Annotated in this window: 54 protein-coding genes and 5 pseudogenes (2 of these 59 cut by a window edge); 38 read left to right on the forward strand and 21 right to left on the reverse strand. The window is 61.4% G+C overall.

What is annotated here, in order from left to right:
* On the forward strand, positions 1-2,477 hold the 3' portion of the coding sequence (locus tag H6851_20230) for a plasma-membrane proton-efflux P-type ATPase (protein MCB9945937.1). It extends 103 nt beyond the left edge of the window; only the last 2,477 of its 2,580 coding nucleotides appear in the window; its start codon lies beyond the left edge, outside the window; it ends in the stop codon at positions 2,475-2,477.
* 5 nt (positions 2,478-2,482) lie between these two features.
* Here H6851_20230 and H6851_20235 read toward each other — a convergent pair whose 3' ends face one another.
* Positions 2,483-3,847, reverse strand: a complete 1,365-nt coding sequence (locus H6851_20235; protein MCB9945938.1) for an MATE family efflux transporter — start codon at positions 3,845-3,847, stop codon at positions 2,483-2,485.
* A gap of 236 nt (positions 3,848-4,083) precedes the next feature.
* On the opposite strand from H6851_20235, the pseudogene H6851_20240 reads away from it, so the two are divergent.
* Together H6851_20240 and H6851_20245 are read left to right on the forward strand one after the other, a co-directional pair.
* Positions 4,084-4,345, forward strand: a pseudogene (locus H6851_20240) (IS6 family transposase).
* Positions 4,245-5,849 (forward strand): SUMF1/EgtB/PvdO family nonheme iron enzyme, encoded by a 1,605-nt coding sequence (locus tag H6851_20245; protein MCB9945939.1) that lies wholly within the window; start codon positions 4,245-4,247, stop codon positions 5,847-5,849. Before H6851_20240 ends, H6851_20245 begins: the two are co-directional and overlap by 101 nt.
* A gap of 154 nt (positions 5,850-6,003) precedes the next feature.
* Here the strand turns inward: H6851_20245 and H6851_20250 are convergent.
* Positions 6,004-6,882 (reverse strand): annotated as a pseudogene (locus H6851_20250) (IS701 family transposase).
* 53 nt (positions 6,883-6,935) lie between these two features.
* Here H6851_20250 and H6851_20255 point away from each other — a divergent pair.
* On the forward strand, positions 6,936-7,838 hold the full coding sequence (locus H6851_20255) for a mandelate racemase/muconate lactonizing enzyme family protein (GenBank protein MCB9945940.1): 903 nt from the start codon (positions 6,936-6,938) through the stop codon (positions 7,836-7,838).
* A gap of 9 nt (positions 7,839-7,847) precedes the next feature.
* On the opposite strand, the gene H6851_20260 is transcribed toward H6851_20255, so the two are convergent.
* The 4 genes from H6851_20260 to H6851_20275 form a co-directional block, all read right to left on the reverse strand.
* Positions 7,848-8,393 carry a MarR family transcriptional regulator gene (locus tag H6851_20260; protein ID MCB9945941.1) on the reverse strand — a complete coding sequence of 182 codons (546 nt, stop codon included), beginning with the start codon at positions 8,391-8,393 and terminating at the stop codon, positions 7,848-7,850.
* A 182-nt stretch (positions 8,394-8,575) separates the two neighbouring features.
* Positions 8,576-9,244 carry an AAA family ATPase gene (locus tag H6851_20265; protein MCB9945942.1) on the reverse strand — a complete coding sequence of 223 codons (669 nt, stop codon included), beginning with the start codon at positions 9,242-9,244 and terminating at the stop codon, positions 8,576-8,578.
* Positions 9,245-10,048 (reverse strand): nucleotidyltransferase domain-containing protein, encoded by an 804-nt coding sequence (locus H6851_20270; protein ID MCB9945943.1) that lies wholly within the window; start codon positions 10,046-10,048, stop codon positions 9,245-9,247.
* Between the two features lie 234 nt (positions 10,049-10,282).
* Positions 10,283-10,549: a hypothetical protein gene (locus H6851_20275; GenBank protein MCB9945944.1), complete on the reverse strand. Its 267-nt coding sequence runs from the start codon at positions 10,547-10,549 to the stop codon at positions 10,283-10,285.
* On the opposite strand from H6851_20275, the gene H6851_20280 reads away from it, so the two are divergent.
* Positions 10,548-11,006 carry a hypothetical protein gene (locus H6851_20280; GenBank protein MCB9945945.1) on the forward strand — a complete coding sequence of 153 codons (459 nt, stop codon included), beginning with the start codon at positions 10,548-10,550 and terminating at the stop codon, positions 11,004-11,006. The two genes, H6851_20275 and H6851_20280, sit on opposite strands and share 2 nt — an antisense overlap.
* A gap of 71 nt (positions 11,007-11,077) precedes the next feature.
* On the opposite strand, the pseudogene H6851_20285 reads toward H6851_20280, so the two are convergent.
* Positions 11,078-11,506, reverse strand: a pseudogene (locus H6851_20285) (transposase).
* 167 nt (positions 11,507-11,673) lie between these two features.
* Positions 11,674-11,850 carry a hypothetical protein gene (locus H6851_20290; protein ID MCB9945946.1) on the reverse strand — a complete coding sequence of 59 codons (177 nt, stop codon included), beginning with the start codon at positions 11,848-11,850 and terminating at the stop codon, positions 11,674-11,676.
* Here H6851_20290 and H6851_20295 point away from each other — a divergent pair.
* The gene (locus tag H6851_20295) at positions 11,833-13,725 is read left to right on the forward strand and encodes a Tn3 family transposase (GenBank protein MCB9945947.1); all 1,893 of its coding nucleotides are present in this window, start codon (positions 11,833-11,835) and stop codon (positions 13,723-13,725) included. The two genes, H6851_20290 and H6851_20295, sit on opposite strands and share 18 nt — an antisense overlap.
* Positions 13,726-13,740: 15 nt before the next feature.
* On the opposite strand, the gene H6851_20300 is transcribed toward H6851_20295, so the two are convergent.
* From H6851_20300 to H6851_20330, 7 genes are read right to left on the reverse strand one after another with little or no spacing between them, the layout of a single operon-like run.
* Positions 13,741-13,893, reverse strand: a complete 153-nt coding sequence (locus H6851_20300; GenBank protein ID MCB9945948.1) for a twin-arginine translocation signal domain-containing protein — start codon at positions 13,891-13,893, stop codon at positions 13,741-13,743.
* A gap of 38 nt (positions 13,894-13,931) precedes the next feature.
* Complete coding sequence (locus H6851_20305; GenBank protein MCB9945949.1) at positions 13,932-14,891, reverse strand: nitronate monooxygenase; 960 nt, start codon at positions 14,889-14,891, stop codon at positions 13,932-13,934.
* Positions 14,888-16,507 carry an AMP-binding protein gene (locus H6851_20310; protein MCB9945950.1) on the reverse strand — a complete coding sequence of 540 codons (1,620 nt, stop codon included), beginning with the start codon at positions 16,505-16,507 and terminating at the stop codon, positions 14,888-14,890. The genes H6851_20305 and H6851_20310 overlap by 4 nt, the downstream gene beginning before the upstream one ends.
* Entirely contained in the window at positions 16,504-17,283 is a 780-nt protein-coding gene (locus H6851_20315; GenBank protein ID MCB9945951.1) for an enoyl-CoA hydratase/isomerase family protein, read from the reverse strand. Before H6851_20315 ends, H6851_20310 begins: the two co-directional genes overlap by 4 nt.
* Positions 17,280-18,470 (reverse strand): CoA transferase, encoded by a 1,191-nt coding sequence (locus H6851_20320; protein MCB9945952.1) that lies wholly within the window; start codon positions 18,468-18,470, stop codon positions 17,280-17,282. Before H6851_20320 ends, H6851_20315 begins: the two co-directional genes overlap by 4 nt.
* Positions 18,467-19,306, reverse strand: coding sequence for an enoyl-CoA hydratase/isomerase family protein (locus tag H6851_20325; protein MCB9945953.1), 840 nt, complete (start codon positions 19,304-19,306; stop codon positions 18,467-18,469). The genes H6851_20320 and H6851_20325 overlap by 4 nt, the downstream gene beginning before the upstream one ends.
* Positions 19,206-20,156, reverse strand: a complete 951-nt coding sequence (locus H6851_20330; GenBank protein ID MCB9945954.1) for a hydroxymethylglutaryl-CoA lyase — start codon at positions 20,154-20,156, stop codon at positions 19,206-19,208. The genes H6851_20325 and H6851_20330 overlap by 101 nt, the downstream gene beginning before the upstream one ends.
* Before the next feature lie 202 nt (positions 20,157-20,358).
* On the opposite strand from H6851_20330, the gene H6851_20335 reads away from it, so the two are divergent.
* The 4 genes from H6851_20335 to H6851_20350 are packed head-to-tail and all read left to right on the forward strand — an operon-like array spanning position 20,359 to position 24,392.
* Positions 20,359-21,327: a tripartite tricarboxylate transporter substrate binding protein gene (locus H6851_20335; GenBank protein MCB9945955.1), complete on the forward strand. Its 969-nt coding sequence runs from the start codon at positions 20,359-20,361 to the stop codon at positions 21,325-21,327.
* A gap of 3 nt (positions 21,328-21,330) precedes the next feature.
* On the forward strand, positions 21,331-22,428 hold the full coding sequence (locus H6851_20340) for a hypothetical protein (GenBank protein MCB9945956.1): 1,098 nt from the start codon (positions 21,331-21,333) through the stop codon (positions 22,426-22,428).
* The gene (locus H6851_20345; GenBank protein MCB9945957.1) at positions 22,421-22,879 is read left to right on the forward strand and encodes a tripartite tricarboxylate transporter TctB family protein; all 459 of its coding nucleotides are present in this window, start codon (positions 22,421-22,423) and stop codon (positions 22,877-22,879) included. The genes H6851_20340 and H6851_20345 overlap by 8 nt, the downstream gene beginning before the upstream one ends.
* Positions 22,880-22,889: 10 nt before the next feature.
* The gene (locus tag H6851_20350) at positions 22,890-24,392 is read left to right on the forward strand and encodes a tripartite tricarboxylate transporter permease (protein MCB9945958.1); all 1,503 of its coding nucleotides are present in this window, start codon (positions 22,890-22,892) and stop codon (positions 24,390-24,392) included.
* 151 nt (positions 24,393-24,543) lie between these two features.
* Here the strand turns inward: H6851_20350 and H6851_20355 are convergent, their stop codons facing one another.
* Positions 24,544-25,455, reverse strand: a complete 912-nt coding sequence (locus H6851_20355) for a LysR family transcriptional regulator (protein ID MCB9945959.1) — start codon at positions 25,453-25,455, stop codon at positions 24,544-24,546.
* A 106-nt stretch (positions 25,456-25,561) separates the two neighbouring features.
* Between H6851_20355 and H6851_20360 the strand changes: the two genes are divergently transcribed.
* From H6851_20360 to H6851_20410, 11 genes are all read left to right on the forward strand, one after another.
* Positions 25,562-26,572, forward strand: coding sequence for a hydroxyacid dehydrogenase (locus H6851_20360; protein MCB9945960.1), 1,011 nt, complete (start codon positions 25,562-25,564; stop codon positions 26,570-26,572).
* 2 nt (positions 26,573-26,574) lie between these two features.
* Positions 26,575-27,255: an RraA family protein gene (locus tag H6851_20365; protein ID MCB9945961.1), complete on the forward strand. Its 681-nt coding sequence runs from the start codon at positions 26,575-26,577 to the stop codon at positions 27,253-27,255.
* Positions 27,256-27,282: 27 nt separating this feature from the next.
* Entirely contained in the window at positions 27,283-28,236 is a 954-nt protein-coding gene (locus H6851_20370) for a tripartite tricarboxylate transporter substrate binding protein (protein ID MCB9945962.1), read from the forward strand.
* A 68-nt stretch (positions 28,237-28,304) separates the two neighbouring features.
* Entirely contained in the window at positions 28,305-28,766 is a 462-nt protein-coding gene (locus H6851_20375; protein MCB9945963.1) for a tripartite tricarboxylate transporter TctB family protein, read from the forward strand.
* Positions 28,767-28,773: 7 nt separating this feature from the next.
* Entirely contained in the window at positions 28,774-30,285 is a 1,512-nt protein-coding gene (locus tag H6851_20380; GenBank protein MCB9945964.1) for a tripartite tricarboxylate transporter permease, read from the forward strand.
* A 9-nt stretch (positions 30,286-30,294) separates the two neighbouring features.
* On the forward strand, positions 30,295-31,332 hold the full coding sequence (locus H6851_20385) for an amidohydrolase family protein (GenBank protein MCB9945965.1): 1,038 nt from the start codon (positions 30,295-30,297) through the stop codon (positions 31,330-31,332).
* Positions 31,329-32,273: a tripartite tricarboxylate transporter substrate binding protein gene (locus H6851_20390; protein MCB9945966.1), complete on the forward strand. Its 945-nt coding sequence runs from the start codon at positions 31,329-31,331 to the stop codon at positions 32,271-32,273. Before H6851_20385 ends, H6851_20390 begins: the two co-directional genes overlap by 4 nt.
* 64 nt (positions 32,274-32,337) lie before the next feature.
* Positions 32,338-33,312, forward strand: a complete 975-nt coding sequence (gene dctP / locus H6851_20395; protein ID MCB9945967.1) for a TRAP transporter substrate-binding protein DctP — start codon at positions 32,338-32,340, stop codon at positions 33,310-33,312.
* 1 nt (position 33,313) lies between these two features.
* Positions 33,314-33,841, forward strand: coding sequence for a TRAP transporter small permease (locus H6851_20400; GenBank protein ID MCB9945968.1), 528 nt, complete (start codon positions 33,314-33,316; stop codon positions 33,839-33,841).
* Complete coding sequence (locus tag H6851_20405) at positions 33,841-35,133, forward strand: TRAP transporter large permease (protein ID MCB9945969.1); 1,293 nt, start codon at positions 33,841-33,843, stop codon at positions 35,131-35,133. The genes H6851_20400 and H6851_20405 overlap by 1 nt, the downstream gene beginning before the upstream one ends.
* Positions 35,130-36,125 carry an SMP-30/gluconolactonase/LRE family protein gene (locus H6851_20410; protein MCB9945970.1) on the forward strand — a complete coding sequence of 332 codons (996 nt, stop codon included), beginning with the start codon at positions 35,130-35,132 and terminating at the stop codon, positions 36,123-36,125. The genes H6851_20405 and H6851_20410 overlap by 4 nt, the downstream gene beginning before the upstream one ends.
* Here H6851_20410 and H6851_20415 read toward each other — a convergent pair.
* Positions 36,117-37,052 carry a LysR family transcriptional regulator gene (locus tag H6851_20415; GenBank protein ID MCB9945971.1) on the reverse strand — a complete coding sequence of 312 codons (936 nt, stop codon included), beginning with the start codon at positions 37,050-37,052 and terminating at the stop codon, positions 36,117-36,119. The genes H6851_20410 and H6851_20415 overlap by 9 nt on opposite strands.
* A 125-nt stretch (positions 37,053-37,177) precedes the next feature.
* Here H6851_20415 and H6851_20420 point away from each other — a divergent pair, with 125 nt between their 5' ends.
* From H6851_20420 to H6851_20470, 11 genes and pseudogenes are all read left to right on the forward strand, one after another.
* A complete protein-coding gene (locus H6851_20420; GenBank protein ID MCB9945972.1) occupies positions 37,178-38,167 on the forward strand; it encodes a TRAP transporter substrate-binding protein in 990 nt (329 codons plus the stop codon).
* Between the two features lie 62 nt (positions 38,168-38,229).
* Positions 38,230-38,700, forward strand: coding sequence for a TRAP transporter small permease (locus H6851_20425; GenBank protein MCB9945973.1), 471 nt, complete (start codon positions 38,230-38,232; stop codon positions 38,698-38,700).
* Positions 38,697-39,968, forward strand: coding sequence for a TRAP transporter large permease (locus tag H6851_20430; GenBank protein ID MCB9945974.1), 1,272 nt, complete (start codon positions 38,697-38,699; stop codon positions 39,966-39,968). Before H6851_20425 ends, H6851_20430 begins: the two co-directional genes overlap by 4 nt.
* A gap of 18 nt (positions 39,969-39,986) precedes the next feature.
* On the forward strand, positions 39,987-40,733 hold the full coding sequence (locus tag H6851_20435; GenBank protein ID MCB9945975.1) for an SDR family oxidoreductase: 747 nt from the start codon (positions 39,987-39,989) through the stop codon (positions 40,731-40,733).
* 14 nt (positions 40,734-40,747) lie between these two features.
* Positions 40,748-41,923, forward strand: a complete 1,176-nt coding sequence (rhmD, locus tag H6851_20440) for an L-rhamnonate dehydratase (GenBank protein ID MCB9945976.1) — start codon at positions 40,748-40,750, stop codon at positions 41,921-41,923.
* Between the two features lie 359 nt (positions 41,924-42,282).
* The gene (locus tag H6851_20445; protein MCB9945977.1) at positions 42,283-42,561 is read left to right on the forward strand and encodes a type II toxin-antitoxin system RelE/ParE family toxin; all 279 of its coding nucleotides are present in this window, start codon (positions 42,283-42,285) and stop codon (positions 42,559-42,561) included.
* Between the two features lie 151 nt (positions 42,562-42,712).
* A complete protein-coding gene (locus tag H6851_20450; GenBank protein MCB9945978.1) occupies positions 42,713-43,027 on the forward strand; it encodes a HigA family addiction module antidote protein in 315 nt (104 codons plus the stop codon).
* The gene (locus H6851_20455) at positions 42,954-43,658 is read left to right on the forward strand and encodes a hypothetical protein (protein MCB9945979.1); all 705 of its coding nucleotides are present in this window, start codon (positions 42,954-42,956) and stop codon (positions 43,656-43,658) included. The genes H6851_20450 and H6851_20455 overlap by 74 nt, the downstream gene beginning before the upstream one ends.
* The gene (locus H6851_20460) at positions 43,648-44,457 is read left to right on the forward strand and encodes a creatininase family protein (GenBank protein MCB9945980.1); all 810 of its coding nucleotides are present in this window, start codon (positions 43,648-43,650) and stop codon (positions 44,455-44,457) included. Before H6851_20455 ends, H6851_20460 begins: the two co-directional genes overlap by 11 nt.
* A 70-nt stretch (positions 44,458-44,527) precedes the next feature.
* Positions 44,528-44,758 (forward strand): annotated as a pseudogene (locus tag H6851_20465) (transposase domain-containing protein).
* A pseudogene (locus H6851_20470) lies at positions 44,758-45,059 on the forward strand (hypothetical protein). Before H6851_20465 ends, H6851_20470 begins: the two co-directional pseudogenes overlap by 1 nt.
* Positions 45,060-45,156: 97 nt before the next feature.
* Here the strand turns inward: H6851_20470 and H6851_20475 are convergent.
* Positions 45,157-45,222 (reverse strand): type II toxin-antitoxin system CcdA family antitoxin, encoded by a 66-nt coding sequence (locus H6851_20475; protein ID MCB9945981.1) that lies wholly within the window; start codon positions 45,220-45,222, stop codon positions 45,157-45,159.
* Between the two features lie 14 nt (positions 45,223-45,236).
* Between H6851_20475 and H6851_20480 the strand changes: the two genes are divergently transcribed.
* A complete protein-coding gene (locus H6851_20480; protein MCB9945982.1) occupies positions 45,237-45,383 on the forward strand; it encodes a transposase in 147 nt (48 codons plus the stop codon).
* A gap of 100 nt (positions 45,384-45,483) precedes the next feature.
* Here H6851_20480 and H6851_20485 read toward each other — a convergent pair whose 3' ends face one another.
* Complete coding sequence (locus H6851_20485; protein MCB9945983.1) at positions 45,484-46,515, reverse strand: LacI family DNA-binding transcriptional regulator; 1,032 nt, start codon at positions 46,513-46,515, stop codon at positions 45,484-45,486.
* A 137-nt stretch (positions 46,516-46,652) separates the two neighbouring features.
* Here H6851_20485 and H6851_20490 point away from each other — a divergent pair, with 137 nt between their 5' ends.
* From H6851_20490 to H6851_20510, 5 genes are all read left to right on the forward strand, one after another.
* Positions 46,653-47,930 (forward strand): extracellular solute-binding protein, encoded by a 1,278-nt coding sequence (locus tag H6851_20490; GenBank protein ID MCB9945984.1) that lies wholly within the window; start codon positions 46,653-46,655, stop codon positions 47,928-47,930.
* Between the two features lie 69 nt (positions 47,931-47,999).
* A complete protein-coding gene (locus tag H6851_20495) occupies positions 48,000-48,890 on the forward strand; it encodes a sugar ABC transporter permease (GenBank protein ID MCB9945985.1) in 891 nt (296 codons plus the stop codon).
* Complete coding sequence (locus H6851_20500) at positions 48,887-49,720, forward strand: carbohydrate ABC transporter permease (GenBank protein ID MCB9945986.1); 834 nt, start codon at positions 48,887-48,889, stop codon at positions 49,718-49,720. Before H6851_20495 ends, H6851_20500 begins: the two co-directional genes overlap by 4 nt.
* 2 nt (positions 49,721-49,722) lie before the next feature.
* Positions 49,723-50,868 carry a hypothetical protein gene (locus H6851_20505; protein MCB9945987.1) on the forward strand — a complete coding sequence of 382 codons (1,146 nt, stop codon included), beginning with the start codon at positions 49,723-49,725 and terminating at the stop codon, positions 50,866-50,868.
* On the forward strand, positions 50,861-52,666 hold the full coding sequence (locus tag H6851_20510; GenBank protein MCB9945988.1) for a glycoside hydrolase family 2: 1,806 nt from the start codon (positions 50,861-50,863) through the stop codon (positions 52,664-52,666). Before H6851_20505 ends, H6851_20510 begins: the two co-directional genes overlap by 8 nt.
* A gap of 105 nt (positions 52,667-52,771) precedes the next feature.
* On the opposite strand, the gene H6851_20515 is transcribed toward H6851_20510, so the two are convergent.
* Positions 52,772-54,274, reverse strand: a complete 1,503-nt coding sequence (locus H6851_20515) for a multicopper oxidase domain-containing protein (GenBank protein ID MCB9945989.1) — start codon at positions 54,272-54,274, stop codon at positions 52,772-52,774.
* Between the two features lie 41 nt (positions 54,275-54,315).
* On the reverse strand, positions 54,316-56,563 hold the 3' portion of the coding sequence (locus H6851_20520) for a heavy metal translocating P-type ATPase (protein ID MCB9945990.1). 104 nt of this gene lie beyond the right edge of the window; only the last 2,248 of its 2,352 coding nucleotides appear in the window; the start codon falls outside the window, past its right edge; it ends in the stop codon at positions 54,316-54,318.

Here is a 56,563-nt window from a genome sequence, read left to right on the forward strand (position 1 = left end):
ATGGCCTTTCCACTGCCGAAGCCGGATCCCGACTGGAAACATATGGCCGCAATGAGCTGATCCAGAAAGATGCCAGCGATCTGGAGAAATTCCTCCGGTTCTTCTGGGGACCCATCGCCTGGATGATCGAGGCCGCGGCGGTCCTGTCGCTGCTCATGGGGCATTGGGCGGACCTCGCCATCATCCTGGTCCTTCTTCTCTACAATGCCGTGTCGGGCTTCTGGCAGGAGCGCAAGGCCTCGGATGCGCTGGCAGCGCTGAAGGCCGGAATGGCTCCAAGAGCAACCGCCTTGCGCGACGGGAATTTCTCGACCATCGACGCCGGTGAGATCGTGCCCGGCGACATCATCCGCATCAAGCTCGGCGAAGTGGTGCCCGCCGACGTGCGTTTCGTCGATGGTGACTATATCAGCATCGATCAGGCTGCCCTCACGGGCGAATCCCTGCCTGTCGACAAGAAGATCGGCGATGCGGGCTATTCGGGGAGTATCGCCAAGCAGGGAGAAATGACCGCTGTCGTGATCGCGACCGGCAACGCGACCTTCTTCGGTCGCACGGCCAGCCTGGTGGCCTCCGCCGGTGGCGGGGCATCGCATTCGCAGCAGGCCACCACGCAGATCGGCGATTTTCTCATCCTGGTTTCCATCGCCCTCTGCACGATCCTCGTCGGTTTCCAGCTCTACCACGATTTCGTGCTGCAAAGCCGATGGGCATGGTCAGACCTCGCCGACATCGCCCGCGAAGTTCTCGTCCTGCTGATTGCCTCCATCCCCGTGGCGATGCCCACGGTGATCACCGTCACCAACTCGCTCGGTGCCCAGGCGCTGGCGCGAAAGAAGGCCATCGTCTCGCGGCTCGAAGCCATCGAGGAACTGGCCGGCGTGGACATCCTCTGTTCGGACAAGACCGGCACTCTGACCAAGAACAGCCTGACGCTCGGCGATCCGATCCTGTTCGATGCCGGTTCGGCCGACGAGCTGGTTCTCGGTGCCGCACTGGCCTCGGAAAAGGGCAGCGAGGATGCGATCGACAAGGCGATCAGTGCCGGACTAACGGATTCCCGTGTCCGCGATACCTATCAAGTGATGAAATTCACACCTTTCGATCCGGTCGGGAAACGGACCGAAGCGGCCGTCACCGATGCGCAGGGCAGGGCCATGCGTTTCAGCAAGGGTGCGCCGCAGGTCATCGTCGACCTGTGCAGACTCGATGCCGAAACGGCGGAAAGGGCCGCCGGGGCCGTGGCGGATCTGGCCGCCACCGGATTGCGGGCGCTCGGCGTCGCTCGCTCGGCCGACGACGGCCGGAGCTGGGACTTCCTCGGCATCCTGTCGATGCTGGACCCGCCCCGCGACGATTCGCGGGAGACCATCGAGCACGCCAAGCAGCACGGGCTCCAGGTCAAGATGGTCACCGGCGACGATGTCGCCATCGGCAGCCAGATTTCCGGGCAGCTCGGCATGGGGACACATCTCGTCGCGGCCGCGGACATGTTCACCAGGGACATGGACATGAGCCACCTGCCCGAGCCGATCACCCTGAACGTGGAACGGGCCGACGGGTTCGGCCGGGTGTTCCCCGAGCACAAGTATGGCATCGTGCATGCGCTGCAGGATCGCGGGCACGTGGTCGCCATGACCGGCGACGGTGTCAACGATGCACCGGCGCTCAAGCAGGCCGATTGCGGCATCGCCGTGGGCGGGGCCACCGATGCCGCCCGTGCCGCGGCGGCCCTCATTCTCACCGCCCCCGGCCTCTCGACAGTCATCGACGCCATCGACGAGTCGCGACGGATCTTCGAACGGATCATCAACTACGTCCTGTTCCGCGTGGCGATGACGCTCGACATCATGTTCGTGGTGGTCCTGGCGACCCTTACCTTCGGCTTTTCGCCGCTCACCGCCGTCATGATCATCCTGATCGCCCTTCTCGACGACATCCCGATCATGACCATCGCCTACGACAACACCCTGCTGTCGAAGGAACCGGTCCGCTGGCGGATGCGCCGGCTGCTGCTGGTCTCGGGATTCATGGGCCTGATGGCCGTGGCCCAGACCTTCGGCCTGCTGCTCGTCGGCATGAAGTGGTTGCACGACCCGCAGTGGCAGGCGTGGATCCCGCTGGCCCGGGAGCAGGTCCAGACGGCCATCTTTTTGCAGATCGTCGCCGGCGGGCACCTCTTGCTGTTCGTCATGCGTTCGCGGGCGTCGATGTTCGCGCGGCCGTGGCCGGCCATGCCGCTGGTCGTGGCCATCATCGGCACCCAGATCGTCGCGGTTCTCATCTGCGGGTTCGGGTGGTTCGTGCCGGCCCTGCCCTGGACCGTCATCGGTCTGGTGTGGCTCTACATGCTGGTCTGGATGGTCTTCCTCGATGGTATCAAGCTGATCCTCTACAGCCGGCTGAAGGAGGACCACGGCAGACCCAACTGGTATCGGAGGTTCCTGCGCGAGCGGCATGCGCCACATACCGGATAGGACCATCATGATACCACGCGAAGCCGGCGATGGAGCCGGCGCGCGAGCAGGATGGCGCAGACGGCCAGGCCAAGGGCAAGACCGAACCAGATGCCGCGCCCCTGCAGCGAGGTGTGCAGGCCGAGGAACCACGCGCAGGGCATGGCAACGCCCCAGTAGCCGAATGCCGCGATCCACATGGGAACGCGGGTGTCCTGCAACCCCCGCAGGACATGGGCGGCCGTGACCTGCATGCCATCGACGATCTGGAAGGCGGCGGCCACCGCGAGATAGCTGCCGGCAAGCGCCATGACCGTCGAGGACGCATCGCTGCCGTCGAGGAACGGGCGTACCAGAAGTCCGGGCACCAGCCAGAAGGCCAGTCCGGTGCAGCCCATGAAACCCGTCGACAGGAGCATGGCGGCCCAGCCGACCCGCGCGAGGCGATGCCGTTCGCCGCGGCCGTCGACGATCCCCACCCTCGCGGTGGCCGCCTGACCGACACCGAGCGGCACCATGAAGGTGATGGATGCGAGCTGGATGGCGATCTGGTGTGCCGCGAGCTCAAGAGTGCCGATGAGCCCCATCAGCTGTGCCGTGCCGGCGAATACGGCAACCTCCAGCACGATCATCATGCCGATGGGCAGTCCCAGGCGGTGAAGTTCGAGGAAAGTCGACCAGTCGGGCCGCCAGAAGCGCGAGAACAGCGCGTGTCGGCGGAAAGGCCGGCGGCGGCTGCAATGAACCGAGATGCCGATGGCCATGGCGGCGTTGGAAAGCGTGGAACCGATGGCGGCGCCGAGCACGCCGAGTGCGGGGATCGGGCCGGCGCCGAAGATGAGGATGCCGTTCAGGACGGCATTCAGCGGAATGGCCAGCAGGGTGAGGAGGAGAACGGCCCGTGTCCGCTCAAGGGCGGTGAGATAGGAGCGGAGGACGTTGAACAGGAGGATGAAGAACAGCCCCGGAAGGACGCCGCGGGTGTAGAGCTGGGCGTGCGCCGCGAGATCCGCATCCTGTCCGATCGCCGAGAAGATGGTGCCGGAAAACCAGAAGACCGGCGCGCACAGCATCGTCTGGAACAGGGCCATCCAGACACCCTGGCGGACCACGCGACGGATCTGCCGGGTCTGATGGCGCGCCCGGGCCGCTGTCACCAGCGGCGTGACCGCCAGCCCGATCCCGACGCACAGGAGCATGAGCGGCTGAAAGATGCTGAGCGCGAGCGCCACCGCCGCCAGCGCCTTCGGCCCGGCGTGACCGAGCATGAGCATGTCGGTGGTGGCGATGGCGATACCGCCGAGATTGGCGAACACCAGCGGCAGGGCCAACTGCGCGAGCTGGCCGCACTCCCGCATCATGGCGCCGAAGTCGGACCTCGCCGGGCGCATCGACGCCTGCATTGTCGTCTCTCTGAGGCACGGGTTTGACATTCAAGCGGCAGGCCGCCGCCTTGGCTCAAGCAGCCGCTCATACACCGCACCGGGAATCCTGGCCAGTGCGGAATGCCGGCCGCCGGGCCCGCCCCTACGCCACCTCGCAAGCCGGACGCTGATCCACGGGCTCTGTTGCAAAAACCGGGTAGATCGCGGAGATTCGGCTCGGACATGGAACAAGGGCTGAACAGTTGAGCGTTTTCAAAGGTCGTCATTATCCGGGCGAGGTCGTGTCGTGGACGGTTCGCTGGTACTGCCCGGTACGGGATCAGCTACCGCGATCTCGCGGAGATGATGACCGAGCGTGGCATGCCTGTTGATCATTCTACGGTCTATCGCTGGGTCCAGCGTTATGCGCCGGAGATGGAAAAGCGCTTGCGCTGGCAATGGCGAACTCCCCAGTCGACAAGCTGGCGGATCGACGAAACCTACATCAAGGTTGGCGGCAAATGGGAATGTCATCATGAGCGCAAAGATGATCAAAAGCAGGATGCTGACCATTCTTGCAGCAATGGCTCTCACGTCTTCATGTGGATTTGCAGCACTGCATCAAGCGGCTCAGGGGACAGGCGTCACCCATCCCGTCAAGGCGCGCGAAGTTCTGCATCCCGACCTTCTCGCCCTGCTCACGGATGAGGAAATCCAGACTGTCGAAGCCGTGATGAACCGGCAGACTGGGAAAAGACGCATTAATATTTCAAGCATGTTTGCACGTAATATTTTACCGGAAACGCAATCAAAGCCTTCATATCCTATCAACGTTGAAAACATACAGGACTGTGAGAAATGCCCGAAGTTGGCAGTCATTCTGGCAGGATCCTTCGATCGCAAGCCAATCCTTTTACCTGGCGTGACCTACACTTGGGCATATTTCCTTTCTTGTTCCGACTCTAGCTTCAATGACGATATTGCCAAAAAAACATTCGAATTTTGTTCGGATGAATATTTGAAATCAAGGAATATATTTCGTGACAAATCGGGCAATTATCCTGGCTTAGAGTGCATTGAATACATCAATCATTCATATGGCGTTCGAGAATGTTCAAGAAGAAGATCTGAAAAATTTCCTCCGAACCATTTCATTCCAATGAATTCAGAGATGATAAAAATCAATAAATTCGCGATTGGAATATCTGAAGTTAACATTGATCAATTTCGTCAATTTGTTAAAGAAACAAATTGGTATAGCAATTGGAAGTGCAATGTCAGCTTTTATAAAAATCATGAAAAAATTGGATCCAGAATGATTAGTTGGGATCAATATTCATCGAGTTCGATTTCAATCCGCGGATCAGAAGATTTTGAGCAACTTATTTTGGAAAATGCACCTCGTGATGATGAGCCAGTTCGATGCGTGGGGTATGATGATGCAGCTGCTTATGCTCGATGGTTGAGCGAGAAAACTGGTCAGACCTACCGTCTGCCATCACAGCTTGAATGGCAGTATGCGGCTCGTGCGGGAGCTGAAACACCCTTTTGGTGGGGATGGCGAATGGTCGAGGGTAGAGACGATTTTGCCTACGACGAACGTCTTCCAGCCATTCAGGGCTGGCCCAGCCCATATGGCTTGTATGGCATGTACGGAAGAACCACGGAGTGGACGGCCGATTGCGTTCTGAACGTTGATCCGAAAACGCTGAGAACGCTGCAGCCTTATCTCTCTGGCGACACTCCTGGTTTCAAAACCCACTCGGTCATCAATAAGCCTGATCACTTGTGGGTTTCTTTGCTTAGAAGCGACTTTCCCCCATCAATTGCCGATCAGTGGCCCGGCGGTTACTGGCGCAAAGACGGAAAAGCTCGGACCGAACCCGCTGATTGCTTATACCGATCTACCAGTGGAAAGACGTATTTTAGCACTGCAGGTTGGCAAAGCTGGCATGCAGCGCCGATTTTCAGAGATCCAGACGATCCCAAACCAACAAACGGTTTTCGCGTCGCGCGTGATCTGAACTAACATTACAGTTGCAATTTTGAATTGACATGGCACTGCCTTGCTATGGCTTGATGGGCGCGTCGCCAGACTGACCATGCGATGATCTCGGCGGGTTGGATTTGGCGTTGCGCCATTTTGTTCGCGATGCGGCGAATTTCCTGTATCGACCAGCGGATCAGCGCTGGAGTTGTATCTGTTTGATCCTTCGCAGCGTTTTTGGGGGTGGCGTGACGTTTGCATGATGGCGGATCACGGCGGCCATCGCAAAGGCCAGCATGACCAGCGAAACATGACGGTGCCAACCATGCCAGGAACGCGTTTCGTTGTGGTCGAGCCCCAGTTCATTCTTGGCGGTTTCGAAGCTGTCCTCAATCGCCCATCGGTGACCCTCGATCCGGGCGAGGGTTTCCATGGAGGTTCCCTGTGGGCACCAGGTTGTGAAGTATGAAGTATCGCCATCGGCAATGTTGCGGCGGATCAGAAGGCCGCGGGTCCATGTGCCGTGGAAGTCAGCGCCAAAATCGCCCGCATCGAGATCCGCGAGGTCGAGATAGGCCCAGTCGTGCAGCCTTGCGCCTTTTGTACCTGCCCCCGACGAGAGGCGTTGCCACGCATCCTCGGGCAGGGCAGCGGCAATTTCCTTGGCTGTGCCGGATACCGGGGAAGACTTGCCCCGGGAAGTGAAGCCATGATTGGAACTGACGCCAAGGACATAGCCCTTTCCCGCGCGCCGCAGGGCCATTTCGATGTTTCCCACCCCGTAAATGCTGTCGGCCGCCACCCATGAGAACGGGACATCCGCCGCGAGCGCGCGTTGGATCATGGCGCGTGCAAGGGAGGGTTTGGTCGCGAATTCAATAGCCTCTGGCACATGGGCTTTGCTCCGCCACCCCGGATCATCCGCCCATGCCTTCGGCAGATACAGCGCCCGATCAACGAACGCATGCCCATGACAAGAGACATAGGACGCAAAGACGCCGATCTGGCAGTTGGTGATTTTTCCGGCGGAACCGGTATATTGCCGCGCCACCCCACAGGACGCGTGACCCTGCTGCTGGAGAAGGCTACGCCCCGTTCCTGCCGCATCTCGACAACTCACCCGCGGCATTGATCGAAACCGGCTGGAACATCGCATCGGCGATGGTCAATGCGGATCTGACCGATCTGGATGACTGCGTTACCAGACTGGGCCCCTGCGCCCGATCACTGAACGCGGCGCGCTCGGCGGTGGAAATGGCATTGCTCGACCTTGCAGCACGGGCGCGGGGGAAGTCTGTCGTTCAATTGCTGGGCGGCGAAGCCCGTACCATTGAGGTTCCAAGGATCATTCCGGTGAAATCTCCGGCGCGAATGGCCGAACTGGCTGGCGATTATGCCGGCCAAGGCTATCACGCGCAGAAACTGAAGGCGACGGGAGATATCGACGCCGACGTGGAACGCGTTACTGCTGTGCGGGCTGCGGTCGGTGCTGCAATTGCGTTAACGGTCGATGCGAACCAGGGGTATGACATGGCGGGTGCCCTGGCCTTCGAACGGTGTCTGAGACCGCTGGACGTATGGTCGATCGAGCAGCCGGTTCCGGCCACCGACCGGGAAACGCTGGCAGCTCTGCGACGGGAGGCGCGGGTGCGCATCGAGGCGGATGAAGGATTGTTCACGCACGCCGATCTCGATGACGTGCTTGCTCGCGAGGCGGCAGACAGCATCAGCCTCAAACTGGCCCGGTCAGGCGGCCTGTTGCCATCTCGATCCATGGCGCTGGCAGCCACGTGCAAGGGCGTCCATGCACGGCTCGGGACAGCCTTTGGCGGTCCTCTGGTCACGCTCGCCTCGGCCACGCTCGCAGGTCTGGCCGAAGTCTCGGGCCCCGCGGAATGCGCCGAATTCACCCATTTCGACGACATGGAGCACGAAGCACCGCAGATCAACGACGGCCTGTTGCAACCAGGCGAAGGAGCAGGATTCGGTCAGCACCGCATCGTCCCCTGGCCGTCACCCTGGTTCGATTGACGTCGGGGCTCAAAGGATCTCCGTTTCAAAGATCGTTGCCGGCGGTGGCGGGCGGTGGCGCTTACCCTCGCTCTTGAGCTCGCGCAGATAGGCAAGCGAGCCGACCGTCACCTTTTCCATGAGCCGCATCAGCTCGCAACGGTCATCCTCGCTCAGCTGGGAAAGCATGTGACGGTTGCGCTCGCGCGATGCCTTGAGAACGTCGCGCACCAGACGCAGTCCCTTCGGCGACAGGCGAAGATGAACACTGCGCTTGTCGTCCGGATTGATTTCGCGGGCGATGAAACCTCGTTCCTCGAGCGCGGAAACCGTGCGGCTCATCTGACTTTTCTGGACACCTGCACGCTTGGCCAATGTGTGGAGCGGCGCAACGCCGAGGAAATCCAGAACAGCCATCGCCCGCCAGTCATGGATGTTGATGCCGAAAGAGGGCTTGATCTCAAGCAGGGCTATGCGCGTCGAGAGTCCTGCAAGGCGTTGCAGATTGTAGGAAAAAAGATAACGGATATCGTCGTCATCTTGCCCGATGCCATCAACTCTTTCCTTTATGCTCATATTTGTCCTTTTCTCTATCAAACGATATCGTTGATATTGTATATTATATTGTTGAAAAGACAAAGTGTTCAAGATACGTGCAAAAATTCGTCTAACCCAAGCTGTTACAGATAAATCCGTGGTAGGTTACGTTCCAACATGCAGAAACACCCACGGATCGACAGCACCAAAAATCGTGGGGTTCATGCTGCCATTTGCATGGGCTCCGGCTGCTGGTTGGGTGCGTTGACCACGAGGCCTGGATACCACTCCTCGAACTTGGTCCTGAGCGTGCCATCGAGGACGCGCGTGCGGGTTTGAAGCAAGAGATGTGCGCCGCGCTTTGACCAGCGCATCTGCTGACGCTTGGCGAACCGCTCGAGTGCGTCGACTTCGGCAGGTGAGTTCATGATCTGGATCTGACGGAAGCCTTCCTTTTTCAAACCACGCAACCCGAGCCGCAGCGCCTGCGCATGCTTGCGTGGCACATCTGCGCTGAAATCGCGGTTCGACCTGTCCTTGTTACGCTCGTGGCAAAGTTCCGGGTCGATGTTGAGAGCGAGAACCACCGGCAAGGCGTGATATTGCCGGGCAAGCTGGACCAGCTCCGCCCGATCACGCTGCTGCACAGAGGTCGCGTCGATGACCGTAAGCTTGCGCCGTCGCAACCGGCTGCCGGCGGTCAGGTGCAAAAGCTCGAAGGCGTCGCTGGTCGCGGATTGGTCCGTTTCATCATCGGACACCACAGCACGGCAAGCATCGGAAGAGATGATCTCGGTTTCGCAAAAATGTCGGCGCGCAAAGCTCGATTTTCCCGAACCGGTCGGGCCGATGAGAACGACGAGTGAAAAGTCGGGGATGGATATCTTCATCTACGCAACCCCGATGATCTTGCGAAAGAGTGCCGTCGCCTCAACCTGAAGCGCGTGGTCCACGGGCTCCGGTGGTACCGCCCGGGCGGCGTCGAACTCCATAAGGATCAGATGATCGATCTCGTCGATCCGCCGACCGATGCCGATTTCCCTGGCCTGCATCTTCTGTTGCAGAAGTTCGGCAATCCTGGCCTGCATCGAAGCATCAAGGTCCAGACCGGAAACCAGAGCTTGAAGATTCATCGGCGGTAATTGTTCTGGATGCATGCGCAACCAGCGCAAGGCGAGTGCCGGACGCAGGATATAAAAGTATTTCTTGAAATTGACATGGGTGGCATTGCCGACATGTTTGCGCCACTGACTTTCGCCAAGGCTCAGATAATGGTGCCGGCATGCCGTACGATGGGTGATCTGCCGCGCCAGCGAAACCAGTTCCGCGGTGACTTCATCGCACCACCGGTAGCGGATCGGGCTCGACAGCCACTCCAGCAACACCGGGTTGGGTTTCAAAAGCAGGTTCAGTGCTTTGCGGATGTCCCAGCCGCCGATGTCGAGATCGGCCGAAATCGGTAATTCGATCACGTTGCGGCCAGCTGTCAACGACAGATACCAGTCGGGAGGATGCGCGTAGACGAAACGGACGTCATAGTCGCTGTCGGGCGAAGGAAAGCCCCAGGCCCGGCTGCCGCTTTCCACGGCAAAGAGAATACGTATCTCATGTACCGTCTCGATCTCATCGAGTTTCTCGTCGATGGCCGCGCGAACATCGCTGGCAATGGAAGGCTGGAACTTGGTAAAGTTCATACGCTATCCTTTCGCCTGAACACAGCCATCTGCGACAGACCACCCAGATTTTCATCCTTGAGGCCCAATTCCGTTCACTTTATAATGATGATAGTCGGTTTTTGCTGTTTCGGGTTGTATGGTCCGGTGCGGGATTTGGTGGGGTAGTTGCTCATCTTGCGTTTGACGGTGCGTGGGTTGGTTCGGCCTGGTCTCTGCGGGACGCGTTCGTCGAGGATTTCCATGAGCACGGCGTCATGGAATGCGGTCCGGAGTTTCGGGGGGAATGGCGATGGCTTGCGGGAGTTTGCGGCGGATGACGCGCACGGCATGGAGGAATGAGAGCCGGTTGGGGTCTTCGTCGGTGGTGAGCGCAGCGTCGTGTGCGCAATTCGAGCGAAGTTGGGCATTGAATTCGACGAAGGTGGGCACCTTAGTTCGAAAGCTTGGGCAGTTGCTGCCATTGGCGCTGATCAACAACCGGTAGGCTTCTTCCGTTTGTAACGGAACGGGAAGAGCCATGCCGGCGAAGAGAGCGTTGATGCGCCAGATTCGAGATGTTTTGCGACTGAAGCATGCCGGCGGGCTGAGCGATCGGGCGATCGGCCGGGCCTTGGGCCTGAGCTACAGCAGGGTGGCGAAGTATGTAGTCCGGGCAGCCGCGGCCGGGCTGTCCTGGCCGTTACCGGCTGATCTTGACGAGGGCGGTTTGGAATGCCGTTTGTTCCAGCACAGACTCGGCGAGCCGCAGCGCCCGCAACCGAACTGGCCCCTGGTTCATACCGAGCTGAAGCGGCCGGGTGTGACGCTGAGGCTGTTGTGGGAGGAATCCAGAACAAGCGATGGGAAATCCTTGCGGGCAGTTTTACCGCTGATCAACGTCGTCGCATCGATCGTCTCTTCGACCATGACGGTTCCGGACCAATATCCCTGGATGAGTTGCGATCCAGCCCCCGTGCGTTGGCAACGGGTGAACTGATCCGTCATCTCGAACGTATCGATGGGGCCTGTCAGGAATTTCGTGTACGGGCGATGAATTGATCATGATTTTCAGGCGGCCCGGAGGCGGTCTTCGAAGAGAATGGCGAACTGTGCCTTGGCCATGGCCCATTCGCGTGGCGGCATTCTCCACTCCTTTTCGGCCAGGTTCAAGACCAGGAAGAGCAGCTTCATGGCGCTCTCGTCATTCGGGAAATGACCACGGGTTCGCACCGCGCGGCGCAGTTTGCTGTTCAGGGCTTCGATCGCGTTGGTGGTGTAGATGATCCGGCGAACGTCGTCGGCAAAGGCGAAGAACGGTATCACGGCCTGCCAGTTGCGACGCCAGGACATGGCGATGGCCGGGTATTTTTGCCCCCAATCGCTGGCATCGAACGCCTCCAGCGCCGCCATTCCGGCATCGGCATCCTTGGCCCGGTAAACGGTCTTCAGTTCGGCGGCGACGGCCCGGCGGTCCTTGTAGCTGACGAAATCCAATGAGTTGCGGGGAGAACCATGCGGATGACGGCGCTCGTCAGAATGCCGGAACCACGACGCACCGCAATGCTGGCCGCCCTGTTCCACAGCCTGGAGGCCATCGCCCAGGACGACGCCATCGAGCTGTTCGAAGGCTTGATGAACGAAGTCGTGAATGAAGCGGGCAAGGCCTACAACACGGCACGCATGCGCAGCCTGCGTGATCTCGACAAGGCCGCGCTGATGTCGCCGAGCTGGCCATATTCGAACCTGTCGAAGATGGCCCGTCGATCATCGACAAGCAGGCCGAGCTCCTGCGAAGATCGGGCCGCGATGAGATCCGGGCGGCCATGGAGCGCGCGCGGCATTTGGCGAGACCGCCGGATGACCGGCATTTCGAGGAACTGTGCGCCTACTGGCAGCGCGTCCATCGCCTGTTCAAGGCCTTGCTCCAACGCATCACTTTCGATGCCAATCCGATTGCCGAGCCCGTCAGGGAAGCTCTCGACTTTCTGGCCGGGCTTGAAAACTGGACCAAGGGTTCCCTGAAAGGGGCGCCAACGGCCTGTATAGGTCCCGCCTGGAAACGGCATGTCTTCGATGGCGGGAACACGAGCCCACCCACCAACAATCGAGCCTTCGTCTTCTCCGTTCTCGAGGCCATGCGCAAGGCGCTCAAACGCCGGGATATCTTTGTCCAGTCGAGCATTCGCTTTGCCAATCCGACCCGCGGGCTCCTCGACGACAAGACATGGCTGTCTTCCCGGCCCACCATCTTGCGGGCGCTGGGCCGGTCGGCGGATGCCGAATTCGAAATCTCGCGCCTCGGCAATCAGCTCGATCTGGCTTATCGGCGTACCATCGATCATTTGCCGAAAAACCCCGACCTGCGCTTCGAGAACGGGGAACTCGTCGTCACACAGCTCGACAAGCTGGATGAACCGGCCAGCCTCGTTGCCTTGCGCAAGCAGATCCACCGTCGGCTGCCGAAGATCGAGCTTCCCGAGATCCTTCTGGAGACGGCGGCGCGTACCGGGTTTGCGCGGCCCTTCACCCATCTCAGCGAAAAGCACGCTCGGGTCGACAGCTTCGATATCAGCCTTTGTGCCGTCTTGATCGCCGAGGCCTGCAATATCGGGATCGAACCGTTGATCCGTGACGACTACCCGCCCTTGAGGCGTGATCGGCTTTCCTGGATTGGCCAGAATTTCGTACGTGACGAAACCTTGAGAGCGGCCAATGCGCGTCTCATCGAAGCTTATGACGCGCTGCCGATTGTCCGGGCCTGGGGCACCGGCGACATCGCCTCCGCTGACGGCATTCGGTTCGCCGTGCGGGGTAATCCCATCCATGCCGGCCCGAACCCGAAATATTTCGGCATCAAGCGCGGGATCACCTGGTACAATCTCGTCTCGGATCATTCGGCCGGTCTGAGCGGCATCCCGGTGCCGGGAACCCTGCGGGACAGCATGATGATCCTCGCTTTGCTGCTGGAGCAGGAAACTCACCTCCAGCCCACCGAGATCATGACCGATACGGCAGCTTACAGCGATGTTGTCTTCGCCCTTTTCTGGCTTCTCGGTTATCAGTTCAGCCCCAGACTTGCCGATATCGGCGGTGCTCGCTTCTGGCGTATCGACAAAACGGCCGACTACGGTCCTTTCGATCCGCTCTCCAGACACCGCATCGACATCGAGCTCATCATTCAATGCTGGGACGATCTCCTGCGATTGGCTGCCTCGCTCAGAATGGGGAAGGTCCAGGCGACCGGCATCATGCATATGCTGCAGGTCAGGGACCGGCCAACCACACTCGCCAAAGCTCTCGGTGAGCTGGGGCGTATCATCAAGACCATCCACATCCTCGATTTCATCGGCGATGGTGACAGACGCCGCCGCATTCTCACCCAGCTCAACAGGCACGAATACCGCCACAAACTCGCCAGGCATGTCTGCTACGGCAAGCGCGGTGAATTCGATACGCCACGCCGAGAGGCCCAGGCGCAAAAACTCGGCGCTCTCGACCTCGTCCTCAACATGATCGCCTATTGGAATGCGATCTACATTGAGGCAACCATCGAACAGCTGGAACGAGAAGGACGAACAGTCGACCTCGCCGACACCGCACGGGTCTCGCCTTTGCCCTACGGACACATCAACGTCCATGGCCGCTACTCATGTGCATTGCCTGAGCCAATCGCCAAAGGCGAGCTTCGTCCCTTGCGCAACCTTAATTACGAATAGCTTTTTCGCAATAACTTATGACAGCTCACCGTTCCGCTCGCACGCACGGCCCATCAACTGCATCCGTCCGGGCAACTCGGCACGCAAGGCACCAGGCATGGCTGCCGTGGCACCCGCCGCCATGGCGCTGCGCTTGAGGAACGCGCGTCTTGTCACATCGCAGATCATCTTCGTCCTCCTCCTGATCATTGTTCCCGGCCAGTCGATCATTCGGGCTGGGGTAGCGAGTGCACGCATGCGGCGTACTCTGCCGCGATCTCCGCCACGATGTCGGCAGCGGGCATCAGCCGGGTCACCAAGCCTGCGCTCTGCCCCGCCTCGACCTTGCCGCGCGTGGTGTCGCCATCGAGAGCAGCCATCTTCAACGTCGAGCTCGAGAAGGCCGCGCGGCGGTCCTCCTCGCAGGCAGCCGCAAGCTCCAGAGCCGCCATATCCTCGGCGAATTTGTTGTTGAGCGTGCGGATCATGCCAAGACCGCGGCCCACGGTTCGCGTGTCCGCCACGCCAGCGTTCAGGATGGCCTGCTTGTAGGCATCGCTCACGCCCGCTTCGGGAGTCGCGATGAAACGCGTGCCAAAATTCGCCGCTCCGGCACCCATTGCGAGCGCTGCCGCCAGCCCGTGTCCGTCGGCGAAACCGCCGGAAGCGACAAGCGGGATGCGTCCCTCGATCGCTTTCGCGACGGCGCGCACCAGCACGAGTGTTGAAACCAGCTCGGCCGGAGGATGACCCCCGGCTTCGCCACCCACCACGATCAGCCCGTCGACCCCGGCCGTCGCAGCCTTGAGAGCGTGCGTTTCCGACGCGACGACGTGCAGGCAGGTCGTCCCGGCAGACTTGAACCGGTCCAGATATTTTTGCGGGCCGCCCTGTGAAGCGATGATGACCGGGATACGTTTGGCCACCAGCAGGTCCAGCACCTCGCCGCCTCCCTTGCGATAGAGCGGCATATTCACGGCAAAGGGACGTTCGGTGCCCGCGCGTACCGTATCGATCGCTTCCTCCAGCGCCTCAACATACATCGGTCCCGCCGCGATCACGCCGAGCCCGCCTGCTCTCGACACCGCAAGCGGCAGTGCTGCGTTGGACGACGCCCAGGACATGCCCGCCTGAAGGATCGGCAGATCAATGCCGAGGAGCCGGGTGACGCCGGTTTCAATCCTCACGCCACACGTCCCCGTTCCAACAGCCGGCGGGCATGCTCGGCAAGCTTGGTCTTCTGGATCTTCGATGAGGCGGTCATGCCGATGTCCTCGAATCCTTCCACGATCCAGACGTGGCGTGGCACCTTGAAGGACGCCATGCGCTCGCGTGCCCAGTCCGCCAGATCCTGCGGAGTGAGTGTTGCGCCCTCTTTGAGGATCAGGAATGCGGCACAGACCTCGACGAGCCGCTCGTCAGGGACGCCCACCACCTGCGCCTGCCTGATCGCCGGGTGTTGGTGGAGTCGGTCCTCGACTTCCTCTGGCGAAACATTCTCGCCACCGACACGCACGATGTTCTTCAGACGGCCGATGAATTGCAGCCGTCCATCGGCATCCAGGCGGCCGAGATCCCCCGTCGACAGCCACCCTTCGCCGGAAAGGGTTTCGGCCGTCTTTTCGGGCATGTCATAGTAACCCTTCATGACCGACCAACCGCGCAGCTGAATTTCGCCAATCTCGCCGACCGGACAGGCCATGCCGGGCGTCGGATTCGTCACACGCAGCTCAAGGCCCGGCTGAGGCCTCATGAGGCCGCCGGTGCGAATCTCTTCGGATTCCCACCACGCCGATTGTGCGACATTGGGCGATGCTTCGGAAAGGCCGTAGCCCGACACTACCTCGCGTGCACCCAGCTCGCATGCAACACGGCGCAGAACGGCCTGTGCCCCGGCCACCCAGCCTCCGCGCAGGCTTAGCCGACGATCCGGACGGGAAGGGTGATTGAGCAGCATCAATGCCATCGTATCGTTGCCGGAAAAATGTGTGCAGCGTTCCCTTTCCAGCATCTCGAGCGCTTCTTGCGGCTCGAACCGTGTCATGGTCACCAGCGTTGTGAGATTTTGCAGACAGGCAAGGATCGAAAGCGTTGTTCCCGCGACATGGAAGAAAGGGCGGGAAGAGTGGAAACGGTCACCGCTACGCAGCCCGATGCGTTGGCCGGAAATGAAGCCATTGCCCAGCATGCCACGATGGGTCAGCATCACGCCTTTGGGATAGGCGGTCGTACCGGAAGTATACTGAATCAGAAGTATGTCGTCCGGCGCAGCACATGGAGCGGAATCCGTCCCTGCTGCAGCGAGTAATGCGTTCCAGGGCCGGCAGCCCGCGGGGATGTCCGTGCCCAGCACAACGATTTCGCGAAGATCCGGCACAGCGGGATCCGGCAGTGCCGTGTCAATCCCCGGCACAATCTTGCGCAGGGTAGCGATGAAATCGACAGAGAGCAGCGTGTCGGCCGTAAACAGACGCGTGACACGGGATTGTCTGAGCGCATAGGCGATCTCGTCGGCCTTCAGACGCGTATTGATCGGCACGGTAACGGCACCCAATGTGCCAAGTGCGAGAAACAGCGTCTCGAATGCGACACCATTGCCGAGACAGAGCCCGACATGTTCACCCTTTTGAACGCCTGCCGCCACGAGAGCGGCGCGGACCCGTTCCACTTTCGCAGCGAGCATCGCAAAGGTTGCACGGCCATCCGGGGCCACGATCGCCTCGACGTCGGGCGCGAGTGCCGCGGCGCGGAGCAGGGCATCCTGGACCGTCACCGGGCAGAGTTTGTCGATTGCGAAACTCACTCTGTCATTTCCGTCTTCATGGAGCCCACGGCAGCCGCGAACCTGTCCACGCTGCCGCGCCAGTCGCTTTCGGACAGCAGCCGGTCTATGGCGGCCAGTTCGATAGCAATGCCTGAATTGAGGTCAGTGCGGGCACCCGCGTCGATGCAATGCTTTGTCAGCTTGATCGCCAGACCGGATGCCCTCAGGATACGTTCGGCGGTTTCGTCCACGGTTGACGCAAGATTCCCGGGCATCGTCAGGACGGTGACCAAGCCCATGCGATGCGCCTCTTCGGCCTCCATCACACGGCCGGTAAAGAGCAGTTCCTTCGCTCGGGCAATGCCCACCACCCGCTGCAGTCGCTGGGTTGCTCCAACCGTTCCCCATTGCGGTTCGGGAAACCGGAATGTGGCCGCCGAAGAGGCGATTATGAAGTCGCAGCTCATGGCGATCTCACCGCCCGATCCCACAAGGGCGCCCTGCACCTGCGCGATGACCGGGACGGTGCAAGCGCCAATCGTTTCGTAGGCATGAAATGCCGCGCGACGGCGCATCATCACCCAGGCTTCGTCGCGACCCTTGCGTTCCTTCATGTCGGCACCGGCGCAGAAGACCGACCCTTCGGAACGCAGCACCACGAGGCCGACCCCCCGCATGTCGGCAATCGTTTCGAATGCTTCGATCAGATCTTCGCACATCGGCAGATTGAGCGCGTTGCGAGCCTCGGGACGCGCGAGAATCACGTCCGCACGGGGACCGTTCATTTCCAGTCTGACGGTGCCGTTACCAGTCATGCCACGATACCTTTCTGATAAAGGGCTTCGATCTGATCGCCAGTGAGTCCCAGTTCGGCGGAAAGAATATGACGGGTGTCGGCGCCAAGTTTCGGTGGCGCCTCGAAACGGTGGGTGTCGTAGCCGGAAAAGCGGGCGGGTGTGCGCAGGCCGGGAGTTGCTCCCCTGTCCGGATCATAGAAACTGTCGATCATGCCGCGCGCGCGGATGTGCGGGTCATTCAGAATCTCCGGCACGGTGTTCACCTCGCCGGCCGGAACCCCTGCGGCGCGCAAGGCATCGGCCAGTTCCGCTCGCTCGCGGCGTGCGATGGCTGCGGAAAGCACTGCCGTCACTTCATCGCGCTGCGCAACCCGATCACTATTTTTCGCAAAACCAGCATCCTGTCCCATCTCCTTCAAGCCCAGCACCCCGCAAAGTACGGACCAATGCTGATCGGATGCCGAGATGAACAGCCACTCTCCGTTCACGCACCGGTAGGCTGCCGAAGGGACCCGCCCCAGGTGCTGAGTTCCAGTACGAACGGGAACTTCGCCCAGTGCGAAATGACGGGCGGCGGGCAGCGCGAGCATGGCCACTTGCACGTCCATCATCGCCAGATCGACGTGACAGCCCTTGCCCGAACTGGCGCGCCCGACGAGTCCCGTCAGCGCGGCAATGGTGATCCAGAGCCCCGATGTCAGGTCTGCGAATGGAAGCCCGACCTTGGCAGGCGGCCCATCCGGATGTCCGGTCAGGTCGATGACACCCGACAGCGCCTGAAAGATCGTGTCGTAGCCCTTGCGATCCTTGTACGGGCCCGTCTGCCCGAAGCCGGTGTTCGATATGTAGATGAGCCCGGGATTCACCTCGGCCAGCGCCTTGTAACCCAATCCCAGCCTGTCCATCCCGCCGGGGAGGAAATTTTCGACCAAAATATCGGCCTGAGCGGCAATATCGAATGCAAGCTGTCGCCCTTCCACCGTCTTCATCTCCACGGCAATCGAGCGCTTGGAGCGATTGAACGCCGAGTAGTAGGCGCTTTGGCCGCCCTCGAAGACCGGCTCGAATACGCGGCTTTCGTCGCCGGTGCCCGGGCGTTCGATCTTTGTCACCTCCGCACCGACTTCGGCGAGAATCTGGGTGGCCATCGGTCCCGCCAGCACTCGCGAGAAATCCACGACCCTGATGCCGTCTAGTGGCCTCATACCCCAGACTCTCTGAATGACCGCATCAGCGCGTTCATATCGCGTCCGACCAGCATCGCGGCCTCCGTTGGCAGATCCTGGACCCTGTAGAACAGCGATTTTGCCGCCCTCATCGCGCGGGGCTCATAGGCTGACCAGATCTCCGCGATCTCAAGAGCGACGGGCAACGGGTCACCCTCGACCACGCGATTGACGAGACCGAGGCCGAGCGCTTCCTCCGCGCCGATCAGCCGGCCGAGTGAGATCATTTCGAATGCCTGCTTGCGGCCGAGCGCCCGGACGAGGCTCGTCATCACCAAGGCAGGAACAATGGCATGTCTCAGTTCGGGATAGCCGAATTTCATCGAAGTGGACGCAACCACCATGTCGCAGCCGATCGCCAATCCCGCGCCGCCGCCGACCGCAGCCCCCTGCACGGCGGAGACCACGGGCTTGCCCATCGCCTGCATGGCGGCCTGCAACCTGCAGGTCAGGTCGGCCCGCGCCTCCACCACACCCGACTGTGCAGGCGTGAGGTGTTTGAACTCCGACAGATCAGCACCCGCACAGAAACCCCGCCCCGCTCCTGCCAGCACGACGGCGCCTGTCCCGCTTTCCGCGTCGGCTGCCAGAAGCGCGCCCAGAAGCGCCTGCGTCAGAGCCGTGTTCAGGGCGTTCAGCTTGTCGGGCCGGTTCATCGTCAGGATGCGAACAGCACCGCGATCCTCGACCAGGACCAAATTCTCTTCAGACACTTCAGGTGCTCCCTGTCTGTTTGTCGGCGTCCGACTCGCGCCAGAGACCCGTGCGGGCGACCCGCGACAGCAGCCTGCGTCCCAGCGCGGCCTCGCAGGCATCCGAGGCTTGCATCATCGCCTCGAGGTCGATCCCATGCGGCAATCCCTCGCCCTCGAAGAGAGTGACCAGATCTTCGGTAGCAACGTTGCCGGTATCCCCGGTTCCATAATGAACTCGGGTTGGGTGGCCGCCGACGCCGCCCATGGCGGTGTCAAAATACGTCGCGCCCGCTTCGAGAGCGGCCATGCAGTTGGCGATGCCGGAACCTCTTGTGTCGTGGAAATGCGCCACCGGCACGATCTGCGGGACTTCGTCCAGCAGGCGGCGAAAGAGCCTGTTCACCGTGGTCGGCGTGCCGTTGCCGATCGTGTCGCCAATGGTTACCAGCTCGCATCCCAGATCAGCGAAGTGTGCGACATCCTCGACCACCGCCCCGGGAGCGACATTACCCTCGAACGGGCACCCCAACGCCATCGAGATCACTCCGACCAATCGGAACCGGCCGCGCGCCATTTCCGCCATCTTCTCTACCCGGCGCCATTGGTCGGCACGACTGGCGCGCAGGTTGCGTCGGGTATGCGATTCCGTGGCGGAAACAAGCAGGCTCAATTCTTCGGCACCATGACCCGCATCGAGATCAGCGATCGCACGTTCGACTGCGCGCTCATTCGGGCAAGTGGCCTTGTGGAAAACCCCCGCCCTGCGTGGCAGTCCGGCGAGCACTTGCGATGCATCGGCAAAGCCGGGAACGTGCTTGAAGTGCGAATAACTGGTTGCCTCGATCCGGCGAAATCCAGCTTGTTGAAACAGCTTGAGAATTCGCAATTTCTCGCAGGTCGGCGGCACGGTTTCCTCGTGCTGGAGCCCGTCACGGGCGAAACATTCGCAGATCACAATGCTGTCAGTCATGACGCCTCCTTGAATAGTTCATATTATCAACGATATCAGGCGTAACATCAATAAATTTTTACCCTTAAATTATCATGATAAATCAATAAATTAGGAATTTTTTGATGATATCAATATGACTCATGATAAAAATATAGTAGACATCATCAACGATATTTGTGAGTAAGTTGGCATAAGCAAATCAGCAAGGGGAGGTTCGGCCATGAACCGTCGCACGATCTTGAAATGTTCCGGGGCTTTCCTGACCCTTTCCCTCGCCTCGGGCGCACAAGCCGCAGAGGGTTATCCCGATCATGCTATCGAGATCCTGATCCCGTTTTCGGCTGGTGGCGGTAACGATCAGGTGGCGCGCGCGCTGGCGATCGAGCTCGAGGAGATCCTCGGCCAGTCCGTTGTGCCTGTGCAGAAGACCGGAGCCGGTGGCTACATTGCAGCACAGGCTCTGGTGACGGCAAAGCCCGACGGCTACACGCTCGGTCATCAGTCTCTTGGCACACTCATTCTCGGCGGGTTGATGAAACCTCAGGTCGTAGACGCGCTCCACGACCTTCGCTATGTCGCGCAGATGGCGCTGATCCAGTCCGCCATCGCTGTCAAGATCGACAGCCCCTATCAGTCGCTCGATGATCTGGTCGCGGCGATGAAGGCCGACCCGGGCGGGCTGGCTTGGGGACATACGGGCCGTGGCGGCTTCCATTACATCAACGGCACGTCGCTGCTGGCGGCCACCGGCACGGAAGCTCTGGACGTCCCGTTCAAGGGCAGTTCGAACACGGTCGCGGCGTTGCTGGGCGGAGAAATCGACTTCGCCTTCCTGTCGACCTCGAACTATCTCGGCTTCGAGGACGAGATGCGCATCCTCGCCTTTGCCGCCGACCAGCGCGACGAACTGCTGCCCGACGTGCCGACGGTGCATGAACTGGGCATCGACATGGTGACGGTCGCGACCCCGTCGGTCATCACGGTGCACAAGGACACCCCGGACGATATCGTTGCGAAGCTGGAGGGAGCCATCAGGGATGCTGTCTCGCATGAACGCTATCGCGAGACGTTGGCGGGTATGGGCATCGCTCCGGTCTTTGCTGACGGTGCGGCGATCCAGGCTTATCTGGACGCGAACGTCGAACGCTGGAAGGCGTTGGTCGAGGCCGCCGCCGCGACCGCGGGCTGAGATGTGTGGCTCGAACACGTTGAAATCCGGGAAGTAACCCTGCCACTGCGCTCGCCCGTTCACTGGACGGCGGGCGGCGTGGAGACCGAAGTTTCCTATGTCGTGCTTTTGCTGCAGGATCATGATGGCCGGCAAGGCGTCGCGGAAATCACCTGTCGTCCCGCATGGAACGGCCTGACCCCGGCCCTGCTTGCCCATGCGTTCAGGGAACTTGCCTGGCCGCGTATCGCGGGACTCGCGACCAACGCGCCGATCCTGCCCCATCTCTCCGGCATCCGGGAGATGACGGGCCTCAAGGCGCTTTGCGACAATGCCTGGCGCGATCTGTGTGTACCGATGGCGTGTGGCTCGGCTGTTCGGGTGGCTTCCGTTTTGACCCGCGATGCGCCGGAGATCATGACCGAGGCGGCTCTTCGGGTGCGAGACGAGACCGGGATCGACGCCTTCAAGGTGAAGCTGGGTCAGGGGGTCCAGCGCGATACTGCCGCGTTGACGGCCCTGCGGTGTGCCCTGCCCGAAGCTGAACTTTCGGGTGACGCCAACTCCGCCTATCGCCTTGAAGACCTCGCACGACTGGGAGGCATGGCTTTCGAAATGGGCCTGTCATACCTGGAAGATCCCTGCCCGCTGGTGCCCGACGCGGCCCTGGGTGCAGCCTTGGCCAACATGCCGGTGCCGGTTCTGGCTGACAAGGAGGTGACCGATCCTCACAGCGTGAGCGCCTTTGCCGATCGTGGTGTGACCGGGTTCGCCGCAAAGCCGGGGCGGATCGGCGGTACGGCGGCGATGGATGTGGCAAGGGCAGCGCAGGCGTGCGGTGGGCGAATCTGCAACGGAACCTATTCGGAAAGCGCGCTCGGCGTGGCCGCACAGCTGGATTTCGCCGCCCGGCTGGAGGAGCGTCTGGCGTATCCGCACGAGGTCGATTTTCACCGGGGACTGGCCGCGCAGATCGCGCCCCTTCCCACGATTCGCAATGGTCATGCGATCCCCGCAACGGGCCGGATGGTCGATATGCTCGATCGTGAAGCACTGCAACGACATGCAACCGCCGGCATCACTCTGGCGGCCAACGCCAGGAAGGAGACGAACCATGGTTGAGGGACGCAAGGACAGTCTCGGTGGCGCCCTGTTGTTTGTACTGGGCATGGCCCTGATGATCCATTGCATGCAAAGCTACGAACTCGGGTCGCTGCGGCGGATGGGCACGGGATTCTTTCCGATGCTGTCGGGCGGGCTCATGGCATTGCTCGGGCTCGCCATCGCCCTGCCGCCCTTGCTGCGCGGCATCCGGCCGGGCCTCATACCCTTGCCGCCATTGCGGGCGACGCTCTTCGTGATTACCTCGGTCAGTGCCTTTGCGCTCCTGGTCCGGCCCTTCGGCTTGTTTCCCGCCATCGCAGCGCTCGTGGTGCTGGCAAGCTTCGCCGGCCAGGAACGCTCGCCATTGCGCGACCTCGCCCTGATGATCGCCATCCTTTGCGTGCTGGCCTGGCTCGTTTTCGGTGTCGGTATGTCGCTGGGCCTGCGGATGCTGGCCTGGCCCTGGTGAGGATGGACCGATGTTGAGCAATATCTTCCTCGGGCTGGAAACGGCCCTCACCCCGTTGGCGCTCGTCTACTGTTTTCTCGGGGTATTTTTCGGAACACTGGTCGGCGTCATTCCGGGCATTGGCCCACTGACGGCGATCTCGATGCTGCTCCCGCTGACCTATCACCTCGACCCTACGACGTCACTCATCATGCTGGCGGGGATCTGGTATGGCACCGGCTATGGCGGATCGACGGCGGCGATCCTCGTCAATATACCCGGCACCACATCGTCCGCCATCTCCTGCCTCGATGGGCACCCGATGGCGCTTCAGGGTCGGGGCGCGGAGGCGCTTTTGATGACCTCCGTCGCCTCGTTCGTCGGCGGTATCATCGGCATCGTGCTACTGATGATCTTTGCGCCGACGATCGCCCGCTATGCGCTCAGCTTCGGCTCGGCCGAATATTTTTCGCTGATGGTGCTGGGCCTGGTAGCAGCCAGCGCGGTCAGCGACGGCTCCGTCGCCAAGGCGCTGGCCATGGTCGTGTTGGGTGTGGTCTGCGGCACCGTCGGAATCGACCTCTACACCGGCGACGAACGCCTGACCTTCGGCGTACTCGACCTGTCAAATGGCATCGGGCTCGTTCCATTGGCGATGGGTGTGTTCGGAATTGCCGAAGTCGTCAGCAACGCTCAGTCTGGCGCAAGACGCAACTTCGACCGCAAGAGTGTTTCCCTGCGAACCATGAAGCTGCCGCGCGAGGAGGTGAAGCGCTCGATCATGCCGATGTTGCGAGGCAGCGGCATCGGATCCTTCTTCGGCGCACTGCCCGGCACCGGCCCCTCGGTCGCCTCGTTCTTCGCCTACGCCCTCGAAAAGCGGCTGTCGACGAGCCCCGAACGCTTCGGCAAGGGTGCGGTCGAAGGCGTGACCGCACCGGAGGCCGCCAACAATGCCGCCGATCAGACGGCCTTCGTGCCAACCCTTACTCTGGGCATTCCCGGCAGTGCCACCATGGCTCTCATGCTGGGTGCGCTCACCATCCACGGGATCGCACCGGGACCGAAGCTGCTGTCGGATCAGCCGCAATTGTTCTGGGGCCTGATCATGAGTTTCTGGATCGGCAACCTGATGCTGCTGGTGCTCAATATTCCGATGATCGGGCTGTGGGTGCGACTGCTGCTGGTGCCGTCACGGTTCCTTTATCCGGCGATCCTGATGTTCATCGCGATCGGCACGCTCAGTCTGCACAACAATACCTTCGACGTCTGGCTGGTGATAGCCTTCGGCCTGATCGGCATCGTCATGCGCTGGCTGGACTTCCCGGCGGCACCACTGCTGCTGGGCTTTGTTCTCGGTCCCATGATGGAAGAGCATTTCCGCCGGGCCATGCTGCTTTCCCGTGGCGATCCGGCGACCTTCATCGAGCGCCCGATCAGTGCCGTCGTCCTGGGACTGGCGCTGCTGATGCTGGTCTGGGGAATATGGTCACACCACAAGAACAGGCGTCTTGCGCCTGCTGCCATCAGCTAGGAGAATACCGCAAAGTGCGGGGCACCCGACATCCAAAATCCCTGCCACCGTCAAGCTCGAATGGCAACTGCCCCGCACTTTGCAGTACTCTCCTTTCAGGACCCCGTTTATATTATTCGGCCATTATCTCCAAAATGACCGAATTCGGCGATCACTCTTTCGGGTTGGTAAGAATTACTGAACGCTGCAAACCGTGCTCGCCGCACAGATCTGCAAGAACCTCATGCATTCTGGCGATGATTTCGCCCCGGGGACTGACCGTACGTTCAACAATGCCGATCTGGCGGTTGATCTGCGGTTGACCGAACGGGAGGCGCAGAAGGTTCATGTCTTCGGGCTCCTGCAGTGCCACATGCGGTACGACTGATATTCCGAGGCCCTGTCGCACGCAGGTGACGATCGAGCCAATGGTGTCGATCTCGGCTATATCCTGGGTGACGACTCCAAGCCTGGAGATTTCCGTGTCGATGAGATTGGCAAGCGGGACGCCGCTCTTGAAGCGGACATAGGGGCGGATGTTGAGCATCGCGATCGGATCGTCCGGCGTTGTGCCCGCCGGTGCGATCAGCCAGAGCGGCTCGCGGAGAAACGGGCTCCAGCGCAGCGCGCCCGGGAATCCAACATGCTCGGCAACCACCGCCGCATCCAGCCGCCCAGAGGCGACATCGGCGATGAGGGTGGAGGACAGAGAGACGCGCAGGTTGGTTTTCAGTTCGGGATATTGCTGGCGCATATGCACGATGGCTCTCGGCAGGAGGTTCAGCGCGCTGGAGCGTACCGAGCCGAGCATGAGCGTCCCGGCGATCCGGTCGCCGCGCAGCGTCGCCTTGGCATCCTCCTCGCGCTTGAGAATATCCTGCGCCATTTCGATGACCTGCAGACCCTGCGGGGTCAGCTTCGGCGGGCGTGAACCACGGTCGAAAATAGAAGTGTCAAGTTCCGCCTCCAGCGCCTGAATCTGCTGACTGACCGCCGAAGGCGTGAGACCGACGATGTCGGCTGCCTGCGCGAAGGTGCCGTGCGTCCTGATGACTAGAAGCGTCCTGAGCTGGCGTGTATCCATCCACTTATCCAGTTTTTCTGAATTTAATAACCAGAATTACGCGCTTTTATTAAATGATTCTTTTTCATAAATCTATCCTTAACAAATATCATCGGAGGCAAACGCTTTGGGCAAAACCATTCTCGTTACGGGTCCCGATCTCGACCCAGCTGCCGAAAAACTCGTCGCCGAACATGGCTACACTACGGTCCACACACCCGCCTATGCCGACAGTACGGTCATTTCCGAGCATCTCGAGGCATCAGGTGCGGAAGGGATCGTGTCGCGAATGGGCCGGATCGATGCGGCGGTGATGCAGGCGGCACCACAGCTTCGAGTGATTTCCAAGCATGGTGTCGGTGTCGACAATATTGATATCGAAGCAGCAGCAGAGCGAGGTATTCCCGTGCTCGTGGCAACCGGTGCGAATGCCGTTTCAGTTGCCGAGCATGCGATTGCGCTGATGCTCGCAACTGTGAAGCGGATCCTCCCGCTCGACGCTGGTCTGCGCGCTGGCCGCTGGGAAAAAGCGGGCTTTTCCGGCCGCGAGATCGCGGGCTCGACGCTGGGGTTGCTGGGCATGGGTGCCATTGCCCAGGCAACCGCGCGCTTTGCCAGGGGGCTCGGGCTCGATCTCATCGGCTATGATCCTTTCGCACCGGACAATATCTTCGAGACGTTCGAGGTCAGGCGCTGCGAACATGCCGACGAGCTCTTCGCCGTGTCCGAAATTCTCAGTCTGCATTGCCCGTTGAACGATCAGACACGCGAGATCCTGAATGCCCAGGCGATCGCGCGGATGCCTGAGGGCTCCTATGTCATCAACACCGCCCGTGGCGGTCTGATCGACGAAGCCGCACTGCTGGAGGGCATCCGCTCGGGCCATCTGGCCGGCGCCGGTCTCGACACCTTCGCCAGCGAACCGCCGGCAGCGGATCATCCCTTCTTCGGCGAACCCCGCATCGTCCTCACCCCACATATCGGCGGCGTGACACGGCAGGCGGGCGCCCGCGTCGGCGTCGAGGCCGTCCGGGGAATCTTTCAGGTGCTCGAGGGTCAGCCCGTGCCGCCCGAGCGCATCATCAATCGCAAGCTTCTCGCCGCCGCGGCGGTAACCTCTGCCAACAAGGAACTATGAGCATGTCCATCGGTTTTCGCATTCTCGAACGCCAGCGCGTTGCGCCGAAGGCTCTGGTCGAAGCGTTCGCCAAACTCCCGGTGGCCAATGTCTCCGACTCCATGGCGCGCATGACGGCGGGCGGAGTCAGCCTTAGGCCGATGCACGCAAAGGGAGGCATGGCCGGTGTCGCGCTCACGGTCAAATCGCGGCCTGGCGACAATCTGATGCTGCATAAGGCCATCGACATGGCAGTTCCGGGCGATGTGATCGTCGCCGATGCCGGTGGTGATCTGACCAACGCCCTGATCGGTGAGCTGATGCTCGCCTATGCCGTGAAAAAGGGCGTGGCCGGTTTCGTGATCAACGGTGCCATCCGCGACGCCGACGCCTTCCGCGAAACCAATCTGCCGACATTTGCCGCCGGCATCACCCATCGGGGCCCCTACAAGGATGGGCCGGGCGAGATCAATGTGCCGATCGCGCTCGACGGCATGGTGATCGAGCCGGGCGATATCGTCATCGGCGACAGTGACGGTGTGCTTGTCGTGCCCATCGACGTTGCCGAAGACGTCCTGACGAAGACGCAGGCCAAGCAGGATGCCGAGACCCGGCAGATGGGGGCCATCACCGAAGGTACGAACGACCGAAGCTGGGTCGATGCAGCGCTGAAGGAGCGTGGTTGCAGCTTCCCGGAAAACTGATCCTTGAACACTCAGAGGAGGATGAACATGTTGAAACTCATGCAGAAGACGGCATTGGCGGGGGCGATGATCCTCGTCGCGGGAGCGGCCCAGGCTGAATATCCCGAAAAGCCGATCGAGATCATTGTCGGATATTCCGCCGGTGGTGGCACCGATGTCATGGCGCGCACGGCGGCACCCTTCATCGAGAAATATCTGGGCGAAGGTGCAAGCCTCGTCGTCAAGAACATGCCGGGCGCAAGCGGCCAGATCGGCATCACCGAGGTCGCCAATGCCGAGCCCGACGGCTACACGCTTGGCACGTTCAACCTGCCGGGCATGATGGCCCGCACCATCGACCGCGAGGCCGATTACGACATCGACAGCTTCACATATCTTGCCAATGTCGTGAACGATCCCAACGTGATCGTGACCTCCAGGAGCAGCGGTCTCGATACGCTCGACAAGCTCATCGCGGATGCCAGGGAAAATCCGGGTGCGGTCACGGTCGCCATGTCGAGCCTCGGCGGCGACGATCATTTCGCGCTCATCAAGCTGCAGAACCTCACCGAGACCGAGTACACCATCGTGCCCTTCAAGGGTTCGGCTCCGGCACGTACCGCCCTTCTGGGCGGCCATGTGGCCATGGGCATCCTCAATGTCTCCGAGGTCGCCGAGTTTCAGGACGAACTGAACGTGCTCGGCATTGCGTCGGCCGAACGTTCGGATTTCGCTCCGGGTCTGCCGACGCTGAAGGAGCAGGGTATCGATATCGTCAACGGATCGCTGCGCGGTTTCGTGGCGCCCGCGGGCCTGCCCGACGATGTCCAGGCCAAGCTCCTGAACGCCTTCTCCAGCCTCGCCGACGATGACGCCTTCATCAAGGCGATGGCCGGCACTGCCAATCCGGTCGACGTGGTCACCGGCGCCGACTTCAAGGCGCTGACCGGCGAACTCCATGACCTGGCTGCACAGGTATGGGAAAAGACACCCTGGAATTGACGATCTGAACCGCGCGAGGGCGATGGCTCTCGCGCATCACCCGACGCGCCGCAAGGGAGGCAAAAACAATGTCGGAACATCCGACCCACCGTCTGGCCCGGCCGGAGACCCTGACTGCATTGGGCATCATCGCGGTTGCTGCCTTTTTCATCATTCCGACCATGGACCTGCAGCCGATCTCGGCGCTGCTTCCTGTGGCAATGCTCGCAGGGATGGTCATTCTTGCTGCCCTGCTCCTGATTGCTGACCAGCGCAAGGCCGTTGCGGGCGAGGCTCCCGAGCCGATGACCAAGGCGCCGAAGCGGGTTCTTGGAGCCTTCGCCCTGATCGTCGCCTATGCGATCGCGACTCAGTTCATCGGTTTCTATCTCAGCACGGCGATTTCCGTTCCGCTCGTGGCCTTTCTTTTCGGCTACCGCGAGCCGTTTGGTCTGGCACTGGCGACCGTGATCGTCGTCGGCGCGATCTATCTGATCTTCGATTTCGGGATGGCACAGGACTTCCCGTCCGGAAGCCTCTGGCAGAAGTGAGGAAACCATGTACGCCGATCTTCTCCACGCATTGCCGAGCGTCTTCGGCTTCGCCAACTTCGCTGCTATCGTCATCGGTGTCATCGCCGGCATTGTCGTCGGCGCCATGCCCGGCCTCAGCGCCACGATGGCGATCTCGGTGCTCGTTCCCTTCACCTTCGGTCTCGAACCGCTGGTCGCCCTCGGCCTGATGGCGGGCATCTACAATGGTGCGATGTATGGTGGCGCTATTCCGGCCGTGCTCTTGCGCATTCCCGGCACGCCGGCCGCTGTCGCCACCACCTTCGACGGCTACCCCATGGCGCAGAAGGGCGAAGGCGGCTTTGCCCTGCAGGTAGCGGTCGTCTCGTCGGCCATCGGCGGTATCGCCAGCGCCTTCGCGCTGATGCTGCTCGCCCCGCCACTCTCCAAGGTAACGCTGCTGTTCGGCCCGTCCGAGGTGTTCTGGGTCGCCGTCTTCGGCCTTGCGAGCATCGTCTTTCTTCTGGGAGGAAACCCGCTCAAGGGGCTCATCAGCGCCTGCTTCGGCGTGTTCGTCTCGGTGATCGGCTCCGATCCCATCCTTGGCAGCGATCGCTACACTTTCGGCCAGTTGGAGATCCTCGACGGCATCCACATCGTCATCCTGCTCGTCGGCCTCTATGCCCTGCCACCGGTGATCGACCTGCTCGAGACACCGCTGAAGACCGATGGTGTGGACAGCAGCAAGCTCGGCACCGAATCGATCTGGAAGGCCTTGCCGCGCATGGCTCGCTTCTGGAAGACCTGGATACGCTCCTCGCTCATCGGTATCTGGATCGGCATTCTTCCCGGTGCCGGCGGTTCGATGGCGGCGTTCATGGCCTACAACGAGGCGCGCCGAGCTTCGAAAACTCCCGAGACATGGGGAAATGGCGAGCCTGAAGGTGTGGCCGCCGCCGAGACCTCGAACAATGCCGACACCGCTTCCGCGCTGATCCCCGCCCTGACACTCGGCATCCCCGGCACAGCCGTGGCCGCAGTCATGCTCGGCGGACTTCTCGTCCACGGATTGCAGCCCGGACCGATGCTCTTCCGCGACAATCCGGACATCGTCTTCGGCTTCATGTGGCAGTTCCTGTTCGGTGCCGTCCTGCTCGTCCTTCTGGGCGGCTCGCTCGCCACCAACAGCTTTGCCCGACTGCTCAACCTGCCGCGCCCGCTGCTCGGATCGGTGATCATCGTGCTGATGCTGATCGGCGTCTATTCAATCCACGGACGCATGTTCGACGTCTACCTGATGCTCGGTTTCGGGGCGATCGGCTATGTCATGGACAAGCTGAACTACCCGCTGCCACCGGTCGTACTGGGGCTTATCCTGGGCGGTTTCGCCGAGGAAAACCTACGCCTCGCGCTTCGCATCGGCCGCGGCGACTGGACGGTCTTGTTCGCCAACACGACCAGCCTCGTTCTCGTGGCACTCACCATCGCCGTTATCGTCGGCCCGATGATCAAGCACCGCTTCTTCGAAAGCAGCAAAACCGCCAAGGCGGAAGACTGAACCGTGGTCATGGCCGGTCCCCATCATGCGGTACGCGAGGATTGGCTCGCTCTGGTGTGCGAGGACGTGATCGCACCCGGGCAGCCCATCCTCGATGCCCACCATCACCTTTGGGACCGGCCCGAAGGCCGTTACCGTGCCGCCGAGTTCCGGGGTGATGTCGAAGCGGGACATGACGTGCGTGCCAGTATCTATATTCAGTGCCGCACCAGCTATCGTCACGACGGGCCGACGGCCTTGCAGCCCGTGGGCGAGGTGGAAACAATCCTCGACTGGTGCCGAGACCAGCCCCTGCACCCTGTGGGGATCGTCGCTTTTGCCGACCTGCAACTGGGCAGCAGGGTCCGGCCCATACTGGAAGCCCTCACCCTTGCAGGAAGCGGTCATGTGCGCGGCGTCCGCAATACGACCGCCTACCACCCGGATCCGACGGTGCGCTCGAATCCGCACCCCGCACCCGATGGGCTTTTGCGCAGTGACGCATTCCGTGAAGGCTGCACCCTGTTGAGCGAACACGGACTCTGTCTCGACGTCTGGGCCTATCACACACAACTCGCCGAAGTGGTGGAGCTGGCACGGGCGCTGCCGGATCTGACCATAATCGTGGATCATTGCGGCGGCCCGCTGGGCGTTGGCCCATTCAGACACGGGGATCCGGAGAACTTTCGAGCCTGGCGCCAGTCACTGGCGACCGTCGCCGAACTGCCGAATACCCGCATCAAGATCGGCGGCTTTGGCCTCTCGGTCATGGGCTACACATATGCCGGCGCGGCCCTCCCTCCCCATTCGTGCGACCTTGCTGCCGATTGGGAACCGTTCGTTGCAACCTGCATCGAACTCTTCGGCACCAGGCGTGCCATGTTCGAGAGCAACTTTCCCGTCGACAAGGGACAGTTCGCCTACCGGACCCTGTGGAACGCCTTCAAACGACTGACAGCCAGCCTCGATCACACCGCGCGCGACGACCTCTTCTGGAAGAGCGCGTCGCATTGCTACGGCATCGACGAACAGATTTTCGCAGACAACCAAGGGAGCAAAGCGAAATGAAGAAAACCCTGGCGGCTCTCATGCTCGTGAGCCTTTCGGCCACACCGGCGCTCGCCGAATATCCCGAGAAACCCATCGAGATCGTGGTCGGCTATTCTGCCGGCGGCGGCACCGATGTCATGGCGCGGACCGTCGCACAGTTTCTCGAAAAGGAACTTGGCGAAGGTGCAGCCGTCGTTGTCAAGAACATGCCCGGCGCTGGCGGTCAGATCGGTTTTACCGAGGTCGCATCCGCCGATCCCGATGGCTATACGCTCGGCACGTTCAATCTGCCGGCAGCACTGGCTCTGACCTATGACCGGGACGCCGACTACGATGTCGACAGCTTCACCTATCTAGCGAACTTCGTTCAGGATCCCAACACCATCGTCGTCAGTGCTACATCAGATTTCCAGACGCTGGACGATTTGATCGCAGCCGCAAAGCAGGATCCGGGGGCGATCACCGTTGGCCTCTCATCACTCGGCGGCAACGATCATTTCGCTGCGAACATGATGGAACAAGCAGCCGGTGTCGAGTTCACGCTGGTGCCCTTCAAGGGTGCATCGATGGCGCGGACCGCCATCATGGGCGGGCATGTCGCCGCCGGGACGATGACGCTCAGCCAGACGACGAGCTTTCCCGACGAACTGCGAGTCCTGGCGATTCTCGACGATGAGCGTTCGACATTCCGCCCCGATGTGCCGACCGCCAGTGAACAGGGCTACGACATCGAGATGTCCTCTCTGCGTGGTATCGTCGGTCCGGCAGGTCTTTCACCTGATGTGACCGAACGCCTGCTGCAGGCACTTTCTGCGGTGAATGACAATGCGGAGTTCCAGTCGATGATGGCCGAACAGGGCAATCCCCTAGCCTTCGTCGCAGGCGACGCATTTGCCGATGTGGCCAAGGTGCAGAACTCAGTTGCACAGACAATCTGGGAAGAAACGCCCTGGAAGTAGCAACATGCCACAAGCCCATCAATGACCAACCCAAATGCACCGATCCGGTGCGACGGAGGACAACATGAAACTCAAGGCCATCGGTGCCAGCGCCATTCTTCTGGCCACCGCTGCCGCGGCTCAGGCCACGGAGTGGACCGCCTACACCTACTCGTCCGTGTCGACGACCGCAGCTGTCAAGGGTATGACCCGGATCGCCGAGCGCGTTGCCGCGGAGACGGACGGCGAACTGACGATCGACCTGCATCTCGGCAAGACCCTGCAGATCGCCTCCTCGGACATCACGCAAGCCGTCGGAGACGGCATCGTCGACTTTGCCGCCGACTTCTTCTTCTCGGGTAATGTGCCGGTCGCGCGGGTGCTTAACCTGCCGATGCTGATCGAGAATGACGAAGAATGGAATGCGGCCTACGAGGCGCTACTGCCGACCCTGGCGGATGCCTTCGCCGAGCAGGGTGTGGTGCTGCTGGGCGGTTACCGCTATCCCGAACAGACGATCTTCACCACCTTCGAGATCGACGATCTCGCGGATCTGAACGGCCACAAGATCCGGGTCACGTCGCCCGAACAGGGCCGTTTCATCGAGGAATTCGGTGGGGCTCCGATCACGCTTTCCGGCAGCGAAGTCCCGACCTCGCTCGAGCGCGGAGTGATCGAGGGCGTGCTGACCGCCAGCGCCGGTGGGGCCAAGAACTGGCACGAGTTCCTGCCCTACAACTACCGTTTCTCGGTCAATTACGGCAACTCGATGATCATCGCCAACATGGACTCCTTCGAGGCGCTGGATGAGGGCGTGCAGGAAACGCTTCGCCAGATCGTGTCCGAAGAGGGGCCGGCGACAACCGCCGCCTTCCTTGAGGACGAGGAAGTCCAGAAAGAGGCGCAATCCAAGGCGGGCATGACCCTGGTCGATGCGGCCGAAGGTGATGCCGACATGGCTCGCGAGAAGCTCGCACCTTTCTGGGAGTCCTGGGCCGAGGAGAACGGGCCCGAATATGTGGAAGCGCTGGCCACCGTCCGCGCCGCCATCGGCAAGTAGGATGAGCACCGAACCTTCGGGTGTGGAGGGGGGACCGGCTTCAGCCGGTCCCGTCTTCGACGTGGCGGCGGGTGCTACCCGCTTTGCCACGGGCCTCGTCCTCGTCGCGCTGGTCATTCTCGTCTGTGGCGAGGCCATGCTGCGCGGCATGTTCAATTACTCGCTCGGGTTTGCCGAGGAGATGACCGGCTACGGCGTGGTCTTCCTGACCTTTTTGGGAGCCGCACTCGCCCTGCGCCGGGGCGCGCTGTTCCGCGTGCATTTCCTGTTCGACAAGCTGCCTGCCAATGCCCGGATATGGATCACCCGCATCTTCGTCATCGTGGCGATGGTGATATGCGCGATCCTCGCCTGGAAGGCTTTCGACGTGATGCTGAGCTCGATGTCCCGTGGCAAGTTCGCGCCGACAGTCTTGCGCACGCCGCTCTGGCTTCCGCAGCTCCTGCCGCCGCTCGGCTTCATGGTGATCGGCCTGTTCCTTGTCGAGCAGTTCCTGTTGACCCTGCACCGGCCCGGGGAGAGGCCCTGATGGAAGCGTTACTCGCCTTCGGCCTGTTGATCGGCCTGATCGTTGGCGGCATGTGGGTACAATTCGCCGTGGCTGGTGCCGGCCTGGTCTATATCTGGCTGCTGAAGGGCTTTGCCGGTTTCAAGGCACTCGGTCTCGTCAGTTGGGGTGCGGCCAACAGCTTCACGCTCGCTGCCATTCCACTGTTCGTGCTCATGGCCGAAATCCTGCTCGGCTCGGGTCTCGCAACACGCCTCTACAATGGCGTCGCCCCCTTCATGCGCCGGCTTCCCGGCGGTTTGTTGCACACCAACATCGCCGGCAGTGGCATTTTCGCTGCGATCTCGGGAGGCAGCGCACCCACCGCCGCCGCCATGTCCACCGTCGCCCTGCCTGAACTCTCGGCGAGAGGCTATGACAAGCGGCTGATCGCCGGCTCGCTTGCCGCTGGCGGCACACTGGGCATCCTCATCCCACCCTCGATCACGATGATCGTCTATGCGACCTTCACCGAGACCTCGATCGCACGACTGTTCGCCGCCGGACTGGTGCCGGGCATCGTCCTGGCGGGTCTCTACATGCTGTTCATCGCCATCCGCGTCCGCCTCAACCCGTCGCTCGCGCCAGTGCAGGGAGCACCTACACCGCTTCCTGAACTTGGCCGCGCCCTGCTCGATATCGTCCCGTTCCTACTGCTCATCGTGATCGTACTGGGCAGCATCTATGGCGGATTTGCGACACCGACCGAAGCGGGTGCCGTCGGCACCGTCGGTGCTGTCCTGATCGCCGCCCTCTATAACCGCCTCAACCTCGACCTGCTCAAGGGAGCGCTGTCACGAACGGCCTCGATGTCGGGCAACATTCTCTTCATCGTTTTCACCTCGATGATCTTCGCCTATGCAACCGCTCTTTCCGGTGTCGGCGAAGACCTCGTTGCGGCACTCGAAAACGCTGAAGTTTCGCGGGTCACCTTCCTCTTGATCATCATGGTCGTGTTCGCGATCCTCGGCTGCTTCATGGAAGGGCTCGGCATGATCGCGATCATCGTGCCAGTGATCTTCCCCGCACTTCTCGCATTCGGCGTCGACCCGATATGGTTTGGTGTTTTCGTTGTCATTCTGGTCGAGCTCGGCCAGCTGACGCCGCCATTGGGCGTCATTCTCTTCGTCGTCGCGAGTTCCTCAAAGGAGGTCAAGGTCGAGGACGTGATCATGGGAACGGCCCCCTTCTTCGCCATCATACTGCTTTTCATGCTGCTCCTGATCGCCTTTCCCCAGATCGCCCTCTTCCTGCCGGCCTTCACCTTCGGATGACGCCCATGACCTATCCGCCCCCCGAACCCGTCATCATCGATGCCGAAGTCTTCACCGAACTGCCACCCGCCCTGCGCCGGACCGGCGTCGGCTCCTACTGGGCCGAGCGCAACCGTCGCGGCCAGACGGTGGACAGCTTTCTCGAAGGCCCGTCATTCGATCGAGCGGGAAATCTCTGGTTTGTTGATATTCCCTTTGGCCGTGTCTTTCGTGCCGATCCTTCGGGCGAGATCAGCCAGATCGCGGAATATGACGGCCAGCCCAACGGCCTCAAGATCCATGCCGATGGCCGGATCTTCATCGCCGATTTCCAGAACGGCATCATGCAGCTCGATCCCGCATCCGGCAGCGTTACACCAGCTCTCAGGGATTGCGACACTGAAGGCTTCAAGGGCTGCAACGACCTGCATTTCGGCGATGACGGCACCCTCTACTTCACCGACCAGGGCCAGACGGGCCTGCAGGACCCGACCGGCCGCGTCTATCGCTGGCAGCCCGGGACCGGCGCACTCACCTGCCTGATCGACAAGGTGCCGAGTCCCAACGGGCTCGTCCTCGACCGTGCCGGGCACACGCTCTACCTCGCCGTCACCCGCGCCAATGCTGTCTGGCGCCTGCCGCTTTCGCCCAGCGGCAGGGTCAACAAGGCCGGCCTCTTCCTGCAGTTCTCGGGCGGCCGCGCCGGCCCCGACGGCCTTGCCCTGACCGCCAGCAATGGCGTTGTCGTCTGCCAGACTGGTATGGGTCTTGTCTGGGTCCATGACGGCCTCGGCCGGGCCATCGCGGTCATCCGCTCGCCACGCGGGCTCGGCACCACCAATTGCGCTTTCGGCGGTCCGGACGGTAGAACCCTGTACATGACAGAATCCGACAGCGGTTGCATCCTCAAGGCGGACTTCGCCCCCGAACTTAACATCGCCGGTGCGCCGATGTTCGCTCTCGGCGATTTTCAAAAGCCGGCGTCACAAACCTCGACATCGACGTTAACCTAACAGTTCCTGCTGCCTGGCGATTCGGCGCAGATGTCCGGCGAGTTCATCAGCGAAGCCTGAAAGAGTTTCCGAACGTCTCGTGAGCAATCCGAACCCGCTCAGTTTCCAGTCGATGGCAAGCGGTAGTTCCAGCAGAATACCGGCCCTTAAATAGTCGGCGACGACGGGTTTCGAGAGCATGGCTACAGCTTCACAATTCTGCAGAAGCTGCAGGGCAGCGAAAATGGAGGCGACTTCAATGCGGTTGATAGGGGTCGTCATGCCATGATTGGCGAATTCGGCCTCAAGCAGCTGGCGAGCGACGGTTGCCTCCGGCTGAAGGACCCAGGGCAGGTTTGCCAGTTGTTGCAGGCGGGTGGGCGGATTGTCGAACAGCGGATGGTCGCAGCGGGCGACAATGCTGAGTTTTTCCTCGGCCAGATGTTCGAATGCAAAAAGATTGTGCTGCATACGATTGGCGAAGCGCCCCACGGCAAAATCCAGTTCGCCACGCTCCAGCATGGTCAAGATCATGTCTGAGGTCTCGCCGAGAATGCGGATCGTCAGCAGTGGGTGAGCCTTTTTCATTTCAGCCACAGCGCTCGCCACGATGTGCGGCGCGGCACCCATGATGGCACCGATAACCAGCAAACCATGACCGCCGTTGCGCTTGATTTTGAGATCCGTGCTGAAGATCTCCAGCTGCGAGAGAATGCGATCAGCGAAGTGAATTGCATCGGCGCCGAGTGGCGTGGGTCGCATGCCCCGCGGCATACGCTCGAACAGGGTGGAGCCCAGGATTTCCTCGGCATCGCGCAAAAGCCGCGTGGCCGTGGGTTGGGTCATGTAAGTCTGTTCGGCGGCCTGATGAAGATTTTGGGTCTGGCCAAGAGCCGAGATCAGGGACAGGTGCCGCATGCGCAAACTGGCAAGTTGGCGTTTCACCATGTAAGTTTCCGATACGAAAATGATATTGATAATGCGAAATCATTCATTAGAACTGAATGGCTCCGGATGCTAGATCATCCCCATCAAAATTCCGGGAAGATCACCCGGCTGAATGGGAGGCTAACATGAGATTCAACCGTAGAATCATTATTGCCGGCAGCGCCGTGGCCCTGACGATGGCAGCCGCAATGGGTGCGGAGGCGCAAGAGCGTACCTTGCGCTTCGCCCACCACCTGCCGACCGCATCCGAACAGCATATCGCCGCGGAACGTTTCGCCGAGCGGGTCTCGGCAATCACCAATGGCGCACTCGCAGTGGAGATCCTGCCCGCCGGTCAGATGGGCGGCCAGCGCGAGATCATCGAAAGCGTGCAGCTTGGCACGCTGGACATGGGTTATGGTGAGAGTGGGCTTTATGCCAATTACGTCCCGGCCTTCGGTATCCTGTCGTTACCCTATCTCTACGGCTCGGAAGAACATTGGACGAAGGTAGTCGACGGCGAGATCGGCTCCGGCCTCGCCGACCAATTGGCGGGACAGGCTAATATCAAGGTGTTGAACTGGATACTCGCTGGTTATCGCGACACCTATCTCGCAGAGAAGCCGATAAATGCTCCTGCGGATTTTGAGGGGGTGAAGATTCGCGTGCCCGAAAGCCCCGTTTTCATCGAGACCTTTGCAGCGCTGGGGGCGCAGCCAACCCCAGTGCCCGGGCCGGAGATGTATACCGCACTACAGACCCGGCTGGTTGATGCCATGGAGGGCACACCCGAGGTCGCGGTGACCTACAAGATCTTCGAGGTCGCCAATTACGGTTCCAAGACCCGCCACATCCTTTTCGATGGCAGCTTTGCCATCAACAACGACCTTTTCAATGGCCTGCCGGCCGATCAGCAGGAGGCGATCCTGAGCGCGGCCCAGGAGGTTGCCGAACAGCAGCGCGCCGAACGCGCCGAGCGCGAGAATGGATGGTTCGAGCAGCTTGCCGAATTGGGCATGAACCTGAATGAAGTCGATACCGGGCCCTTCCAGGAGGCGCTGGTACCGGTGCAGGACGCATTCGCCGAAAAGGCCGGTGCCACCGAACTCCTGGCTGAAATCCGAGCTGCGCAATAGTCATGCCAACAGGCCCCGGGTCACGATAGCCGGGGCCTCGTTTCCTGGACCGGAGATCTTCCATGAGCCGCACCGTCAAGGTGGCGGGCCATCTGTTGTCGTCTATTGCCGTGACGATTTTCTCGGCCATGATGACGCTGGTATTTTTGCAGGTGGTCAACCGCTATATTCTGCATTTCCAACTGTTCTGGACCGAAGAAGTCACCCGCCTGCTTCTGGTCTGGTCAGTGATGCTGACCCTGCCGCTCGTCGCCCTGCGGCGCCAGGAGATCAACGTTGAGTTGGGCGCCATGACAGGTGCGGGCCTGTTGCGCCATCGCCGCGTTCTGGTCGATGGACTCTCGATCCTGTTTTGCACCTTCCTGGTCTGGCAGGGCTATCAGTTCTTCCTGCGCAATCTGCCGGCCATGTCGCCAACTCTTGGCCTGTCGCGCGGCTGGTTCGTTGCCCCCATTCCGATCGGTGCGGCCCTGACCATTCTGGCCACGCTCGTCCGGCCAGGACCGGTGGATGAGGAGACCCCGGCACCATGACCATGATCGTGCTCTTTGTCAGTTTTATCGTCCTGCTCGGCATTGGCGTACCGATCGCATTCGCCATGGGCCTGTCCTCGGTCGCGGCCTTGCTCGCCGACGGAACAGTACCGCTTTTGATCCTGCCACAGCGCTTCTTCTCCAGCCTCGACAGCTTCGCACTTCTGGCGATCCCACTCTTCATCCTGGCGGGGAATTTGATGAACCTCTCGGGCATTACCGAGGCAATCGTGCTGCTCGCACGCCGGTTGGTCGGCCATTTCCGCGGCGGGCTGGGTCATGTCAATGTCGCAACTTCCGTGCTCTTTTCCGGTATTTCGGGCTCGGCCTCGGCCGATATCGCGGCTGTGGGCGGAATGTTGATGCCGGCCATGACCCGCGAGGGCTACAAGCCTGAATGGTCGGCAGTGATCACCGCGTCTTCCGCCATCATCGGCCCTATCATTCCACCCTCGATTCTGATGGTGATCTATGGCGCGATGACCGGGCTCTCTATCGGCGATCTTTTTCTTGCCGGCATCGTTCCGGGCCTGGTGATTGCCGCCTGCCTGATGGTCATGGTCTGGCTCAAGGCCGATGCCATCGGTGCACCGCGCTATGAGCGCGCGAGCGTCAGCGAGATCGGTGAGGCTTTGCGCAAGGCCGGGCCAGCGCTGATGATGCCGGTCCTGATCGTCGGCGGCATCCAGTCGGGCGTGTTCAGCCCGACCGAGGCAGGCATCGTTGCCGTTGCCTATGGCCTCGTCTACGGCTTCATCGTGCGCAAGCTCGATTTGCGCTTGACCTACAATTTCGTGTTGGATGCCGCAATCGCCAGTAGTTCCATCCTGGTTATTCTTGGCGGTGCTGCACTCTTCTCCTGGCTGATCGCGCGGGCGGGCATTCCCGCTCAGATTGCTTCGTGGCTTTTTGCGCTGACCGACAATGGATATCTGATTCTCGTATTGGTAGCGCTGTTCCTGCTGGTGGTGGGCATGTTCGTCGAAACGATCTCCGCCCTCATCCTGGTCGTGCCGATCCTCACCCCGATTGCCAGCACCTACGGCTTCGATCCGATTCATTTCGCCATCGTCACCGTGGTCACGGTATTGCTCGGCGCCCTGACGCCGCCTGTGGCGATCCTTCTGCTGCTGGCCTGCCGGATCGGCAATGTCAGCTACGCCAAAACAATGCGACCGCTGATACCGTTCTTTGCGGTACTGATCGCCGGTCTGGCACTCATCATGTTCGTTCCGGCCATCACTCTCACACTGCCGGCCCTGTTTTAGGACAAGCGGGATCCAACCATGACAACCCATGACAACAAAGACAAGATCGCCATCGTTACCGGTGGTGCGCAGGGGATCGGCCTTGCCGTCGTCAAGCGGCTTCTGGCATCCGGCACCACCGTCGCGATCTGGGACCGGGACGCAGCATTGGCATCTTCGGTGGCCACCGAGCTTGGCGAGCGCGCTTACGCCTATGGTGTCGATGTCACCAATACCGCAGGTGTCGAAGAGGTCGCCGCGCGCGTGAATACGGATCTGGGACCTGTCGATATCCTGGTCGCATCGGCCGGTATTGCTGGCTCGAATGGCAAGGTCATCGACTACGATCCAGCCGAATGGCGCCAGATCATCGAGATCAACCTGACGGGCACCTTCAATTGCTGCCGGGCAGTGCTCAGGCAAATGACCAAGACGGGGTATGGCCGCATCGTCAACATTGCTTCGGTCGCCGGCAAGGAGGGCAATCCGAATGCCGCCGCCTACTCGTCGTCCAAGGCAGGCGTGATCGCGCTCACAAAATCCCTCGGCAAGGAACACGCGGACCAGAATATCGCGGTCAATTGCGTCACTCCGGCTGCCGCCAGAACCCGCATTTTCGATCAGATGAGCCAGGAGCATATCGATTTCATGCTCGCCAAGATCCCGCGTGGGCGGTTTCTCGAGGTCGATGAAGCAGCCGCAATGATCGCCTGGCTGTGTTCGGCCGAAAATTCCTTCACCACCGGTGCGGTCTTCGATCTCTCCGGCGGTCGCGCAACCTACTGAGGGCGACGGGGCCGATGAACTTCACAATTGCCAAAGTCACCGTCAGCAAGGTCGCCGGCAAGGGCAGCGGCGGCGATTATTTCCAGCAAGGCAAGGAACACTGGCTGATCGGTTCGCTGATCGCCAACCCGATGTCGGGACACGAACGCTACAAGGCCTCGCGCACCAGCTGGGGCATCGACGTTCTGGGCTCGCTCGTGGTGGAGATCGAGACCGAAAGCGGCCATTGCGGAATTGCCACGGGCTTTGGCGGAGCTCCCGGCGCCTGGCTGATCCAGCACCATTTCCAGCGCTTCCTGATCGGCCAGGATGCCCGCAACATCAACCTGATCTGGGATCAGCTCTACCGAGCCTCGTTGCCCTACGGCCAGACTGGACTGCCCATCGCCGCCATCTCCGCGGTTGACCTGGCACTCTGGGATCTGCTCGGCAAGCTGCGCGACGAGCCCGTCTACAACCTGATCGGCGGCCTGAGCCGACCCGAACTCGCCTTCTACTGCACCGGCCCCAAGGCTGAAGCCATCCGTGACATGGGCTTTTGGGGCGCGAAAGTTCCCCTGCCGCATGGCCATTTCGACGGCATCGACGGTCTGCGCGCCAATGTCGAATTCCTCAATGCACAGCGCCAGTCCGTCGGCCCCGAATTTCCCTTGATGGTCGATTGCTACATGGCCCTCACGCCAACCTACGCCATCGAACTCGCCGAGGCCTGCAAGCATCTGAACATCAACTGGTGGGAAGAAGTTCTGCACCCTGGCGACACAGAAGGTTACCGCCAGATCAGACAAGCCCATCCGACGCTGAAATTCACCACGGGCGAACACACCTACTCCCGCTACGGCTTCAGACGCCTGATCGAAGAGCGCACCATCGACATCCTTCAGCCCGACGTCATGTGGATGGGCGGCCTCACCGAACTCCTGCGGATAGCAGCCCATGCCGGCACCTACGACATCCCCATCATTCCCCACGGCTCTGGCCCCTACTCCTACCACTTCATCGCCAGCCAGAACGCCGCCCCCAACTGCGAATACGTCACCTCTGCTCCAGACGGCCGCTCCATCCGCCCCGTCTTCGGCAACCTCTTCACGGGCGAACCCACCCCCGAGAACGGCCTCCTCAAACTCCCCGATCGCCCCGGCTTCGGCATGGAACTGAGCTCGAGAGGCATGCTTGAGCAGTTCGAATAATTGGTCGAGTCGCCGAGGAATTTCACCCCCAAGCGCTCACTGTCAAGGTGGGCCAGAAAACCCAATGCGATTCCGAATAATCAGACTTTGTTTTCCCATACCTGTATTCTGACCCGAAACAAGCGCCATCGGCAGGGGACTCGATGGCTGGCGGTTCAGGAAAATGCTCGATTTCTGACGGGCAAAGATCTCAACATCTCGCTTCTTGCGCCATGAAACATGACATGTTACATGCATCTTGTCCACTTCAAGGGGCGGGCTGATTTTTTGACAAGCGAATAGAGGCCCAATCACCAAACCAAGGGAGGCGTGATGCATCACGCCAATCTCAGCGGCGTGTCTGATCTTTGGAGTGCCGCATGATCTTGGGCTTTCGGCATAAGGGATTGCGGGAGCTGTTTTTCGAGGGGAGTAGCAAGAGTGTGCCGAGCGAGCTGACGAAGCGCTGTTTCGTGCGCCTGGACGCCTTGAATGTTGCGGGGAGCTTGAGGGATCTCGATCTTCCCGGTTTTCATTGTCATCCCCTTCAGGGGACGTCGCCGGAGCGTCATTCGGTGGCAGTCAACGGGCCATGTCGGATCACCTTTGTCTGGACCGATCGCGGTCCTGATGATGTGGATCTTGTCCAGTATCACTAGAGCGTTTCCCGATTAGGTGAAATCGGAAAACTGGCTCTATCTGTTTGTTTCGACGCATTTCCTGATCGTTCAGGCTATTCCGCCTGAACGGGAAAAGCTCTAGATTTCGGGAGGGGGGCCTCCCTTTTCTCAACCAGTGCAGAGCGCAAGCATGAGCATGAACCACATCACAGATATGAAGCGCCCCCCAACCCATCCGGGGGAGCTTCTGCATGAGCAGCTTGAGGAGATTGGCATGTCGGTATCCGCAGCCGCTCGTCATCTGGGTATCAGCCGTGTTCACCTACACCGGGTACTGTCCGGGAAGAATCCAGTCAGCGGGGAGGTCGCCGTGAAGCTCGGGCGTATGTTTGGCAACGGACCTGATCTTTGGGCCAGGATGCAGCTTGCCCATGATCTATGGTATGCCGAGCGCGCTGTGCCGCTCGATGCTGTGCCACGTCTTGAGCGCGGTGCTGCAGGCTGATTGGATCATGTCACTTTTCGAAGCGGGCGGGCGGGTCCGTTCGGTCACGGCCGATGGTGCTTATAACGGCGCTCCGGTCTATGCCGCCATTCGCGATGCCCGGCCCAAACACTCGCCACCGAAGATCGTCGTTCCGCCTCCACGCAACTCGATCCCGCCGCCCGGCCAGGCAGATGGAGGAACGACGCGTGAATGTCATGCCGCCGAAATCGCAGATCACGGTCGCATGGCCTGGCAGAAGAAGCATGGATATGGCCGGCAGTCACTGGTGGAAACCGCCATCTCAAGGATCAAGCGTTTGAGCAATGACGGCCATTTGTCGGCGCGCTTCCTTTGGCACTCAGTGTCAGGAGATCGCTCTGGTCATTGCCGCAGCGAACAAGATGATCCGCGATACCAAGCCCGTCACCGTGAGAGTGGCATGAAAAATGAGCAGGGAGGGACGAATTCCGCCCGAACCTCGATCCATGTACCAAAGCCATCGTTGGAGTTCCATTCGCGTGCGTGGTTGCTCACGAATGAAAGCCCACGATGGACTGCCGGAGCCGTCCAAACTATGCTTACCTACCCGGCAAAGCGGGGAGGTCTCCCGCTGACACTAGATAGGAGATACGTCGCGGATGATCGATAAGCTGAAGATGCAGGAGTTGACCTCGCAGGAAGCGCGCGAACACTTGACCGGTGATGCCGTCATTCTGCTGCCGATGGGATCGCTGGAAGACCAGGGTACGCATGCGCCGATGGGCGACTATCTGGCCGCCGAGTGCGTGGCGCTGGAAATGGCGCGAACCGCCCGCGGCTACGGAGTTCCGACTTTTGTAGCACCGCCCATTCCCTTTGGCGGTAAGGACTATTTCGATTCAAGCTATGGCGGCATTTCTATCCGGCTATCGACTCTGACGGCACTGCTGGACGACATGATCGAAGGACTTGTGCGGCACGGTTTGCGCAAGATCCTGATCATCAACGGCCATGGCGGCAACGTCCCGGCGATCACAGAGGTGGCGGTACGTTGGCGCGACAAGGAAGGCATCTTTATCCCATCGATGTATCTCTGGCAGATCGCCTATGGCCTATTGCCGGAAATTCTTGGGGCGGAGACGGCCAAGAAATCGTCTGGTCACGGCGGTGATCCGCTCACCTCGATAGGGCTTTACCACTATCCCGGCATCCTGCGTCCAGATCTGATGCGGCCGCCTGCGAGAAGCGGCAAGGTCAAGGGTGTCGACATTGGCGGTTTCGCCGCGATCCGTTATGCGGGGGTCAACATCCAAGCACCGGTTCTTGCCGCCGAGACGGCGCCCGATGGGGTCTGGATGGGTGATCCGAAACTGAGCACCGCCGAAACCGGCAAGGTGCTAACCGAACGGCTTTGTGAAATCGGTGCCGGACTGATCCGCGATCACATCGCTCCGGGTTATCCAGAATGATGGCTCAATGATGGGGTGGACGCCTCCTCCCGACGGCATCGAATTGTGCCAAGAACGGGTCGTTCCGGTAGGTGTGGCTCTGGGACGCAAGGCATGGCTCTTCGCGGGTTCGCCGCGGGGTGGCGAGCGTGCCGCCTTCATGTACTCCCTGATCGTCACCGCCAGGCTCAACGACATCGACCCGCAGGCCTGGTTCGCCGACGTCCTCGCCCGGATGCCGGGCCTGCCCGTCCGGCAACTGGCGGACCTTCTGCCATGGAACTGGTCCGCCCGACAAAGACAGGCGCCCGAGGCAGCCTGATGGCCCGCGTTACCTGCGTCTTCACTCTCGAACACGTCGCAAGAATGATCGGCGAGAACCAGGAGCTCCTCGAAAAGTCATCGCCGCCAATTCCGACAGCGTCAACTATGGCGAGATGATCGACGTCGTCGACGGAACCGAAACCGACATCAAGGCCTTCACCAAACGCGGCATCGAGAGCCTGCAGGAACTCCTCGAAGACATCCGCTCATGGCCCGGCGGCATCCGCCAGTTCCTCATTACAGAACAATGTGAACCAGAACTTATCGAGCACATCATGGCTGACGAGCCTGGCAAGTGAAAAACAGTGGCCTTCACCGCAGGCTTACGATTGCTCTGAATGATCAACCAGAGGAACCGGCCACCTGCCTTTGGTCGGTAGACATCGAGCCGGTTCATCAGAACTGTCTGTATCCCGCAAGTGGCAACCCGTGTTCATCGACGTAGCGGTTCGAACGTTCCATGCCCCTAGCATGGGCTGAGCGATCCCAGGCTTGAGGAAAGCCTGCGGGTTCGGCTCGATTTCACCGGACTTGAGCTGCACAAACCGGTTCCGGACGAGACCACCCATTGCCGTTTTCGCAATGCGCTCACCATCGAAGCCGAAATGGCGAAGGCTGTATAAACTACATCGAAAACTCGTTTAACTCGACTCGAATCCGAATTTGCAACAGAGCCGCATGTTGTGGCTCTGACCGATCGCCAGACGGGCCGCCAGGAACGACTTACGACCGCACGATGAGCCTATGCTGAAGGAACGTTCGCGAAACCTCACCCTTTGCCCAGGCATCCTTAAGGCATGACACGATTGCATCGCCGAAATCCTCGTAGGGGACGCGCACTGACGACAGCCAGGGCGCGATCCACTCGTTCAGGGGATTGTCGTCGAAGCCGATGATCCTGCAGGTTTCCGGCACCCCGATTTCGCGCTCGCGCAAAGCCCGGGCGGCACCGTAGGCAATGAGGTCACTCAGGCAAAAGATGACGTCCGGCGCATGCCCGGTGTCGTTCAGCCGGCACGAGGCGAGCTCGAAACCGGTTTTGAGATGGTCGGGCGACATCGATCCGCGAACGTCGATGCCGGCATCGGGAAGCAGGGACCCGAGCTGTTTTCGGAACATGTTTACACGTTCTCGCGTCGCAGATGACGAGATCGGACCGTGGATCACGAGAACATGCTTCGCCTGCCATGCGGCGACCTGCTCGGCAACATCCCGTCCGGCGACACGGTTATCGATGCCGACATAAGATGCTGGCACGTTGTGCGGGTGCTCGCGGTTGACGAAGAGAACCGTTTCGCCGGCAGCCATGATCTGTTCTAGAACCGGGCTCTCCACGGCACCCAGCAGCACGAAGGCGCTCACCAGTTGCGCCCGCATCTCGCGCAGATATTCGTCCTGCAGGTCGGCAGAATCGTGGCTGTCGCAAAGTGCCATGACATAGCCGGCCTCGCGCAGGGCGGCTTCCGTCGAGGCGGTAATGGCGGACATGGCCGGATTGGCGAGATTGGCGGCGATGACGGCGACAATGCGGCTTTCCCGCCGCCGCAGCGCCTGGCCAGCACCGGAAGGACGGTAGCCGAGTTCGTCGATGGCGGCACGCACGCGGGCAATCGTGTCGACGGAAGCCTTGTTCGCAACGCCGTTGACGACGCGCGAGACCGTGGCGATGGAGACACCTGCGCGCTCGGCGACGGTGGTCAGGGAAACCTGCCGCCGCGCCCCGGACCGACCCGCCTCTTCCCGCGAACTTGCCAAATTTTCCACTCTCCACCTGCCCTATTGCCAAGACAGAGGATGCATGCCTATGATGCAAAGGGTAAACGTTTACCTTTATGGCTTCAAACACACTTTGACGCCATCGACAGGCGATCATTCGGGAGGCAAAAGTGAAGATGATCAAGACCGTTCTTGCCGGCACCGCGGTGCTGGCACTGTGCGCCGGCGGCAGCGCCGAAGCCGAGGAACTGGTGATCTGGCACGATCTGGGCGACAACGGCAACGCCTGGTTCGAGGCTGCCAGCGCGGCTTTCGCCAAGGAGCATCCGGGTGTCACCGTCAAACCGCTCAACTATCCGACCGACCAGTGGTTCGGCCGCGTGATCGGTGCGATCAACACCGACACCGCACCGGACCTGATCTTCAACAACTACGAGCGCGTGATCCGCATCGAGACCCAGACCGAGCGTCTGGTGGACCTCAAGGACGTGCTCGCCTCGATCGACACCAGCGCCTTTCTGACCGACGCCGATCTGTCGGTAGCGCAATATGGCGGCAAGACGATCATCCTGCCCGTACAGCGGGTACAGATGAGCTTCGGCGTACGCACCTCGTGGCTGGAGAAGACTGGCGAGACCTTCCCCGCCACCTGGGATGATGTGAAGCGGATTGCGGTCAAGTTCGGTGCGGACGACCCCGACGGCAACGGCAGTGACGATACCTTCGGCCTCGCTCTGGAAGCGGCCAAGCCGCGCGACCTCATCCACATGCTCGATCTCTTCACCTTCGGCGCCGGCCTGCGGCATACGCTCGTCGACCCGGACGGCAATGTCGTCATCGACGATCCCGAACATGCCGAGGTCCTCAAGGAATTCCTGAAGACCTTCACCGAATACGGCTTCGTCGCACCGGATACGATCAATCACTCCTTCGGTGAAATGTATCAGGTGATCGAGGGTGGCCGGGCGGGGATGTTCCGGGTCGGCGACTGGAACGTCAAGAAGTGGGACAGCGAGGCGCTGAATGGCGATTTCCAGGTCGGTCCATGGCCGGCGTTCTTCGCCGACAAGGAAAGTGCGGTCGTGATCGGCGGCATGCGCGGTGTCGCCGTGCCGGAGAATTCGCCGAACAAGGACATGGCGGTCGAATTCGCCAAGTCCCTCCTGTCCAAGCCGGCGCAGCAGGCATCGCTCGAATTTGTCGGCGCTGCCGTGCGCAAGGACCTCGACATCTCCGATCTGTCCGAACGCCGCCAGTACTTCGCCGCGGCCAGGGGCCATCTGAACGCCTACGATTTCCCGGAGGCCAGCCTGCCCTACTACCCCGAACTCGAGGCCGAGTTCCATCGCCGCCTGCTCGATGCGATCGCCAATCCGCCCTCGGACTGGGACGCGTTCATCAAGGAGACGGCCGAGGCCATGCGCGACGAGGTCGAACGTCTGAAAGAAGGCTGATCGCTCGTCGACGATCCTCCTTGATCCTGTCCGGCCGCACGGCCGGGCAGGCAGACCGGAAAGCATGACATGGCCACCGCCACCGTTCCCATATCCGCCAACAAGGTCTGGGTATTCTACGCGTTCGCGCTGCCGTTCGCGCTGTTGACGATCATCTTCGGCCTCTGGCCGATCGTGCTCAGCTTCGACGTATCCCTGACCAAATCGGCAACCGCCCTGCGCCCGGAGCCCGACTATGTGGGCCTTTCGAACTACGCCAAGGTGCTCTCGGATCCGACCTTCATCCGCTCACTCATCGCGACGCTATTCTACACGGCCATCGCGGTGATTGCCAATCTCGCCTTCGCGCTGGTCTACGCTCTGCTCCTCAATTCGACGGCCATCGGCCCCGGCAAGACCTTCTTCAAGGTGGCCATGTTCCTGCCGGTGGTAACACCCGATCTGGCCGGCTATGTCGTCTGGCGCTGGCTGTACGACCAGAGTTTCGGTGCGGTGAATGCCTTCCTCAAGCTGGTCGGCCTGCCCGCGTTCGGCGGGATCGCATCGCCGGACACGGCGGTGATCGCCATCCTGATCGCCGAACTCTGGCATCACGCCGGGTTCTATGTGCTGATCTTCCTTGCCAATCTCGCCATCTGCGACCGCGCGCTGGAAGAAGCGGCGTCCATCGACGGCGCCAATCGCTGGCAGCGCAAGGTGCTCATCGTGCTGCCGCAGCTGAAGCCGGCGCTGATCATCAACGGCGTCTACGCCATCATCCAGTTCCTCAAGACCTTCACCGTCGTCGTCGTCATGACCAAGGGCGGGCCGAACGGTGCGACCAACTTCGTGAGCTATTACGCCTACAGCCTGTTCGATCAGGGCCGCTACGGCGAGGCCATGGCGATGTCGACCGTGCTGTTCGTGATCGTCGCCATCATCGGACTTCTGGCCTACCGCATCGGGGAGCGTTCGCGATGAAACATTCCCTGCCTGTCCGGCTGTTCGCCTATGTCATAGCACTCGCGGGCAGCCTGTTCTTTCTCTATCCCTATTGGTGGATGCTGCTCGGCGCCTTCCGTCCGGCGGAAGCAGTACTGACCAGTCCCTTACGCCTGTGGCCGGAATCGTTCGACTTCTCGGCCTTCCGCCAGATTGCCGATATCGGCGGCGTTCCGCTCTGGCGTTACGTCCTTAATTCCATCTTCATAACCGGCCTGTCGACGGTCGTGGGCGTGGCCATCACGGCCATGGGCGCCTACGCGATCACACGGCGGCCGGATCTCTGGCTGTTCAAGCTGCTGCGCTCGGGCTTTCTCCTGACGATGATGTATCCGTACATGCTGCTCGTCATTCCCGTGTACATCGTGATGTTCAGTATCGGACTGCTCGGCAGCTATGCCGGCATCATCCTTTTCCTGGCACTGGGACCGGTGCAGTTCTTCCTCTTCGAACAGTTCTTCCGTTCGATTCCAGGAGAAGTCATAGAGGCGTCCATCGTCGATGGCGCCAATGAGTTCGAGATCCTCCGCCTTGTCGTCCTGCCGATGGCAATGCCCGTAGTGGCCACCGTCACGATTATAACCTTTTTGTTGAACTGGGCTCAGTGGTTTCCTGTTCTGGTCATCTCCAGGAGCCCGGATACCTACACGCTGCCGGTAGCTCTCTTGAACATGACCGGCGAGCTCGGCGTCAATTTTCAGGGCATCATGGCGCTCGCCATCATCACGACGATACCAGTGACGATCGTGTTCCTTATTGCCCAGCGACGGGTGATGCAGGGTATGTCGGATGGTGCGGTGAAGGGTTGAGAATGATCGTTCAGGGTTCCGACCTTGCGTTGCAGGACATGATCGACCGGGCGGCTGCCCGCAGCCGGCACTTTCTGGAAAGTCTTCAAGCCAGGAAGAATTACCCCGAAGGCGTCATGCTCTTCGACCGCGGCCAGGACGTTGCCCGGTGGCCGGGGATGCTGCTGCCGGGAACCTACAATGGCATCATGTGTCTCGATCTTCTGGGAGCGCTCGCGGACTGGCCCGGCCCGCTCAGGCTGTCCGTCGCCAACTGGCTGCTTTCGCATCGCTGCGCGAGTGGCGTCTTTCGCATCGAAGGCATGACCGACGATGCCGTGTACAAGCGGCCGGCGCTCGAGGACACATGGGCCTATATCGATTTCCATGTGACCAATTACACGCTCGGTGCATTGCAGGCTCTGGCACCGGAAGACCGGCCCGTCCTCGACTTCGTTCGACCGTGGCTCGACCCGGTCTGGCTCAAGGCCTGGCTGGCCGAGCGGGATCTGCGCGACCCCTGGCTGGAAGGCAACAACATCGTCAACCTCGCCAGCTTTCTCGGGTTGTTGAAGGAAGAAGGTGATCCGTTGACCGTCGGCCGGGTTCGTGAGGCCTTCGCCGTTCTCTTCGACTGGCACGACCGCCTGCAGGAACCGTCGACAGGGTTCTGGGGTGTCGGGCAGATGCAGGGCGGCGAGCGACTGCTGCACGCCATGGCCGGTTCCATGCACAATTTCCATATCTGGTACGCTTGCGGACGACAACTGGCCTATCAGGACAGGGCTGTCGATTACGTTCTGTCCCGCGAACCGGTCTGGCATTCGGCCTGCATCGATGTGGATGAGGTCGACCTGCTCGTGCATGCCGCACAGGGCTCGCCATACCGCAGCGATGAGATCGCAGCATGGCTTCAACGAAAGCTCGAAGCACTTCTGGAAAATCAAAACAGCGATGGCGGATACCCGGACACGCTCGACAAGCCATGGCGTCAGGACGGCTGGGTGCACGGGCCGGTGATCCAGCCGGGCGTTTCCACAACATTCGCCACATGGTTTCGCTGGATCGCGATTGCGATGATCGACGGTCATTTGTGGCCGGGACGCCGGAACTGGCGTTTCCGCAGGATGATCGGCATCGGTTACAAAAGGACTGTCGGGCATGACTGAACACGACAACGCGGTGGTCGATCCCTTCGCACATCTGCACAAGGAGGATTTCGAACAGGCGTTCAACACGCCCGAACTCGGCGTCGACGGCATGATCGCGATGGGTGGGCGCACCGTCGTCGATCTCGGCGGAAACTGGAATTTCGTGCTCGATCCGTTCTGCGAGGGATTGCGCCAGCGCTGGTTCGAATATGATGCGACGCCGATCGACGAGTGGATCGTCCCGCGCGATCATGACGGCGGCGACTGGCAACAGATGACCGTTCCCGGCTGTTGGAACATGGCGAGACCGGAATGGTTTCACTATGAGGGTAGCGTCTGGTACGAGCGCCGGCTCGATATCCCGCCGGCGGCCGGAGGTGAACGATTGTTCCTGCGCATCGGCGCCGCCACCGGACGTGCACGCCTCTTCCTCAACGGCGCATTCCTCGGCATCCACCACGGCAGTTCGACCCCGTTTTTCGTCGAGGTCACGGACCGCATGCTCGCAGGCGGCAACCGGTTGATGGTCCAGGTCGACAACAGCCGCCGCGCCGATGCCGTGCCGATGGACCATTTCGACTGGTTCAATTATGGCGGAATCCACCGAGAGGTATCGCTGTTGCGGTTGCCGGCGCTGTTCATCCGCGACTTCCGGATGGCTCTTCTGCCGGAAGGCGACGCGGTCGGGATCGATGTGCGCCTTTCCACCAGTGCCGCCGCCGTCTGTCGGGTCGAAGTCGAGGGGCTGGGCATGTGCGAGGTGGAGGTGCGCGACGGAAGAGGACACGCAAAGTGGCCTTGCCGCCCGCGACCATGGAGCCCTGACGATCCGTTCCTCTACCCGGTTTCGGTGACCTGTGAAGACGATCGTCTCCAAGAAACGATCGGCTTTCGCACAATCTCCGTGAGCGGACGCAAAATCCTTCTCAATGGCCAGCCCGTGCAGTTCCGGGGAATCTGCGTGCACGAGGATGACCGAGAACTGGGACGGTGCACCGGCGAGGCGGATATTCGCCGCCGCTTCCGCCATGTTCTCGAACTCGGCGGCAATGCCGCGCGCCTTGCTCATTATCCGCACCACGAACTGGCGGCGCGGATCGCGGATGAAATGGGTATCCTTCTCTGGGAGGAAATCCCGGTCTATTGGGCCATCGACTTCGCCAATCCGGCGACGCTCGAAAATGCGCGCAACCAGCTCCGCGAGCTGATCACGCGCGACTTCAATCGTGCAAGCGTGGTATTCTGGGGTGTCGGCAACGAAAACGCCGATACCGACGCGCGGCTGGCCTTCATGTCGGCGCTGGCGGCGACAGCAAAAACGGAGGACCCGTCCCGGCTGACCGTGGCCGCCTGCCTGATCAACCGCGAACATTTCCGCATCGAGGATCGTCTCACCAAACGGCTCGATGTGATCGGGCTGAACGAATATTTCGGCTGGTACGAACCCGGTTACGAGAATCTGGAGCGGTTGCTGGCCAATTCGTCACCGGACCGGCCCGTGGTCATTTCCGAGACCGGTGCTGACGCACTGGCCGGATTCCACGGCTCGCCATCGGTTCTCTTCACCGAGGAACGGCAGGCCGAGGTGCTCGCAGCACAGGCCAGACTCGCCGGTGAATGCAGCTATGTGGCCGGCCTGTTCCCATGGTTGCTCTACGACTTCCGCAGCCTGCGCCGACAGACGACGCGCCAGCGCGGCTGGAACCGCAAGGGTATCATCGCCGAAGACAAGACGACCCGCAAAATGGGATTTCAGACACTCCGCATGGCCTATGGCGGAGATGCTGGTGAAGCGAATGCAACCGTCTTGCCATAGTCGGCGCAGGCAAGAATTTGTATCGAATCATACCTCTTCCACATCTCGAAGGATACTTGTCGAAGGATACTTGCGCAAGGCAGACATCCACATATGGTGCGTGGATCACGCACGGACATCGAGTTCCGTCATCATACCCGTCGCCATATGCGCCATGTGGTGGCAATGCAGCATCCAGGGTGCGACCTCGCCGGCGTCGAAGGCGATGGTGACCGAGCCCATGGCGGGCACATGCACGGTGTCGCGCATCGCACCGGCGAAACGCTGCCCGTTCACGCCAACCACCTGGAAGACATGCCCGTGCAGGTGCATCGCATGGGCCATCATCGACATGTTGTGGAACATCATCTCGACCCGTTCGCCTGTGCGGACCTCGATGGGCGTGTGGCTGCCCCAGATCTGGCCATTGATCGTCCAGACATAGGGCATCATCGCGCCACCCAGCATGACCATGTGCGAGCGGTCAACCGGGCGATCATGCAAGGGCGAGGCGGCACGAAGCGCCAGCTCCAGCGTCATGTCGCCCGAGAAGGCCGGGTGCGCGACCTCCGACAGCAGCGCGAGGCGCGGCACCTTGGCGCCCGGCGGGGAGAGGACGATTCCGGCACGCTGGCGCGCGCCCTCGCGCAACGCCAGGACCGGCCGCGCCACGCCATCCGTCGGCAGGGACAGTTCGATATCCAGCCGCTGGGCCATGGCGATGCCGAAGCGACGTCCCTCGATCGGCTGGACGGGGTGGCCATCAACGGCGATGAGACGCCCATCGACATCTCCGGTGTCGATCCAGAACACGGTCATCGAGCTGGCGTTGACGATACGCAACAAAACCCGGCCGCCATGCTCGACCTGCACGACATCAGGATCGGCGAGCGTCCGGTCATTGGCCAGATAGGCATCGAATTCGAAATCGTTGAGATCCATGGCCATGTCGGCCATCCCGGGCATGTTCCTCATCCGACCCATCATGTCGGCCATGTTCCTTCCCATACCGGGTATCGCGCCCATTGCGCCATGGTCCATGCCGCCCATGCCCGGCATCGCGTGGCCGCCCTCCTGCACCGTGCCATGGTCCATGGCCTTGCCATTGCTGATCGTCTCAAGCACCTCGGCGCCAGGCCGGAACGAAAGATCATGCAGGAACATCACAACCTCCTGCCGGTCGGCTGCCACATCCTCGGCGCTGCGCACGATCAGGGGTGCGGCGAGCAGATCGACCTCCTGCACCGGCACATGGGCGTGCATCCAGTAGGTGCCCGGATGCGGCGCATAGTCGAACGACCGGCTGGCGCCGGCGGCGATCATCGGATTGGTGTTCGACACGCCATCCTGAGCATTGGGCGGGATCTGCCCGTGCCAGTGGATGATGGTTTCGACATCGAGCTCGTTGGTCAGGTCCACGCGGAAGCGCTGGCCGGGGTCGAGCACCAGACCGGGCCGGCCCGAGGCGTTCAGGAGTCCCATCACGCTGGCAGCGCGACCGCCGATATCCAGCGTGCGGCGCGTGGCGCTGAGGGTCAGGACATCGCTCGCCGCGCGCACCGTCGCCGGGACAAGCGCGGGCAGGACGGCGAGACCGGCCATAAAGCGGCGACGGGTGGTGTGGGGCATCGCGGAGAGCTTTCGAAAGGGGTTGCGATTGTTGACGAGTTTCAGAGCTTCAGCCGCCGCAGCCTGAGGGCGTTGGCGATGACCGAGACGGAGGAGAGCGACATCGCCGCCGCTCCGATCATGGGCGAGAGGACGATGCCGAAGGCCGGATAGAGCACGCCGGCCGCGACCGGCACGCCGATGACGTTGTAGATGAATGCGAAGAACAGGTTCTGCTTGATATTTCGGACCGTCGCTACAGCGAGCTTGCGAGCGCGGACGATCCCGGTCAGGTCGCCGCCAAGGAGCGTAAGCCCGGCGCTCTCGACCGCAACATCCGCACCCGTGCCCATGGCGATGCCGACATCGGCCGCCGTCAACGCGGGGGCATCGTTCACCCCGTCGCCGGCCATCGCCACCTGCCGGCCTGCGGCGCGGAGTTCGTCGACCAGTGCCTTCTTGCCCTCGGGCAGAACACCCGCGCGCACCTCGTCGATGCCGAGCCTCGAAGCGACCGCCTCGGCGGTGCGCCGGTTGTCACCCGTGGCCATGATCACCCTCAGGCCCTGCGCGTGAAGGTCGCGGAGCGCATCAGCCGCCGATTCCTTGATCGGGTCGGCCACTGCGACCATGCCGGCAAGCGCCCCGTCCACGGCGACGAACATCGCCGTCTTGCCCTCGGCGCGCAGCGCATCGGCGGCCGCTTCGGCGGAGGCCGTGTCCAGTCCGAGCGTCTCCATCATCGCCGCATTGCCGAGCGCCACGGCCTGTGTGCCCACCCTGCCCTGCACGCCCTTGCCGGTGACAGCCTCGAAATGGGCCACGGTGCCAGGCCGGGCGTCACGCGCCTCAGCGCCCGCGACGATAGCCTCGGCCAAAGGATGCTCCGATCCGCGTTCAAGCGATGCGGCGAGCCGCAGCACACCGTCTTCCGGCAACGATCCCAGCGCGACCACATCGGTCAGCTTCGGCCTGCCCTCGGTCAGCGTGCCGGTCTTGTCCACGATCAGCGTGTCCACCGCCGCCATGCGTTCCAGCGCCTCGGCATCCTTGACCAGAACGCTTGCCTGCGCACCGCGCCCCGCTGCCGTGGTAATCGAGATCGGCGTGGCGAGCCCCAGCGCGCAGGGGCAGGCGATGATCAGCACCGATACCGCCGACGCCATGGCAAAGACGAAGGCCGGGTTCGGCCCGAAGAGCAGCCAGGCGAGGAAAGCAAGCACAGCCACGCCCACCACCGTCGGCACGAAGATCGCCGATACCCGGTCGGCCAGCCCCTGGATCGGCGCCTTCGAGCGCCGGGCGCCGGCGACCATCTCGACAATCTGCGACAGCACGGTATCGGAACCGACGGCCGTGGCGCGAATGGCCATCGTGCCGTTCTTGTTGATGGTACCACCGGTCACCCTGTCGCCTTTCGCCTTTTCGACGGGCACCGGCTCACCTGTGATCATGCTCTCGTCAACCGAGGAACGCCCCTCGACCACCTCGGCATCGACCGGCACGGCATCGCCCGGCCGCACGCGCAGAAGATCGCCCGACACGACATTGTCCAGCGGCGCGTCGTATTCCGAGCCGTCCGGCAGGATGCGCCGCGCGGTCTTGGGTGCCAGATCCATCAGGGCGCGGATCGCGTCGCCCGTCCGTTCGCGGGCGCGCAGTTCCAGAACCTGCCCGACGAAGATCAGGGCGACGATGACGACCGAGGCCTCGTAATAGGTGCCGACCGCGCCGTCCGTGCGGTATTCGGCCGGAAAGATGCCCGGCAGGAAGGTTGCGACCAGAGAATACAGGTAGGCTGCCCCGACACCGAGCGAGATCAGCGTCCACATGTTGGGTGAACGGTTGCGAAAGGAGTCGAGCCCCCGTTCGAAGAACGGCCATGCCGCCCAGAGCACGATGGGCGTGGCCAGCAGGAACTCGATCCAGACCGAGGCGCGATGGCCGATCCAGTCGCGCACCGGAAGGCCGACCATGCCTCCCATCGTCAGGATCACCAGCGGAACGGCCGCCGCGATGCCGATCCACATCCGCCTGGTGAAGTCGGTCAGCTCATGGCTCGGCTCGTCGGTGGGAATCATCGGCTCCAGGGCCATGCCGCAGATCGGGCAGGCCCCCGGCTCGTCGCGGACGATCTCGGGATGCATCGGGCAGGTCCACTGGGTGCCCTGCGACACGCGCTTGCCGGCCTTGGCCGCATTGCCGGAGGCGTAGAACCAGGGATCGGCCTCGAACTTCGTGACGCATTTGTCCGAGCAGAAGTAAAAGGTCTCGCCCCCATGCTCGCGGCTGCGCGCCTCGGGCCGGATG

It is taken from the genome of Geminicoccaceae bacterium (assembly GCA_020638465.1).
In the GTDB taxonomy this organism is placed as follows: Bacteria; Pseudomonadota; Alphaproteobacteria; order Geminicoccales; family Geminicoccaceae; genus JAGREO01.

What these genes read in the sequence shown, in the direction of transcription:
- H6851_20500 (MCB9945986.1), top strand. Translation starts at nt 48,887, where the DNA reads ATGAAACATTCCCTGCCTGTCCGGCTGTTCGCCTATGTCATAGCACTC.
- H6851_20265 (MCB9945942.1), bottom strand. Translation starts at nt 9,244, where the DNA reads ATGAAGATATCCATCCCCGACTTTTCACTCGTCGTTCTCATCGGCCCG.
- H6851_20445 (MCB9945977.1), top strand. Translation starts at nt 42,283, where the DNA reads ATGATCTTGGGCTTTCGGCATAAGGGATTGCGGGAGCTGTTTTTCGAG.
- H6851_20335 (MCB9945955.1), top strand. Translation starts at nt 20,359, where the DNA reads ATGAACCGTCGCACGATCTTGAAATGTTCCGGGGCTTTCCTGACCCTT.
- H6851_20370 (MCB9945962.1), top strand. Translation starts at nt 27,283, where the DNA reads ATGTTGAAACTCATGCAGAAGACGGCATTGGCGGGGGCGATGATCCTC.
- H6851_20345 (MCB9945957.1), top strand. Translation starts at nt 22,421, where the DNA reads ATGGTTGAGGGACGCAAGGACAGTCTCGGTGGCGCCCTGTTGTTTGTA.
- H6851_20355 (MCB9945959.1), bottom strand. Translation starts at nt 25,455, where the DNA reads ATGGATACACGCCAGCTCAGGACGCTTCTAGTCATCAGGACGCACGGC.
- H6851_20295 (MCB9945947.1), top strand. Translation starts at nt 11,833, where the DNA reads ATGGAGCGCGCGCGGCATTTGGCGAGACCGCCGGATGACCGGCATTTC.
- H6851_20260 (MCB9945941.1), bottom strand. Translation starts at nt 8,393, where the DNA reads ATGAGCATAAAGGAAAGAGTTGATGGCATCGGGCAAGATGACGACGAT.
- H6851_20495 (MCB9945985.1), top strand. Translation starts at nt 48,000, where the DNA reads ATGGCCACCGCCACCGTTCCCATATCCGCCAACAAGGTCTGGGTATTC.
- H6851_20405 (MCB9945969.1), top strand. Translation starts at nt 33,841, where the DNA reads ATGGAAGCGTTACTCGCCTTCGGCCTGTTGATCGGCCTGATCGTTGGC.
- H6851_20385 (MCB9945965.1), top strand. Translation starts at nt 30,295, where the DNA reads ATGGCCGGTCCCCATCATGCGGTACGCGAGGATTGGCTCGCTCTGGTG.
- H6851_20400 (MCB9945968.1), top strand. Translation starts at nt 33,314, where the DNA reads ATGAGCACCGAACCTTCGGGTGTGGAGGGGGGACCGGCTTCAGCCGGT.
- H6851_20350 (MCB9945958.1), top strand. Translation starts at nt 22,890, where the DNA reads ATGTTGAGCAATATCTTCCTCGGGCTGGAAACGGCCCTCACCCCGTTG.
- H6851_20515 (MCB9945989.1), bottom strand. Translation starts at nt 54,274, where the DNA reads ATGCCCCACACCACCCGTCGCCGCTTTATGGCCGGTCTCGCCGTCCTG.
- H6851_20300 (MCB9945948.1), bottom strand. Translation starts at nt 13,893, where the DNA reads ATGATCTGCGATGTGACAAGACGCGCGTTCCTCAAGCGCAGCGCCATG.
- H6851_20290 (MCB9945946.1), bottom strand. Translation starts at nt 11,850, where the DNA reads ATGCCGCGCGCGCTCCATGGCCGCCCGGATCTCATCGCGGCCCGATCT.
- H6851_20390 (MCB9945966.1), top strand. Translation starts at nt 31,329, where the DNA reads ATGAAGAAAACCCTGGCGGCTCTCATGCTCGTGAGCCTTTCGGCCACA.
- H6851_20280 (MCB9945945.1), top strand. Translation starts at nt 10,548, where the DNA reads ATGCCGGCGAAGAGAGCGTTGATGCGCCAGATTCGAGATGTTTTGCGA.
- H6851_20315 (MCB9945951.1), bottom strand. Translation starts at nt 17,283, where the DNA reads ATGACTGGTAACGGCACCGTCAGACTGGAAATGAACGGTCCCCGTGCG.
- H6851_20270 (MCB9945943.1), bottom strand. Translation starts at nt 10,048, where the DNA reads ATGAACTTTACCAAGTTCCAGCCTTCCATTGCCAGCGATGTTCGCGCG.
- H6851_20490 (MCB9945984.1), top strand. Translation starts at nt 46,653, where the DNA reads ATGATCAAGACCGTTCTTGCCGGCACCGCGGTGCTGGCACTGTGCGCC.
- H6851_20420 (MCB9945972.1), top strand. Translation starts at nt 37,178, where the DNA reads ATGAGATTCAACCGTAGAATCATTATTGCCGGCAGCGCCGTGGCCCTG.
- H6851_20320 (MCB9945952.1), bottom strand. Translation starts at nt 18,470, where the DNA reads ATGAGGCCACTAGACGGCATCAGGGTCGTGGATTTCTCGCGAGTGCTG.
- H6851_20325 (MCB9945953.1), bottom strand. Translation starts at nt 19,306, where the DNA reads ATGCCTGCGAGGCCGCGCTGGGACGCAGGCTGCTGTCGCGGGTCGCCC.
- H6851_20245 (MCB9945939.1), top strand. Translation starts at nt 4,245, where the DNA reads ATGCGCCGGAGATGGAAAAGCGCTTGCGCTGGCAATGGCGAACTCCCC.
- H6851_20425 (MCB9945973.1), top strand. Translation starts at nt 38,230, where the DNA reads ATGAGCCGCACCGTCAAGGTGGCGGGCCATCTGTTGTCGTCTATTGCC.
- H6851_20505 (MCB9945987.1), top strand. Translation starts at nt 49,723, where the DNA reads ATGATCGTTCAGGGTTCCGACCTTGCGTTGCAGGACATGATCGACCGG.
- H6851_20510 (MCB9945988.1), top strand. Translation starts at nt 50,861, where the DNA reads ATGACTGAACACGACAACGCGGTGGTCGATCCCTTCGCACATCTGCAC.
- H6851_20275 (MCB9945944.1), bottom strand. Translation starts at nt 10,549, where the DNA reads ATGGCTCTTCCCGTTCCGTTACAAACGGAAGAAGCCTACCGGTTGTTG.
- H6851_20450 (MCB9945978.1), top strand. Translation starts at nt 42,713, where the DNA reads ATGAGCATGAACCACATCACAGATATGAAGCGCCCCCCAACCCATCCG.
- H6851_20435 (MCB9945975.1), top strand. Translation starts at nt 39,987, where the DNA reads ATGACAACCCATGACAACAAAGACAAGATCGCCATCGTTACCGGTGGT.
- H6851_20330 (MCB9945954.1), bottom strand. Translation starts at nt 20,156, where the DNA reads ATGACTGACAGCATTGTGATCTGCGAATGTTTCGCCCGTGACGGGCTC.
- dctP (MCB9945967.1), top strand. Translation starts at nt 32,338, where the DNA reads ATGAAACTCAAGGCCATCGGTGCCAGCGCCATTCTTCTGGCCACCGCT.
- H6851_20410 (MCB9945970.1), top strand. Translation starts at nt 35,130, where the DNA reads ATGACGCCCATGACCTATCCGCCCCCCGAACCCGTCATCATCGATGCC.
- H6851_20460 (MCB9945980.1), top strand. Translation starts at nt 43,648, where the DNA reads ATGATCGATAAGCTGAAGATGCAGGAGTTGACCTCGCAGGAAGCGCGC.
- H6851_20430 (MCB9945974.1), top strand. Translation starts at nt 38,697, where the DNA reads ATGACCATGATCGTGCTCTTTGTCAGTTTTATCGTCCTGCTCGGCATT.
- rhmD (MCB9945976.1), top strand. Translation starts at nt 40,748, where the DNA reads ATGAACTTCACAATTGCCAAAGTCACCGTCAGCAAGGTCGCCGGCAAG.
- H6851_20415 (MCB9945971.1), bottom strand. Translation starts at nt 37,052, where the DNA reads ATGGTGAAACGCCAACTTGCCAGTTTGCGCATGCGGCACCTGTCCCTG.
- H6851_20455 (MCB9945979.1), top strand. Translation starts at nt 42,954, where the DNA reads ATGATCTATGGTATGCCGAGCGCGCTGTGCCGCTCGATGCTGTGCCAC.
- H6851_20235 (MCB9945938.1), bottom strand. Translation starts at nt 3,847, where the DNA reads ATGCGCCCGGCGAGGTCCGACTTCGGCGCCATGATGCGGGAGTGCGGC.
- H6851_20375 (MCB9945963.1), top strand. Translation starts at nt 28,305, where the DNA reads ATGTCGGAACATCCGACCCACCGTCTGGCCCGGCCGGAGACCCTGACT.
- H6851_20365 (MCB9945961.1), top strand. Translation starts at nt 26,575, where the DNA reads ATGTCCATCGGTTTTCGCATTCTCGAACGCCAGCGCGTTGCGCCGAAG.
- H6851_20380 (MCB9945964.1), top strand. Translation starts at nt 28,774, where the DNA reads ATGTACGCCGATCTTCTCCACGCATTGCCGAGCGTCTTCGGCTTCGCC.